We start from the raw sequence: 57,551 nt of genomic DNA, 5'->3' as shown, positions 1-57,551 counted from the left end.
GAAACGTGTCGGCGAGTGGGGCGGATGCCACCCCAGTCCAGTTGCGAATGACGCACCAGGACTCACTATAGGCAACAATCTGCGCCCTCTCGGAGGCTGTCAAGAGGTGCGTCGGGAAGAGTCGCCGGGTCGTTGCGGTGGGACGTCGGGCAGACCTGTCGGGCCGTTGCTGCTCCCCTGCGCCGGCAAGCTGGACTTGGGGCGCCCGTGACGGACCCGGGCGGGATGGTGCCGTCAAGCAGCTCCGGCCATCCCGCGTGCTCGGCGAGGCGACCGCGCACGGCGGACACCAGGTGCACCGGGCCCGGCCGGTGCCCAACGGCGCATAACTCGGGGACGGTCACGGCGCCGGTGGCACGGACGCGGCCCCGGTCGTCGCGGAGCAGGTCCACGATCATGACGTTCTCGGCGCGGTCCTACTCCAGGAGGTCGTCGACGGTGCGACCGGTGCACTTGACGGGTCCGGACTCCACGGTGCGACCGGAGCGGCGCAGGAAGAGTTCGGGCGAGGCCGTGGTGATCTCCACGCCCTGCGTGGGAAGCCGCACCGCGCCGGGGTACGGCGCGGGGTTGCCGGGTGCCGGCAGGGCGGTGAGTGCGTCCGCGTCCGCGCGCTGCGCGTCGGGCAGCGGTGCGGACAGCACCCGGCACTGGTTCGCCTGGTAGACCTCACCGGCCGCGATGTGCGCCCGGACACGGCGGACCCCGGCCGTGCAGGCGTCCCGGTCGAGTAAGAAGGTCCAGCCCTGCGGGGCGGGCCCGTGCCAGGCGCGCGACCGGACGGCGGGCACGGGCGCACGCCGTACATCCCTGAAGCGCGCGCGGACCGGGCGGCCCTCGACGCCGGCGACCACGGCCCGGAATCCGGCGGATTCCAGGGCCGCCCGATCGCCGGTCATGTCCCGGAGGCCGATGGCGACGAGACCGCCGAGGCGGGCCGGCGGGGCGAGACGTCGCTCTCCGCTCCTCGCCCCCATCGGGTCTCAGGTCCCCGAGTGCGCACCGGTGGAGACCTGCTCCAGGCGGACGACGATCGACTTCGACGTGGGGGTGTTGCTGATCGCCGCGGTCGAGTCCAGGGGGACCAGGACGTTGGTCTCGGGGAAGTAGGCGGCGCAGCAGTCACGGGGCGTCGGGTAGGGCACCACGCGGAAGGCGGGTGCTCTGCGTTCGACGCCGTCGTCGTACTCGCTGACGATGTCGACGAGGTCCCCGTCGGCCAGGCCCCGGTCGGCGAGGTCGTCCGGGTGCACGAAGAGGACCCGGCGGCCCTGGTGGATGCCGCGATAGCGGTCGTCCAGACCGTAGACGGTGGTGTTGTACTGGTCGTGGGAGCGGAGCGTCTGGAGCAGCAGCCGGCCCGGCGGTACGTGCGGCCTCTCCAGGGGGTTGGCGGTGAAGTGGGCCAGGCCCGTGGCAGTGGTGAACCGGCGTTCGTCGCGCGGCGGATGCGGCAGCGCGAAGCCGCCCGGCCGTCGTACCCGGCGGTTGAAGTCCTCGAAGCCGGGGATCACGCGGGCGATGCGGTCACGAATAGTGTCGTAGTCCCTCTCGAAGTCCTCCCAGGGCACGTGGGAGCCCGCTTCGCCGAGCGCGGCCCGGGCCATCCGGCAGATGATCGCCACCTCGCTCAGCAGTTGCCCGGAGGCGGGGGCGAGTCGCCCTCGGGAGAGATGCACCATGCCCATGGAGTCCTCGACCGTGACCAGTTGCGGTCCGGCGGGTCTCAGGTCGGCCTCGGTCCGGCCGAGGCACGGGAGGATGAGCGCCTGCTCACCGGCGATGACGTGCGAGCGGTTGAGCTTGGTGGAGATCTGCACGGTGAGGCGGCAGTTGCGCAGCGCCCGCTCGGTCAGGTCGGTGTCCGGGGCGGCGGCGACGAAGTTTCCGCCGAGTGCGACGAAGACGCGGACATCGCCGTCACGCATGGCGCGAATGCTCTCGACCGCGTCGTGGCCGTGGTGCCTCGGCGGGGTGAACGCGAACTCGGCACCGAGCGCGTCCAGGAACGCGCCGTCCGGTTTCTCGTAGATGCCCATGGTGCGGTCGCCCTGGACGTTGGAGTGGCCGCGCACCGGACAGAGGCCGGCGCCGGGACGGCCGATGTTGCCCCGCAGCAGGAGGAAGTTGACCACGTCCCGGATGGTGGGGACCGAGTGACGGTGCTGGGTGAGGCCCATCGCCCAGCAGACGACGATCTTCTCGGCGGCCAGCACCTCACGGAACGCGGCCCGGATCTCCTCCTCGGGCAGGCCGGTGGCCGCAAGGATCTCGTCCCACGACACCTTGCGGGCGTGCTCGGCGAACTCCCGGAAGCCGTGCGTGTACCGGTCGATGAAGGGCGTGTCCAGACAGGTGCCGGGTGCCTCGTCCTCCGCCTCCAGCAGCATGCGGTTGAAGGCCTGGAACAGCGCCTGGTCGCCGCCCAGTCTGATCTGCAGGAACCGGTCGGCCAGGCGGGTGCCGCCGCCGAGGACACCGGAGGGCCGCTGGGGGTTCTTGAACCGCAGCAGGCCGGCCTCGGGCAGCGGGTTGACCGCGATGACCCGGGCACCCCGGCGCTTCGCGTTCTCCAGCGAGGAGAGCATCCGGGGGTGGTTGGTGCCGGGGTTCTGGCCGACCACGAGGATGAGGTCGGCGCCGTGGAGGTCTTCCAGGGTGACGCTGCCCTTGCCGATGCCTATGGTCTCCGTCAGTGCCGAACCGCTGGACTCGTGGCACATGTTGGAACAGTCCGGCAGGTTGTTCGTGCCGAGCATCCGGACGAAGAGCTGGTAGAGGAACGCGGCCTCGTTGCTCGCGCGGCCGGAGGTGTAGAAGGCGGCCTGGTCCGGGTGGTCGAGCGCGGCGAGTTCCCGGGCGATCACGGCGAACGCGTCGTCCCAGGAGATGGGCCGGTACCGGTCGGCACCGGCCGGGCGGTACACGGGGTGGGTCAGACGGCCCTGCTGCCCGAGCCAGTAGTCGCCGGCGGGGAGCAGGTCCTCCAGGGTGTGCCGGGCGAAGAAGTCCGGGGTGACGCGGCGGACCGTGGCTTCCTCGGCCACGGCCTTGGCGCCGTTCTCGCAGAACTCGGCCCGGTGTCGGTGCTCCGGCTCGGGCCAGGCACACCCGGGGCAGTCGAAGCCATCCTTCTGGTTGACCCGCAGGAGGGTGAGCAGGGCCCGGCGGGCTCCCATCTGCTCGCCGGCGTGCCGGAGCGAGGAGGTGACGGCAGGGATGCCGGCGGCGTACGCCTTCGGGGGGCCGACCCGGAGTCGGGCGTCGCCGGGGTCCTCGACAGGTGCGTTGCGAGTCATCTGAAGCGCCGCTCCGGGTTGTAGGGGGGCAGAGGCGTCCCGTTGCCGGGCATTACGGCCCGTCGTGCGGGGCCGTCTACCGGGAAGCCGGGTGGTTGCACATCAAGCAACAGTGTCGCTATGCGCAACAAGAACAAGAAAGCGTGATCCGCGATCCCCTGTCAAGACCGCTGCGCCCTCCGATCGACCGGGGTGGCGCGATTCGGGGACATCGGGGGTCGAGCCGGGGCGACGGCGCCCCGGGCTCGGCTCGTGCGCCACTCGCCGCGGCTGTGTCCGCTCGGCCGCGGCCGGCTCGGCCGTCGCACCACGACGACGGAACGCACTGCGTCGACCCGGGCACACCCGGGATGTTGCGGAGCGGTGGAACAGGGGGGAACGGTGTGGTCGATGAGGCGTCAGTAGCGCCGACACGACGGGAACCGGCTCACCGACGGGCGTCTGCCGGTCGTGTCGACGACCGCCTCGCGGACGAGGCGAGGCGGTCGGCGACGACGGGCTTGCTCAGCCCGGATTCCGCGCGGCCCCCGAGGGCGCCACGCCCGACGGGGCCGGTCCGACCAGTTCGGACAGGACGTCCTCCATGGTCACGAAGCCGAGGACCGTGCCCGTCCCGCCGGTGACGGCGGCGAGGTGGCTGCCGTCCGCGCGCAGGGCGGTGAGGGTGTCGTCCAGCGGGGTGTCGATGCGGACGCGGGTGACCGGGTGGAGGGTGCCGGGCGGGAACGGCTGGTTCCGTTCGGCGAGGCCCAGGGTGTCCTTGATGTGCAGGTACCCCAGGAGACCGCCGTTCGGCCCCGTGACCGGGAAGCGGGAGTAGCCCGCGTCGGCGGCGGTGCGCTCCAGTTCGGCCGGGGTGACGGTGTGGTCGACGGTGCGCATCCGCTGGGCGGGGACGAGGATCTCGCCGACCGGGCGGGTGCCCAGTTCCAGGGCGTCGCGCAGCCGCTCGCCGTCGGCGGGTGAGAGGAGCCCGGCCTCACTGGAGTCGAGGACCATACGGGCGAGCTGGTCGTCGGTGAAGGCCGACTCCACCTCGTCCTTCGGCTCCACGCGCAGCACCTTCAGCAGGGCGTTGGCGAAGGCGTTGATCCCGAAGATCACGGGCCGGAGGGCCCGGGTGAGGGCGACCAGGGGCGGGCCGAGGAGCAGCGCGGTGGGGACCGGCGCGGCCAGGGCGATGTTCTTCGGGACCATCTCGCCGATCAGCATGTGCAGATAGGTGGCCAGGGTGAGCGCGACCACGAACGCGATGGGGTGCACCAGGCCGTGCGGAATGCGGGCTGCCTCGAACGCGGGTTCCATCAGGTGCGCGATGGCGGGTTCGGCGACCGCGCCCAGCGCCAGGGAGGACGCGGTGATGCCGAGCTGGGCCGTGGCCATCAGCGCGGAGATGTGCCGCAGCCCCCACAGGGTCATCCGGGCACGCCTGTCGCCCTGCTCGGCCCGCGGTTCGATCTGGCTGCGGCGCACCGAGATCAGCGCGAACTCGCCGCCGACGAAGAAGGCGTTGGTGAGCAGGGTCAGGGCCCCGATGGTGAGCTGCAGCGCGGTCATCGGGCGGCCTCCCGCCGTGCCTCGGCCGGCCGGTGTGCCGGTGCGGTGATGCGGACGCGGTCGGCGCGGTGGTGGTCGACGTCGAGGACATCGAGCCGCCAGCCGTCGTCCAGGTCCAGCGCGTCCCCCTTGGCGGGGATGCGGGCGAGTCGGGTGGCGACCAGACCGGCCACGGTCTCGTACGGACCCTCGGGCGCGGCCAGCCCTATCTCGCCCAGCTGGTCGACGCGGACCGAGCCGTCCGCCTCCCACACCGCGCGACCGTCCCGGGTCGCCCGGGCGGGGAGCAGATCGGGGACTTCGACGGGGTCGTGCTCGTCGCGGACCTCGCCGACGACCTCCTCGACGATGTCCTCGACCGTCGCGACCCCGGCCGTGCCGCCGTACTCGTCGATGACGACGGCCATGGTGCGGGTCTCGCGCAGCCGCACCAGCAGCCGTTCGGCGGTGAGACTGTCGGGCACGAGCAGGGGGTCCGTGGTCAGCTCGGTGACCGGTGTGACGGCGCGCCGGCCCGGTTCCAGGGCGAGCACGTCGCGGATGTGGACGGTGCCGATGACCTCGTCCAGGGTGTCGCGGTAAACGGGGAAGCGGGACAGGCCGGTGGCGTGGCAGAGGTTGGCGGCGTCGGCGGCGGTCGCGTGGGCCTCCAGCGCCTTGACGTCGACCCTCGGCGTCATCACGTTCTCCGCGGTCAGTTCGCCCAGGTGCAGGGTGCGGACGAACAGCTCGGCGGAGTCCGCCTCCAGGGCTCCCTCCGCGGCCGAGTGACGGGCGAGCGCGGCCAGTTCCTCGGAGGTCCGCGCGGAGGCCAGCTCCTCGGCCGGTTCCAGGCCGCAGCGGCGTACGAAGCGGTTCGCGGTGCCGTTCAGGTGGTGGATGAACGGGCCGAAGGCGGCGGTGAAGCCGCGCTGGGGGCCCGCGACGACCTTGGCCACGGCCAGCGGCCGGGAGATCGCCCAGTTCTTCGGCACCAGCTCGCCCACCACCATCAGCACGACGGTGGAGAGGGCCACGCCCAGCACGGTCGCCGCCGACGAGGCGGCGCCGCCCAGCCCGATGGCCCGCAGCGGGCCTTCGAGGAGCGCCGCGAGGGACGGCTCGGCAAGCATGCCGATCACCAGCGAGGTGACGGTGATGCCGAGTTGGGCGCCGGACAGCTGGAACGTCAGCCGGCGTACGGCCTTCAGGGCGCCCTCCGCGCCGCGCTCGCCCGCCTCGACGGCGCGTTCCAGCTCGGCGCGTTCGACGGTGGTCAGGGAGAACTCGGCCGCGACGAAGAGCGCGCAGGCCAGGGTGAGGAGGAGGGCCAGCAGGAGCAGCAGGATCTCGGTCACCGCGCCACCCCCGCTCCCTCGTGCGGGCGGGACGCGCTGCGGCCGGTACTGGGAGGCTCACCCATCGGGGGTCTTCGGCTCCTTCGTCGTTCGGTGGATCGGGAAGTCATGGGTCGGGAGGACTTCGGAAGCTTCGTTCCCATGGCAAAGGGACGGCAAAACACGCTGTTCATGTCGTCACGGTCACACCTACGGCTGTTTTCGGACTTTCCTGTTCCGGATGCCGCGGCGCGGCTTCCGCGGACCCTTCCGACCCTATGCTTCTACTCACTTGTAGAACAACCGGCGGTTCCCGGTTGCTTCGCACGCATGCCTTGAACGCACGAAAGAAGGATTGAACGCCGCGATGGTGTTCAAACGGCTGCTCGGCTCGCTCGGTCTGGGCGGGCCCACGGTGGACACGGTTCTCGACGCGGGCCCGGCTCGGCCGGGCGGCAGCCTGTCGGGACAGGTCCATCTCAAGGGCGGCGACGCCGACTTCGAGATCGAGCACATCACCCTTGAGCTGGTGGCTCGGGTCGAGGCCGAGCACGAGGGAGGCGAGAGTGAGGAGGCGGTCGTCTTCGACCGGTTCGTCGTCGGCGGCGGGTTCCGGCTCTCCGCGGGCGAGGAGCGCACCGTGCCGTTCAGCGCGACGCTGCCGTGGGAGACCCCGATCAGCGAGTTGTACGGCCAGCCGCTCGGCATCGTCCTCGGGGTGCGCACCGAACTCGGGGTGGCCGGCGCGAGGGACAAGGGCGACCTCGACCAGCTCACGGTGGCGCCCCTGCCCGTCCAGGAGGCGATCCTGGAGGCGCTCGGCCGGCTCGGCTTCGGCTTCAAGTCCGCCGATCTGGAGCACGGCCGCATCTCGGGCACGGGCCAGCAACTGCCCTTCTACCAGGAGATCGAGATCACCCCGGCGCCCGCTTACGCGTCGCGGGTCAACGAGATCGAGCTGACCTTCCTGGCGACGCCGGGCGGCATGGAGGTCGTCCTGGAGGCCGACAGGCGCGGCGGACTCCTCGCCGAGGGCCGCGACGCCCTCACCCGCTTCACCGTCGCCCACGACGGTGTCGACCACCAGGACTGGGCCGCTCTCGTCGACGGCTGGATCCGGCAGTTGCTGGAGAACGGGCCGGCGTACGGCTCGCCCGCCGGATACGCGCCCGAGGGTCACTTCGGCGACGACCAGCGCCACGACGAGGGTCACCGCTCGGGTCCCGGTGTGGGCACCGCCGCGGCCGCGGGCGCGGCAGGGCTGGCGGTGGGTGTCGTCGGCGGCATGGTCGCGGCCGAAGTGGTCGACGAGGTGGGGGACTTCTTCGAGGGCGACGAGGAGGACGAGGAGGGCTGACGGCGCCCGGGTACCGGACGGCGGCGCTCCCTCGGAGGCCGGTCAGGAGGCCGCCCGGTGCCCGCCCGGCTGCCGCGGGGGACTCACAGCGGGGTGGCGGCGTGGAGGATGAGGGCCATGGTCACCGCGGAGTTGGCGGACGAAAGGGCGGACACGGCTGTGCCTGCGGCCGCGCCCCATGCGGCCAGGCCCACACTCGTGAACACCGGCGGCCAGCTCCGCGGCACGGGCGCCGGCCCGAGCAGCGCCGCCACCCTGCGCGGCACCGGTCCCGGCGCGGCCAGGCCCGCGAGCGTCCCGGCCGGGGTGCCGCGCGAGACCAGAGCCGCCCTGCCGATGGCGCGGGCCACCGCCCGGCGACTGCCGACCGACCGCGCGGCCTCCTCGTCCGCCCACCGTTCCACCGTGTACGACACGGCCGTGCGCAGTGGCCGCAGGAACGGGTTGGCGCGCGCGGCCAGTTGCACGGCCAGCAGGAACCGGTGGTGCCGGGCGGCCAGATGGGCTCGCTCGTGAGCGAACAGCGCGCGCCGCTCGGCCGGTTCGAGACGGACCAGCATTCCGGTGGTCACCACCACCCGGTTCCGCCTCCCGGGAAGCGCGTACGCGTACGGCGCCTCGTCCGGCAGGACGGCGACCTCGGTTCCCGGCAGTCCGGCCAGGGCCCGGTGCGCGCCGCGGCGGGTCCGGCCGTGCCGCCATCCCGTCCGGGCACAGGCCAGCAGGACCGCGAGCAGCGCCGGGATGGCGAGTTTGCCGGCGACCTCGTCGTACGGGACGGCCTCGCGGACCTCCGGGTCCGACCAGCCGTCGGGCAGTGGGTTGCCCGGCAACTGGGCGGTGCCGACGACCATCACCAGCCCGAGCGACACGGTGCTGCACACCGCCATCACGGCGGCCACTGCGGTCAGCAGCCGGGTGGCGGCCCGCGGATGCAACCGCTGTTCGGCGAGGCGTGCGATCGGCCAGGCCGTGAACGGCAGGACGAGGGGAAGGAAGACGAACACCCCCATGAGGTCTCAGTCTTCCCCTTCGTCCTTCGCCTGCCCGAGGAGTTCTCTCAGCAGTCGCTCGTCGTCCGGCTCAAGGGAGGTGACGAAGCTGGCCAGGACGGCCTCACGATCGCTCTGTCCGTCGAGCACCTTGCGCATCTTGTGCGCGGCGAGGCCCGCCTGGTCAGAGGCCGGGGTCCACACGAAGGACCGGCCGGAGCGCTCCCGGGTCACCGCGCCCTTGGCCAGCAGGCGGGTGAGGATCGTGATCACCGTCGTATAGGCGAGGTCACCGCCCAGGCGCTCCTGGACCCACCCCGCGCTCGCCGGGCCCTCCGCCTCGCGCAGCGCCGACAGGACGAGCGCCTCCAGCTCCCCCTGGCCCCGCCGCGGGCCGCGCTGCCGCCGGTCCGTCACTTCTGGCCTCCTGTACGTCACCGCTGCGTTCACGAACGGTCCATCGTATAGACGCCCGGCTTCGCGCCGTCGGCCCAACCGCAGGAGGAACGCCCGCCCATGCCATCTGCATGGCTGGAACGATTCAATAGCGGTGCGGGGACGAGCCCACCCGGACGGCTGACTCGGCATGAGCCCCGGCCCCGCGTCCGGCCAGGCGTCCAGGAGGGCACAGCCGGGGCTCCTCGTGTCAGTCGACGCGTATCTCGGCGAGCTGCAGCCGGAAACTGCCGGCCTCGTCCGAGGCGGCCCTGCCGAGCCTGGTGACTCTCAGTCGCAGATGGCGGCCGTTGGCGGAGGTGAGGGTGTAGGTCTGGGCGGCTCCGTTCGGGTTGGGCTCGCCGGTGACGGTGCGGGCGGTGGTGTAGGTGGTGCCGCCGTCGGTGCGGGTCTGGAAGGTGAAGTCGACCGGGAATCCCGGTGTGCCCCCGCCCGAGGCGCCGGTGTCCGTGCGCGGGTGGAGGGTGACGGACCCGATCGCCCGGTCGGCGCCGAGGTCGACCTCGATCCACACCGGTGTGCCGCTCACATCGGCGGAGGGGAAGTCGATGCTGGTGAAGCCCTTGGCGCCGGACGCGCTGGTGAGCGTGCCGTCCAGCACACGCGTCTTGCCCCAGTCACCGTTCTCCAGGGTGCAGTTGCTCGTGACGGTGGTCGCGGCGGTGGGGACGGTGAGTTCGGCGAGCTGGAGGCGGTACTTGGTGGTCTCGTCGGAGGCGGGAGCGCCGAGCCTGGTGGCCTGGAGGCGGACGTAGCGGGCGGTGGTGGTCCTGAAGCCGTACGTCTGCACCCGCCCGCCGGGGTTCGCCTGCCCGGTGACGGTGCGGACGGTGGTGTAGGTGCTGGATCCGTCGAGCCGGGTCCGGATCGTGAAGTCGACGGGGAAGCCCGCCGTGCCCCCGCCCGCCGCCGCGGTGTCCGTGCGGGGAAAGAGGCGTACGGCGTCGAGGTCGGTGTCGGCCCCGAGGTCGACCTCCACCCACACCGGGTTGGCGCTCACGTCGGCGGAGGCGAAGTCGTTGCTGGTGTACCCCTTGGCCCCGTTCACGCTGGTGAGCGTGGAGTCGGTGAGCCGGCTACGGCCCCAGTTGCCGTTCTCCAGACTGTTGTTGCTGGTCACCGGCCTGCCCAGGGCGAGGTTGTCCAGGCGGCCCACACCGGTCGCCGTGAACGTCCAGGTGCCGGGCTGGACGACGAAGTACACATACGCGGAGTCCTTGCCGTCGTAGGCCAGTCCGCCGACGCTCCCGGTGGAGGAGCCACCGGTGAAGACGGTGGTGTCGTTCGCCTGGATGACCGGGGAGGAGCCTCCGTAGGTCGGGACGCCCACGCGTGCGGTCGTCCCGCCCGGGGAGGTGAGCGTCAGCGTCGCCTTCGTCCCGTCGCGGGTGATGCCGAAGCGGATGTCGCCCTCGACGGTGGATGTCACGGTGTTGATCCTGCTCAGGGTGCCGGTCTGCGGGATGACCTCGTACGTCACCCAGCCGGGCCCGGTGGGGCGGACACCGGCGGCGTAGGCGGACAGGGCGTACAGCGGGCCGCCGTTCCAGGCGTGGTTGTCGGTGCCTTCCGACTTGACCCACACCTCCCACAGCGTGTGGCAGGCCGGGTCGGCGACCTGTGCGGCGAAGCGGTTGCGCATCCGTTCCTCGGCGACCGTGGCCGCGCCCATCAGGTACAGCGCCTCCAGGACGTAGAACTCCATGTAGGGGCTGGCGTTGAGGTGGGTGCGCAGCACCTCGGTGATCGCCCGGTGCCGGGAGGCGGGGGCGAGGCCGGCGACGACGGCGAGACCGTTGGCGCGGTCGTCGGTGTCCCGGGTGTAGCCCGGCGAGCGGTACTCGCCCCGCGAGGAGTTCCACAGGACGCGGTCGAAGTTGGCCTTGATGCTGTCCCGCCTGGACTTCCACCCGGCCACGTCACCGGAGTTGCCGCTGAGTTCGGCGAGCTTGGCGGCGGTGTCCAGGGCCAGGTAGTACCAGCAGTTGTCCAGGACTCGGGCATCGATGTTCGAGCCCCAGTCCTCCCAGTCCCAGTCCCCCGCCCGGTGGTTGACCAGCCCGTCGCCGTCGAGGCTCCACAGGTCCAGGTACTTCTTGACGGCCGGGTAGGCGACGGTGACGGCGTCGGCGTTGCCGGTGTAGAGGTAGTAGGTCCAGAACGACCACACCGAGGCGAGCATCTGGGTGGGCAGTTCGGCGGTCCAGATGGTCGAGGGGACCGGCGAGTAGAGCGCGCCGCTTGGCTTCTGCCAGGCCGCGAGCTGGGCGATGGCCTTCTTGCCGAGCGCGTGGGACCTGGGGTCGAAGGTGTAGAAGCCCTCCTTGAGCTGGTTGACCACATCCCCCCACCACTGGGCCCGCTCACGGGTGGGGCAGTCCATGTAGTTGTCCCGCATGTTGACGTACATCGTGCGCGCCGCCTTGGTCCACAGGGTGTCCAGGAAGGCGTCGCTGCTGCTGAACGACCCCGCGAAATCCGTGTCGTAGCCGGACTCGCGGTACTTCAGCTCCAGGATCGTCACGCCCACCGGGATCGTGTACCGGACTGCGGTACCGCTCATCCACGCCAGCGGCTCGAACTCCTGGACACCGCCGGCGCAGACGTAGGTGGCGCGCATGTTGTACTGCGTCCCGGGCTCGATGCCCACCAGGCCCGCGCCGTCGTCGTAGTGGTCGGTCTGGATGCCGATCACCGCACCGGCGGGCGCGTCCACCTTCAGGAAGGGGGTCACCTGGAGGTTGGACGGCAGGGTGCCCCAGACGGCGGTGGAGCCCTGGCCGGTGCTCGGGAGGGACGCGGCGTTCGTGTACGACTTCAGACCGGAGTAGCGGAACTGCGGGATCGGCCGCTCGACGAGGGCGTTCCAGGGCACGGAGCCCGCGGCGCCGAAGTCGGTCGGCGCCGTCCAGGCGCTGTCGTCGAAACCGGGTGAGCGCCAGCCGGACATCACGGCGGCGGCGCGGGCGTCGTAGTACACGTTCGACTCGGGCAGCCGGAAGTTGACCTGGGTCCCACCGGTGTTGTTCGAGTAGCCCGGGTGGACGGTGTGCTTCCAGGCGGTGTCGCTGACCAGGCGGGTCGTGGTCGAGCCGACCTCGATGTCCGACTGGAAGAGCAGTCCGCCCCTGCCGCTGCTGTGGTGCGAGAAGCCCTGCTTGCCGAAGTACCACACCAGCAGCGCGACCGTGTTGGCGCCGCTCTTCAGGTACGGGGCCAGGTCGATCTCGTCGTAGTAGGTGTCCGTACGGTTCGGGCCGCGCTTGAGGCCGCCCTCGAACACCACCAGCGTGCCGTTGACCCACAGCCAGTACTTCGAGTCCGCCGCGATCTGCGTCACCGCCTTGGACGGCGCGGCGTTCAGCGTGAACGATCTGCGGAAGGCCACCCACTGGTTCACGGAACCGGAGGGTGCCCAGATCCACTTCGCGCTCCAGGAGACCGCGGCGGACGCCGTGGACGCGGGGCCGGGCATGATCACCGATCCGAGGGTGGGGGCGAGGGCCACGGCGATGGCCGAGCCCAGGAGCGAGCGGCGGGACAAGTGCTGCATCGAGGGAGCCTTTCCCAGGAGTGCTGGAAAGCGGAGGGACGGAGGCGGCCGGACGAGTGGAGCGAGGAGCGGGACCGGCCGCCCCTTGGCGGGACACCGGGCCCCTTCCGTTCGCCGGACCGAACGACCCGAACGTTTCTGAATCGTTTCAAGCAAGTGGGTGCAGGCGCGATCCTGGGGCCTCGGAAACACCGGTGTCAATGGTTCGGTCGCCAAGAGTTCCGGACGGCGTTCGCGGCCACGACCGCCAGTCCGGGCCCGTCGCCCGCCCCGAGAGTCGCGCTCCCGCCTCCGGGCTCTCTCCACCGGCAGACCTCGAGAGCATCCGGTCGTTCGGGCCCGCCCGGGGCCGGCAGATGCGGCCTATCGGACCGCCGCCGCCACCAGCCTGCGGATCTCCTGGTGCGACACGGTTCCGCCCCCCACCAGGCGGTCGAAAACCAATCCGTCCACACAGGTCAGCAGCATGACGGTACGGTCCTCGGCGTCTGCGACGCCTTGCGCGGCCAGGAAGGCCCGCGCGGCTTGCCGTGCTGCGTTCTGGCGCGGCACGAGGATCTCCCGCAGCTCGGGGTGGTGCACACTCTCGATGGCGCATGCGTAGCGCGCGAGCGAGCGTCGCCGTCCCTCCCCCGTGAGGCGTTGCTCGATGAAGTGGGCGATCCCGGCCACCATTTCCTCGGCAGTTTGCGGCACCGTCGCATGTTCCCCGATCGCCTGGAGTTCTGCCTGATCAAGGGCGATCAGGCGCCGAACCAGTGCGGTGAGCAGTGCCTGGCGGGTGCGGTAGTAGGCAGAGGTGGTGCCGGGTGGCAGGTCCGCCGCCCGGTCCACCGCACGGTGGGTCAGTCCCCGGATTCCGGCCTCGGCGAGTACGCCGATGGCCGCATCGGCAAGGACGGTACGTCGATCTGTGGGCACCCCTCTTTTCTACACCTGTAGATGAGCGAGGTACTCTCCTTCTACATCTGTAGAAGGATGCAGGGCGGACGAGGGAGGGCCGGTATGGGCGGCAGCGCCGTGGTGGTGGGCGGAGGCATCGGCGGGCTGGCCGCCGCGATCGGTCTGCGTCTGATCGGCTGGGAGGTGACGGTTGTCGAACGCGCCTCCGTCCTCGCTGACGGGGGTGCGGGCATCTCCCTGCACGCCAACGGCATCCGTGCCCTGGACGTCCTCGGCGTCGGCGGCGCGGTGCGCGCGGCTGCGCGGCCGCAGTACACCGGAGGCACCCGTGTCCCTGGTGGCGGATGGCTGGCACGGATGGACGGGACCGCTCTTGAGCGTGAGCTGGGCACACCGATCGTCGGTATTCCCCGGGCCGTGCTGCACCACCTGCTGCGCGCGGCGCTGTCGTCCGAGTGCCTGGTGGTCGGGGCCGAGGTGACGTCCGTCGCCTGCTCCGACCCCGACCGGGTCCTGCTATCGATCGGGGACGCCGCCCTCGAGGCGGATCTGGTCGTGGCCGCCGACGGGGTGGGCAGCCGGCTGCGCGCCCAGCTCTTCCCTCAGCACCCCGGCCCGGCCTACAGCGGGTCGACCGTGTTACGCGCCATCACCGAGCGCCCGGTCGAATTGGCCACCGACTTCGAGCTGACCTGGGGCAAGGGCGCCGAGTTCGGCCACATCGCGTTCACCGACGGCCGGGCCGAGTGGCACGCGGTGCTCAACTCGCCGCCCGGGGCGCGGCACACGGACGCCCTCGCCGCGATGCGCCGCCGCTTCAGCCACTGGCACGATCCGATCCCCGAGCTGCTGGACGCGACCCGGTCCGCCGCCGTCCTGCACCACGACATCCACGAGCTGGCGACCCCCTTGCCCTCTTTCACCGCAGGCCGGGTCGTGCTACTCGGTGACGCGGCCCACGCCATGACCCCGAACCTGGGCCAGGGCGCCTGCCAGGCACTGGAGGACGCGGTCGTGCTGGCCGCCGCACTCGCCACCGAGGCCACCGTCGAATCGGCGCTGGCACGTTATGACACCGAGCGCCGCCCGCGCAGCCAGTCCGTCGCACGCGCCGCCCGCCAGGCCGGCCGTATGGGCCAACAACTGACGCACCCCCTGGCCGTCGCCGTGCGCAACACCGCTCTCCGGCTGGCGCCCTCCCGCGCGACCGTCCACACCATCCTGCGGCATGCCGACTGGACACCGCCGGGCCTGGGCTGATGCCACCGGACCGCCCCACGGCCCCCGTCTGCCCCGCGACGACGCCATGCACGCTCCCCCGTTCTCGGCTCCGCTCGAACGGGGGGCCCCACCACCGCCCCGGGCGATGAGGGGCCACCTCTGGGCGGTCGTCCACCGGGGTCTCCTCGTCGGCGGGCAGGTCCAGGCCGACGGCGGCCTCGTGGTGGTCGGCTTCGGCGCCGGGCCGCAGGGGCGACGACGGTGGTGCGCAGGCCGGTCTCGCAGGTCGCACCGCAGTTCCTGCACCGCCTCGAAGTCCGACAGCCAATCGAGGGCCTGCCAGGTGACCGCGGCGGCCAAACCCTGCGGCGGCACGCTCGGCCGCTCGTTCGCCGACGGACACATGTCCGCGAACATCTCCGCCAGGAACGCAACCACACTGCCCGCCGGGTCAGTTCCGGCAGGTCTCCCACACATCCGGCCCGACAGCTCCCCGCCCCACTCACCCACCGCCACGCAACGAGTCTGGCCCTGCCGCTCACGCGGCAAGGTCAGAACCCAAGGTCTTCACGGGCGTTCTGGCGGAGGGTGCGCAGCGTTTCGATGACCTCGTCGGCACGGGTGTCCGGGTTCACGAAGGCCAGGCGCAGCACCGTCGAGCCGTTCCAGCGGGTCGGCACGCACAGCATGGCGCCCGATTCGGCGGTGCGGGCGGACCAGGACGCGTAGTCGTGCGGGCCCCAGCCGGGGCGTTCGAAGAGGAGCACCGACAGCTCGGGCTCGACGATCAGGCGGAGCCGGTCGTCGGCGCGGATGGCGTCGGCCACCAGCCGACTGGTGGTCAGGGTCTGTTCCACGGCTCGCGCGTACCGCTCGGTCCCGTGGACGGCCAGGCTGAACCAGAACGGCAGACCGCGGGCCCGGCGGCTGAGATGGAGGGCCAGATCCGCCGGATTGTGGACGTCGCGGTCGATGGCGTCGAGATAGCTCGCCGACTGGCTGTGCGCGGCGCGTGCCGGCGCGGGATCCCGGTAGAGCAGCGCGCAGCAGTCGTAGGGGGCGAAGAGCCACTTGTGCGGATCGACGATGAAGCTGTCGGCGCGCTCGATGCCGGAGTAGCGGTGCCGCACACTGGGCGCCGCCAGGCCCGCTCCGCCGTAGGCCCCGTCGACGTGCAGCCAGACCTGGTGGCGTGCGCACGCGTCGGCGATGTCGTCGAGGTCGTCGATCAGACCGGCGTTGGTGGTCCCGGCCGTCGCCACGACGGCGAACACGCCCGGCGTGGAGGTCAGCACCGCGTCCACGGCGTCCCCGGTGAGGTGTCCCCGCCGGTCTACGGGCGCGGTGACCACGGTGACGTCCATGGCCTGTGCCGCGGACCTGATCGAGGAGTGGGCGCTGTCGGCGCACACGACCTTCCAGCCGTCCGCGGGCCGGGGCCGGGAGGCGGCAGCGGCGGCGCGGGCCGTGATGAGCGCCGAGAGATTGCCCATGGTGCCGCCGCTGACGAAGCATCCCGCCGCGGTGCTCGGCCAGCCGAGCAACCCGACGAGCCAGGCCAGCGCCTCGTTCTCGGCGTGGATGGCGCCGGCTCCCGACTCCCAGGTGCCCGCGAAGATGTTCGCCGCGCCGGTCACGGCGTCGAAGGCGAGCGCGGCGCGGGTGGGGGCGGCGGGGATGTACGCGAGGTTCGTCGGCGCGTTCTGGGCGCGGGTGGCGGGCGCCAGGACCCGGTCGAACAGTTTGAGGGCCGCGGCGGCACCGATCCCCCACGGGGTGACGGCGGTACCGGCCGTGAGGGCCAGGTCGGCGGCGGGGCGGGGGCCCGACACCGGGTCCGGGGTCCCCGTGATGCGCCGCCGCGCGTAGTCGATGGCGGCATCCACGATCTCGTCCTCGTCGCCCCACACACGGTGGTCGGCACGGGACACCTTCTTCGCTGACATGCTGTCGCATTGCGCTTTTTGCATGGCGTGAACCTAGGAACGCCCATCGGAATGCGCAACATGCGGTGGAGAAGATGAGCAGAATGCTTAATCCACGCCGCCCGATCCCTGTCATACTGAGCACCATGCGAAACGTCGACGACATCGACGCCCGGATCCTCCTGGCGCTCGACGCGGATCCACGGGCCACGACGGTCGCCCTCGCGGACCGACTGGGGCTCGCCCGCAACACCGTGCAGGCGCGTCTGAAGCGGCTCGAGGAAAGCGGTCGTCTGAGGGAGCACAGCCGGCGCCTGGCACCGGAGGCTCTCGGATATCCGCTGCTGGCGCTCATCACGCTGTCGATCAGCCAGCGTGTGGGGCACCCCACCCAGGAGGCGATCCTGCGGATCCCCGAGGTGGTCGAGCTGCTCGTCACCACCGGCGACGGCGACCTGCTCGCCCGCGTCGTCGCCCGCGACACCACGGACCTCCACCGGATCACGAACCTGCTGCTGGAAGCACCCGGGGTGGTCCGCTCCAACACCACCATCGTCCTGCAGGAGGTGCAGCCGTTCAGTGTCCGGTCGCTGCTGGATCGGCACGCCGGCCACTGACGCGGCGCGGCAGCGACGACGCGGAGGGCAGCCTCCGCGCGAGGGTCTCGGTGTCGGGGACGACCGCGGCTGGTGGCGGCCGCGCCCCTGCCCGTCGCCGTCGACGTCGCCCAACGGGACCGTCTGCGGCGGTCGGCGGTGGGAGCGGTCTCCTGACCGCTCCCACCGGGTGTGTCCGTCAGCCGTCGAGCGGCTCGTAGTCGAACCAGTCGAAGTGCGCGGACTGCGCCGAGGCGAACATGCCGAGGACCCGGCCGGTGAAGCCGCCGGCGACCTCCGTGGACAGGTAACGGCCGTCCAGCGAGGCGAGTTCGGCGAAAGTGCCGTCGGGTTCCTCGAAACCGAGCGTGACGACGTCGGGGCCGAGGCGCGGATCGTGCAGGGCCCGCGCGGGCGCCGTCTCGGCGCGGAGGACGACGGGCCCCGCGGGCGCCGGGCGGGAGGCCACGACCGTGCTCAGCGGACCGATACGGGCCCGGACCCGCACCTGACCGGAGGAGACCTCGACGCTGTAGTGGTGCCGCTCGTCAAGGCGGACGGCGAGGCCGCCGTGTCCGTCCGCGGTGTCGATGGAGGTGCGCACCCGGCACGCCGCGTGCTGCTGCCGTCGTCCCACGAAGGTCACGTCGGGCTCGTCGAGTGATCCGCCGCGGGCCCGGAGGGTCAGCCATCCGGGGCGTTCCTTCGTGGTGCAGTCCTCGGCGGGGCGGTGCCGCAGGGAGATCCACTGCGGGGCGAGTTCGTTCGCGTCGAAGTCCTCCCGGATCTCGGGCACGGCGGCGGGAGGCCGAAGCGGCCAGGGCGGTGCGGACATGGTGAGGGAGATCTCGCCGACGACGGGCCAGTCGTCGACCCAGTCGACCGGCGCCAGATACGTCTCGCGGCCGAGGACGTGCCAGCCGGGGGTGCCGCCGCCGGGGCGTACACCGAGCAGGACCATCCACCAGGAACCGTCGGGGCCTTGGACGAGGTCGGCGTGACCGGTGTTCTGGACGGGGTGGTCGGTGCCCCGGTGGGTGAGGATCGGGTTGGCCGGGCACGGCTCGAACGGGCCGTCGGGTGTACGGCCGCGGGCGATGGAGACGCCGTGGCAGCGTTCGGTGCCGCCCTCGGCGATGAGCAGGTACCAGTGGTCGCCGATGCGGTAGAGGTGCGGCGCCTCAGGGGCCTTGGCCCCGGGAGTGCCGGACCACAGTGGGCGCGAGGGGCCGAAGGTCTCCCCGGTGCGAGGGTCGAGGCGGATCTGGCCGACGCCGGCGGTGGTGGTGCACCAGCAGGTACCGTCGTCGTCCCAGGCGAGGTCGGGGTCGATGCCGTGCACACCGGGCAGCCGGACGGGCTCGGACCAGGGGCCGGCCGGGTCGGTGGCCGTGAACAGCAGATTGCCGTCGCCGCTGACGTTCGTGACGATCAGCCAGAAACGGCCGTCGTGGTGCCGCAGGGTGGGTGCGTAGATCCCGCCCGAGGCGGGGGTCTCCTTGGGGAGGCGCAACTGGCTCGGCCGGTCGAGGGCGTTGCCGATCTGGGTCCAGTGCACCAGGTCCCGGCTGTGGAGGATGGGGACGCCCGGGAAGTACTCGAAGCTGGAGCAGGCGAGGTAGTAGTCGTCGCCCGCACGGCAGATGGACGGGTCGGGGAAGAAGCCGGGGATCACCGGGTTGCTGAAGGTGTTGCCGGTATCAGGCAGGTGGGACACCCTGGTCGAGGCTCCTTTCACCGACGGCCGGTGCCGCGCGCGTAACCGTACCCGGCGACGGCGTCGAAAGTTTTCGCTAACCCCTTTGGATACTTTCCAGAGGAGGCTAGCCAGGGGTACTCAGCGGGGTCAATGGCCCCCAAACTCCCGCACGGGGACAGGGGATCGGTCGCGCCAGGCCCTGAGGACGCCAGGGCCTGGGGGCGGCCATGCCCCTGGGGACCCAGGGGCCGCACGGGGACCCCGGCCCGCCGTATGCCCGTTCACTCCGGCATCTCTTCCTGTCACACCCGTGGCCCCACCCTCCTCTTCATGTCAGTTCTGCGCCGCTCATCGCGAAAGTTTCCCTGTCAAATCCGTTTCTGTGTCGGCCTCGGACCGGCTCCACCTGTCGCACGCCCCCACAACCGGAAGGTGCACGTGACCGTTCGTCGCGGACCCCGCGGACCCCGGTGACCAGGGCGCTCTTCCAGAAGGTCAAGTCACAGGATGACGGCGTCGTGGTCCGTGCCTGCAGTGGCGCGACACCGAGCTGTTCGGGCCGACTTCCAGGGCCTGCGGCACGGCTCCCGCAACCTCCTCAGGGGCAGGGGCAGGGACTACACCGTCTCCGGCGACCGGCTCACCCTGACGGCCACCGCCCTCACCGAGCTGGCCGGCAACCGGGAGTAGGGGGTCAACGCGACGCTGGAGGCGAGGTTCTCGCGTGGTGTGCCCTGGCGGATCGACGTGATCAGCTACGACAGGCCGGTGCTGTCGAGCGTCTCGGGGAGCGCCGGCGGCCTGGGCATCCCGACCCGGTTCCGCGGGGACATGCTGGCGACCGAGGCGCGGTACGAGGACGGCGGCAACGCGGGACCGGCCGACTGGACGTCGTACCAGCAGTGGGACACGGCCTTCTCGGCGTACACCGACGACTCCGTCGTACTGACCGCCGAGTTCTGCACCTCGCTGAAGGACAACTCGCGCGTCACGCTCACCTTCCACTTCTGGAGCGGCGCGAAGCTCACGTACCACGTCGCCAGGTCGGGCAGCACCGTGACCGGCTCACCCGCCTGACCTCGTGCGGTCGTGGCGCCGTGCGGCCCGGTCCCGGCCACGCGGCGCCACGGCGTCCCTCGCGTTCCGGCGCCTCCCGGGACCCGTGGTGACCGCGGTGCCGTACCGGCGGCTGGAGGGTGTCGTGCCTGGTCCGGAGCCCTCGATCACGCTCCGGTACGGGAGGCCGGGTGCCGGCGCGTGAGCAGCACGCCCAGGGCGATCATGCCGATGCCGAGGACGAAGTGCAGCCAGTCGTCGGCCGTGTTCAGCGGGACGAAGTTGGCGTCGCTGTGGTGGTCGACGATCAGGCCGTACACCCACAGCACCAGATAGACGGCGCCTCCGACGAGCAGGAAGCTACGGGCGCCGGCCGCCGTGCGGGCCAGCAGCAGGCCCGCGATTCCGAACGCCAGATGGACGAGGTTGTGCAGGACGGAGATCTGGAAGATCCCCAGCAGTTCGGCACCCGATTCGTGGGAGGCGAACTCCATGGTGTCGTAGTCGGTGGTGATGCCCGGGATGAACCCCAGGATCCCGACCAGCAGGAACACCGCTCCGACCAGCAGTGCCGCCTGCTGGACAGGGGTACGGGCGCGGTGCGTCGGACGTGTGTGCGTGGTCATGGCGGTGGCCTTCTCTCGGGGCGCGTCAGGGTGAGCGCCTGCGCGCCGGGTACCCCCGGGATTCAGGAATGACGCCGGACGAAACCGGATGTTCCGGTCGCGGCCCCTGATCGCCGACGGGCGCGGTCAGGGCGTGACGGGCACAGCGCCTCGGGTGGGCCGGGCAGGGATGCCGGCCGGGTTCGCGGTCGGCATCCCTCGCGGAGCTGCCCGAACGCCCGCACCGGGGTCCGCTCCGCCGCGGGGTGCCGAAGGGCTCCCGCCGCGTACCCGGGTGGTCCCGGTCATGGGGCCGGGTGACCCATGGTCCGGTGCGGGGTCCGGGACGACGCTTGAGGTGACAGGGTCCGTACGCCCGTTCCGGAGGTACGTCATGAACGCTCCCCCCACGCCCGGCATGCTGCGGGCGCTGCCCGCCGAGCACCGGCAGCGGCTGATGCGGTTCGCCCGGGAGGTGGCGTTCCCCCAGGGCGCCCGGATCTTCGAGGAGGGGGGCACCGCCGACCGGTTCTGGATCATCCGGACCGGCACGGTCGCCCTCGACATGCGTGTGCCCGGCCGCCGCCCGGCTGTCATCGAGACCCTGGGACACAACGAACTCATCGGCTGGTCCTGGCTGTTCACCCCGCACGTCTGGCATCTGGGAGCCGAGGCGACCAGCCCGGTGCGCGCCCACGAGTTCGACGCCACGGCGATCCGACTGATGTGCCAGGAGGACCCCGTGCTCGGCTACGCCGTCGCGCAGTGGGTCGGCGCCATCCTCGCCCACCGGCTGCACTCGGCCCGCACGCGCCTGCTGGACCTGTACGCCCCCTACGGCAGCGGCACCCTCCGGTGACCACCGACGACTGACATCCGACGGACCCGCCCCGCGACCTGACGACGAGGAGACATGATGCACGGCACCCCGCACATCGTGAGCGACGTGATGACCCACACCGTCGCCGCCATAGGCAGTGGCGCCGCTTTCAAGGAGATCGTGCGGATGATGCACGACTGGAGGGTCAGCGCCCTGCCCGTCGTGGCGGGTGAGGGGCGCGTCGTCGGCGTGGTGTCCGAGGCGGATCTGCTGCCCAAGGAGGAGTTCCGCGACAGCGACCCCGACCGGTACACCCAGCGGCGGCGGCTCGCCGACCTCGCCAAGGCGGGCGCGGTGACCGCCGAGGAGCTGATGACCTCTCCGGCCGTCACCGTCCGCGCCGACGCGACCCTCGCCGAGGCCGCGCGGGCCATGGCCCACGCGCGGGTCAAGCGGCTTCCGGTGGTCGACGAGCTGGGCATGCTGGAGGGGATCGTGAGCCGCGGCGACCTGCTGAAGGTGTTCCTGCGCGACGACGGCGACATCGCCGAGGAGGTGCGCCGGGAGGTGGTGGCGTATCTGTTCCCGGCCCCGGCCTCGGCCGTACGCCTCACCGTGCGGGACGGGGTCGTGCGGCTCGGCGGGCGCGTCCGGGACACCTCCCTCGTCCCCGTGGCCGCGCGGTTGATCCGGGCCGTCGAGGGCGTCGTCGACGTCGAGTTCGACCTCGCGGGGCGCTCCGCCGGCGGCCCGTCCGGGCACGAGGAGAGCGTCCCGTCGTCGTGATCCGCCACGGTCGCGGGCGGTGGGCACCGGCCGGGGGCTTCGCGGCCCGGCCGGTGCCCGCTCCTAGGTCGTCGAGGGGCTGACGAGGGTGTTCTCGCCGGTACGGCCGGCGAGGTAGTCCTCGACGTTGGCGACCGTCGTGGCCGCGATCTGCCCGACGGCCTCCCGGGTGAAGTACGCCTGGTGCGAGGTGACCAGGACGTTGTTGAAGGTCATCAGCCGGGCGAGGCGCTCGTCGGTCATCACCTCCAGGGACTTGTCGAGGAAGAACAGTCCGGCCTCCTCCTCGTACACGTCCAGGCCGACCCCCCTCAGCCGCCCCGCACGCAGGGTGTCCAGCAGGGCGTCGGTGTCGATCAGACCGCCGCGGCTGGAGTTGACCAGGAGCGCGTCGTCCTTCATCAGGGCGAGGGCGGCCGCGTCCACCAGGTGGTGGGTGCTCTCCAGGAGCGGCACGTGCAGGCTCACCAGGTCCGCCTCGGCGAACAGCTCCTCCCGGGAGGCGTACCGCATGCCGAGGGCCAGGCAGTCGGGGTTCTCGGCGGCGTCCCAGCCCAGCAGCCGCATGCCGAAGCCGTGCGCGATCCGGGCGAACGCGGTACCGATCTTGCCGGTGCCCACGACGCCCGCGGTCCTGCCGTGCAGATCGCGGCCCATCAGTCCGTCGAGCCGGAAGTCGAACTCCCGGGTGCGGTGAGCGGCCCGGACGATCCGGCGGTCGACGGCCAGGGCCAGCGCCCACGCGAACTCGGCCACCGCGTACGGGGAGTAGTACGAGACGCGCGCCACCGTCAGGCCCAGTTCCCCGGCCGCCGTCAGGTCGATGTTGTTGTACCCGGTGGCCCTCTGGGCGATCATCCGTGTCCCGCCCGCGGCCAGAGTGCGCAGCACTCCCGCGTCCAGGGTGTCGTTGACGCCGCAGAGGACGACCTCGCGGCCGTCGGCGGTCGGGGCGGTGTCCTCGTCCAGGAACAGCGACAGGCAGCGCAGCCGGTGCCGGTCGGCGAACGCCCGGTCGAAGGCCGTCCGCAGCAGGGGTTCCTCGTCCGACTGGACGCCGTACGCGACGATCTCCACGTGCTTTCCTCTCCTGAGGCGAGTGATCACTCCTCCCACCGTAGGCCGCCGTCGTCGTCGCGCGGGGCCCGGACCCTGCCGGGCGTCCGGCGCGGCCGCCGCCCTGTGCGCCGGTGAGGGCGGCGGCCGCGGCGCGAGTCCTCCCGTCTCCCCTGTCAGGAGGGCTCGCTCGGCATCCCCGGGGCTTGTGGGGCACCAGAGTGCGCACCCACCGGCGAAAGCCCGCGAGGAGTGGTTGAACGGCCCTCCGGCGCCCTGGGCGAGTGGGCGGAGGACCGGTACCGCCTCACGGGGCGGGGCGGCTCCCGCCCGGGGTGACACCCGTGAGTTCCGCCGCCACGCCGGAGGCCCACGCCCTGACGGCGGGGAAGTCACGGAAGTCCCCGCCCTTCCCGGACCGGAGGATCATCCCGGCGACCCATCCCTTCGCCCCCTCCTCCAGGCAGCCGCCGAAGGTGACGTGCCCCCTGGCGTCGAGCCGGACCATGGCCTTGCTCACACCGGGGACGGGCGGGATGTCCCGCTCCGAGGCGGACGGATCGAGGGGGCCGCTGCTGAACAGCCACAGGGGGCGTTCGGCCAGTGCGCGGCCGTGGCGGCGCAGGAAGCGCCGGGCGTCCTTCTGCCAGCGCCCCGCGTAGAGCCCGCCGCCGACGATCACGGCGTCGTACGGCGCCAGGCTCGTCACGGACTGCGCCGGGAGCGCCTCTGCGGTGAGTCCGGCGCCGTTCAGGGTCTCGGCGACGGTCTCGGCGATCCGCGCGGTCGATCCGTTGGTCGTTCCGTAAGCGACCAGCACGCTGGTGGCCATGTGGTCCGCCTCCTTTCGGAAGCCGTGGTGTGATGCCCGGTCTCAGGTCTCCGGCACCCGGTGCGGTACGACGGCGACCGGGCAGGCGGAGTGGTGCAGCGCGGTGTGGGCGACGCGGCCCAACTGGAGCCCGAAGCGGTGCTCCTTGTGGCGCCGGGCCCCGACGACCAGCAGGTCGGCGCCGGCCGAGGCGTCGAGCAGCACCTTGCGCGCGGGGCCCTCGGCGGTGCGCCGGTGCACCCGCACGGTGGGGTACTGGGCGGCCACGTCGTTGAGCGCGGCCTCCAGGTTCTCGGCGGCCTCCTCTTCGTGCAGTCGGGCGGGTTCGCCCGCGAGCAGGGGGTGGTCGGTGGTCTCGTGCGCGGGGCACCGCCAGGCCCGTACTGCCTCCAGTACGGCGCCCCGCCGCTCCGCCTCCTCGAAGGCGAAACGGACGGCCTCGGCGCCGTGGGCCTCCTCGCCGACGCCCAGCAGGATCCGCCCCTGCGCCACCGGCGGCGGCTGCCGGTCGTGGCCGCCGCGCAGCACGACGACCGGGCAGGTGGCGTACGCGGCCACGCCCAGGCTGACGGAACCGAGCAGGAACTCGGCGATGCCGCCGCGCCCCCGGGCTCCGAGAACCAGCGCCGTGGCCTCTCGTCCCTCCTTGACCAGCGCGTACTCCGGCTCCTCGGGAACGATCTCGGTGGACACCTTCACCTCCGGACGGCGCACTCGCGCCCGCCGGGCGGCGGCGTCGACGATGCCCTCCGCGAGCGTCTGCTCGGACGGTTTGCCGAGGTCCTCGGCGAGCGGGGCGCTCTCGTAGCGCTGCCACAGCGAGGCGTGCACCACTCGTAGCGGCACCCCGCGCAGGGCGGCCTCGTCCGCCGCCCAGTCGACGGCCCGCAGACTCGGCTCGGAGCCGTCGACGCCGACGACCAGGGGAAGTTCCATCGGTGGTCCTCCTCGGGATGAAGGGATCTCGGGTGCCCCGTCAGGGGTGGGCGATCACGGCCACGGGGGCGGTGGCGTGATGCAGGACGGCGTGGGTGACCGGGCCGATGTGCGCGCCGACGGGGCTGCGGCGGATCCGGCGGCCGACGACCACCAGCGAGGCCTCGCGGGAGGCGTCGGCGATGTGGTGGGCGGGGCTGCCCCAGCGGCACACCTCGGTGACGTCGACTCCGGGGAACTTCCGCTGCCAGGGCCTGAGCACCTCGGTCAGGGCGGTCACCTGGTTCTTCCGCAGCTCGGGACCGAGCTCCGGGTCGGCGGGGATGGCGTAGGCGTAGTACGGCGGCGGGTTCCAGCCGTTGACGACCCGCAGGGCGGTCCCCCGCCGGGCCGCCGCGTCGAAGGCGAACTCGATCACCGAGTCGTGCGGGTTCTCGGTGTCGAGGCCGAGGACGACGGGCCGGAACGGGGTGCCGGTCGACGGGACGCCGACCGGGTCGGCCTGGTGCTCGTCGGCGGCCTGTTCCCCGGCGCGGACGAGGACGACCGGCTGGTCGGCGTGCGCGACGACCATCTGGCCGACGGAGCCCACCAGGAAGCCGCCGAGGCCGCTCATCCCCCGGGAGCCGAGGACCAGCAGCGCGGCGTCCTTCGCGGCGCGTGTCAGGACCTCACCGGGCCGGCCGCTGATCTGTTCCACGGTGATGTCCACTCCGGGGTGCCGCAGCCGCAGCTCTTCGGCCGCCTCGCGGGGAATCCGCTCGCTCCAGTGCTGGAGCGTCTCGGCGGCGAGCAGCGGCGCCTGGGCGATGGGGTCGGGCACCGGTTCCCAGACGTGGACGAGCCTGAGCGGCAGACCGCGCAGCTTCGCCTCGCGGGCCGCCCACTCGGCGGCGGCCCGGCTCTCGGCCGAGCCGTCGAGCCCTGCGACAACGGTGTTCACCATGGTTCTGCCTCCTGAACGGGGGGTGTGCTTACAGCTTCGTACCGGCAGGGCCGTCGGACGCAGGGGCCGCAAGGCCCCGACAGGGGCCGAACGTCCCTGAAGCGGCCGGTTCAGGGGGAAGCCCGGCCGAGTGGCTCGCGCGGGCGTGTCCCGGCGGTGGATGCTGATCTCCACGCGGTGAAGGGGAGGCCCATGGTCCAGGGCTCGGACAGACAGCACGTTACGGGGTGGCGCCGTCTGACGCCCGGGCTCGGCACCCTCCTCGGCTACCGGCGCTCGTGGCTGAGGGGCGACGTCCTGGCCGGGCTGACGGTCGCCGCGTACCTCGTGCCCCAGGTGATGGCGTACGCGGGGGTGGCGGGGCTGCCGCCGGTCGCCGGGCTGTGGGCGATCCTGCCGGCCCTGGCCGCGTACGCCCTGTTCGGCTCGTCCCGGCTGCTGTCGGTGGGCCCGGAGTCGACGACCGCGCTGATGACGGCGACGGTGGTCGCTCCCCTCGCCGCCGGGGACCCCGACCGGTACGCGGCCCTGGCGGCGACGCTCGCGATCACGGTGGGTCTGCTGTGCGTGGCGGCCCGCGTGGCCCGGCTCGGTTTCGTGGCGGACCTGCTGTCCCGGCCGGTGCTGATCGGATATCTGGCGGGCGTGGCGCTGATCATGACGATGGACCAGCTGCCCAAGCTGACCGGGGCCGGCACCACGGGCTCCTCGTTCTTCTCGCAGCTGTGGTCCTTCCTCCGGAACCTGCCGGACGCGCACACGGCCACCGTCGTGTTCTCCGCCGTAGCGCTGGCCCTCCTCTTCACCGTCGCCCGGTACGTGCGGGCCGTTCCCGGTCCCCTGCTGGTGCTCGTCGCGGGCACGGCGGCCGTCGCCGCCCTCGGGCTGGACGACCGGTACGGCATCGAGGTGATCGGGGACGTGCCGATCGGCCTGCCCGGGTTCTCCACGCCGGACCTGACCGAGCTGCCCCGTCTGGTGCTGCCCGCGCTGGGGGTGCTGCTCGTCGGCTACACCGACTTCATCCTCACCGCACGGGCCTTCGCCGACCGGAGCGGGGAGGAGGCGCTCGACGCCGACCAGGAGTTCCTCGCCCTGGGTGCCGCCAACCTCGGGGCGGGCGCGCTGAGCGGGTTCCCGGTGAGCAGCAGCGCCAGCCGTACCGCGCTCGCGTCCTCGGCGGGCGCCCGCAGCCAGGCGTACTCGCTGGTGGCCGGGGCGGCCGTCCTGGCCGTGCTGCTCTTCCTCAGTCCGCTGCTGTCCCGCACCCCGAGGGCCGTCCTGGGTGTGCTCGTCGTCTACGCGGCCGTCCGCATGATCGACATGGCGGGTTTCCGCAGGCTCGCGGCGTTCCGGCGGCGGGAGCTGCTGCTGGCCCTCGGCTGCCTCGCCGGGGTCCTCGTCCTCGACATCCTGTACGGGGTGCTGGTCGCCGTCGGACTGTCGATCGCGGAGCTGCTGACCCGGGTGGCGCGCCCGCACGACGCCGTCCAGGGGCTGGTGCCCGGCGTGGCGGGCATGCACGACATCGACGACTACCCCGACGCCCGGACGATCCCCGGCCTGCTGGTCTACCGCTACGACTCCCCGCTGTTCTTCGCCAACGCGGAGGACTTCCGGCGCCGTGCCCTGGCCGCGGTGGACCAGCAGGAGGACCCGGTGCGCTGGTTCGTCCTCAACGCCGAGGCCAACGTCGAGGTCGACATCACCGCCCTGGACGCCGTGGACGAGCTCCGCCGCGAACTGACGCGGCGGGGCGTGGTCTTCGCGCTCGCCCGCGTCAAGCAGGACCTGATGAACGACCTCAGGGCCTACGGCCTCACGGAATCCGTCGGCGCCGAGCGGATCTTCCCGACGCTGCCGACGGCGGTGGCGGCGTACCGGACGTGGGGCCGGGGCCGGTAGCCGCGGAAGCCGCCCGCGACCGGGCGGGCGGGCAGGTCCGGGCGGCGCCCCGGTCACGGGGGCCGGTCGGGGAGAAGGAGGCGTCTGCTCTCCCCCGGCTGGAGACGCACCTCACGGCCGGGCAGCCTGACGTCGATCGGGGAACGGTCGGAGGACGGCACGGTGATCTCCAGCAGCCCCCGCTCCAGCCGCAGACGTACACCCCAGTGGCCCTGGTAGCGGAGGGCGAACCCGTACGACGACAGCTCCGGCAGCGGCACCGGGTCGAGCCACAGCGCGCCCTCGCGGGTCTCCAGGCCCGTCAGACCCCGCTGGACGAGGTCGAGGGTGCCGGCCATGGCGCCGAGGTGGATGCCCTCGCCGGTGGTGCCGCCCTGCAGATCGGCGATGTCACCGCGCAGGGCCTCCTGGCAGAACGTCCACGCCTCGGCCCGCCGCGCCCTGGCCAGTACCCAGCCGTGCACCAGGCCGCTGAGGGTGGAGCCGTGGCTGGTGCGGGCGAGGTAGTGGTCGACGGTGCGCCGCCACAGGTCGTCGTCCAGCCGGTGACCCAGCCGGGCGAACAGGCGGTGGAGCTCGGCGGGCGAGAACAGGTACCCGAGCATCAGCACATCGGCCTGCTTGGACGCCTGGTAGCGGTTGACGGTGTCGCCCTCCGCCTCCAGGATCCGGTCCAGGCGCCGGATGTCGCCGTAGCGTCGGCGATACCCCGGCCAGTCCAGTTCGGCGAGGTCCCCGTAGCCCTCGAACTGGCTGATCACACCGCTGTGGAAGGGCACGTGCAGGGTGCGTGACACGTCCTCCCAGCGTTCGAGTTCGCCGCCGTCCAGGCCGGTCCGCTCGGTCAGTTCGCGGCGGCGGGGCTCGGGGAGGGCGTTCAGCACGTCCAGCGTGCGGGTGAGGACCCACGCCGCGGTGACGTTGGTGTACGCGTTGTCGTCGAGGCCGGGCTCCCGGGCGCCGGGATATGCGTCGTGGTACTCGTCGGGGCCGACGACGCCGCGGATGCGGTGCCGTCCCAGGCTCTCGTCGTACGCGGCCGAGTCCGCCCAGAAACGGGCGATCTGCAGCAGCATCTCGGCGCCCTTGGTGTGCAGGAACTCGGCGTCGCCGCTCGCCTCGCAGTACTGCCAGACGTTGTACGCGATCGCCGACCCCACGTGGCGCTGGAGCCGGGAGTGGTCGGGCAGCCAGCGCCCGGAGCGCGGGTTGAGATGCAGCTCCTGTGTCTCCTCCCGGCCGTCGCTGCCGCTCTGCCACGGGTACAGGGCACCGCGCCGCCCGACGGCCCGTGCGGCGGCGCAGGCCTGGTCCAGGCGCCGGTGTCGGTAGCGGAGCAGCGCGCGGGACACCTCGGGGAAGTGCATGTTCAGGTACGGCAGGACGAACAGCTCGTCCCAGAAGACATGGCCCCGGTACGCCTCTCCGTGCAGTCCCCGGGCGGGTACGCCGACGTCGAGGTCGGCGGTGTGCGGGGACAGGGTCTGCAGCAGGTGGAAGAGGTGCAGCCGAAGGATGGGGCCCGCCTCACCGGGCACCTCCAGGCCCGCCCGGCGCCACAGCTGGGCCCAGGCGGTCGTGTGCGCCGAGAGCAGGCCGTCGAAACCCGGCGCCCGGCCGACCCGGTCGATCGCGGCGCGCAGCGGGTCGCTGATCGCCGGGTCGCGGGAGGTGTGCAGGGCCACGGTCTTGTCGACGGTACCGGTGGTGCCGGGAGCCAGGAGCAGGCGGACGCCCTGGACGGCGTACGGGGGTGTGTGCCGGTTCCGGACGGGGGACCCGGCGGTCAGGCGGGCGGCCATGCCGACGCGGATGTCGGAGGTGCGGGTGCGGCAGCGCAGCCACACCGTGTCCGTGCCGGTGGAGCCGGTGTGCACATGGGTGAGGTGGTGGCCGTCCAGGTCGCGGTAGCGGGGCACGCCGGCGTTGGTGACACCGCCGTCGAGCCGGGCCTCGACCTCGATCTCCGTCTCGCCCGGCACTCCCTGCACGGTGAACTCGGTGCGCAGCGCGCCGACATGGGGATCGGCCATGTGCACGAGGCGGCGCTGCCGTACGGCCAGGGTGCCTCGGGTGTCGAGCGCGTACGTGGTCCGGCGTTCCAGCGTGCCCGAGGCCAGGTGGAGGACCTGGCGGTGGTCGAGCACGGTGCCCGTGTCCGGCGTGAGCCACTGCTGCCCGGGAAGGCGGAAACGCAGCGGCAGCCAGTTCGGGAGGTTGACCATGTCCTCGTTCTCGACCCGGCGCCCCGCGATGTCGGAGGTGAGCCGGTTGTAGCAGCCGGCCGCGTAGGTGCCCGGGTAGTGCACGCCGTCGGCGGCGCATTCGGGCAGGACCCCACGGGTGGCGAAGTAGCCGTTGCCCAGGGTGCACAGCGACTCCCGCAGCCGCTCGTCCGCGGCCTCGTAGCCCTCGTACTCCCACGTCCAGCCGTTCACTCCGCCAGTATCGAAGACACCGGGGCCCGCGTCCCGTCGGGACGGGCGCGCGGGCGCGGGCCGCCGGGCCGCCGGGCCGCCGGGCCGCCGGGCCGCCGGGCCGCCGGGCCGCCGGGCCGCCGGGCCGGTCAGAGGATCAGTGCCTGCCAGTAGGTCCAGAACCGGGTCGCGATGAGCATCCCGATCAGGGCGTACCAGGTCACGGGCACCACCCAGTGGAACTCCCATGCCGCGGCGACCAGTTGGCGAGGTGCCCGGATGATGCCGTGGCGGAGGTTGTGCACGGTCGTGTACCAGAACATGGCGATGGTGGCGGCCCACACGAGCATGCACCACAGGCAGAGCGCACCGATGTCGTACAGCGCCTGGGTCATGAGCCACATGCTGAAGACCACGCCGCCGAGAGTGCCGAGGTTGAGGCCCAGCCAGTACCAGCGCCGGTAGCGGGCCCCCGCCAGCAGGCCGAACCCGATGCCGGTCACGGCCCCGAAGGCGATCAGGCCGATCACCGGGTTGGGGAAGCCGAACAGGGCCGCCTGCTCGCTGCGCATCACACTGGTGCAGGACACGACGGGGCTCAGACTGCACGGGGGCACATACGACGCGTTCTCCAGGAGCCGGAACTTGTCGATGGTGATGACGAAGGAGCCGAGGAGCCCGAGCGCCCCCGTGACCACGAGAAGCCAGGCGAAGGCGGGCCGTGCACCCGTGCGGGAGGCGTCGCCGTCTCGCCGGGCGCCCTGGCCGGGTGTGAGACTCGTCGTGCTCACCTCGCACCGCCCTTCACCGCGCAGGCACCCGGGCGGCGCGCTGCCGCCGTATGGGTGGCCGTTCCGTCCAGCGACGCGGTGCGGGCGCCGGCGCCTCTTGCCCGGCGAGCGGCGCCGGCCGGCCAGACGACCTCGACGGGGATGCCGCGGGACCGGGCGTACGCCACGAGATGGGCGGTGGCGTCCGTGCCGTCGGACGGTGAGCCGTCCCAGACCGCGTAGACCTTGCGGCAGGCCGCGACGAGGCGTTCGTCGGCGCTCACACAGGCGTCCCGGTCCGCGGGGTCGAAGCCCAGCAGCCGGACCTCCTCGGCGAGCGTCAGCAGTTCCGCGGCTCCCGACCGGTCGGGCTCGGGCAGCACGGCGGGCACCGCTCGCTGCGTCGGCAGCGTCACCACCAGCCTCCGTCCCGCCGCGCGGACCGCCCGCCCGAACACCACGGGCACTCCCGCACCGGCGCGCACCAGACCGGCGGCACCTTCGCCCAGCCGGTCCAGATGGTCCCGTAGTGCGGTCTGCACCAACTCCAGCGCGGGCGCGGTCAGGTCCGCGTGCCCCACCGCGACGATCACCGCTCGACCTCCCGAGCCGTCCTCTTGCCGGACATGTGCGTCCTTCCGCCTCAGCAACCGATGGGATGCAGTGAAGCCCGGGGCGGTCGTGCGGGGGTAGGGCCGAACGGACCCAGAGGCAGGGCGATTCCGCCCTGGTCAGGATGGATGCGGGGTCGGGGCGGGCCACACGGGGCGGTCTCGTCGGCCGGCGCACGGGGCGGTCTCGTCCGCCGGGCTGGTCCTGGGACGTTCGCGCGCGTCGGCGCCGGCCACCGCGTCGGGGCCGGCGCCGACGAGGACGCGTCTCAGGAAATGGATCCGGTCACTCTCCGGGCCTGATGCGGCCACGCCAGGCTCCGGACTCGCCGCCACGCTTCTCCATGTACTCCTTGAAACGCCGCATGTCGCCCTTCACGCGCCGGTCGATCATGCCCAGCATGTCGCCGGCCTTCTCGGCGGCACCGCTGGGCTCGATGTCCATGACGAGTTCCACCCGGGTGTGCGTGTCGTCCAGGCGCTCGAAGTGGACGGTGCCCCGCTGCCTGGTGTCACCCGAGACGGAGCGCCATGTGATCCGCTCGTCCGGGAGCTGGTCGACGATCTCGGTGTCGAACTCGCGCTTCATCCCGCCGATCTTGGTCGTCCAGTGGTTGTGGCGGTCGTCGAGCTGCCTGACCTCCTCGACCCCTTCCATGAACCGCGGGAACTCCTCGAACTGGGTCCACTGGTTGTAAGCGGTGTGTACGGGGACCTCGACTTCCACCGCTTCCTTGACCGTGCTCATCTGAGACCTCCCTCGATGCCGGATTCGCCACGGCCGGTCCTTCACGGCACCGCCGCGGCCTCTGCACGTGGGCCGGGTACCCAAGGATCACTCGCTTACGACCGCCGCGGTGCCGTTGGTGTCCATCCCGCCGTGGATCGCGAACCGGGACGCCGCGTCTGGCAGGCCGGCGAGGCATGGCGGCCGGCCAGGCGCGGCGGCGCGGACGTGGGCGTGGGCGTGGGTGATCGGCGAAAGGTCACGTCCGTGCGGTTGCGTGGGGCGCGTTTGGCGTGAAAATGGGGCCGCGCGGTTTGTCTGCTTCGCGACGGGTCGGGCCACCCCCGGTGGGAGAGCGCACTGGCTGGCAGGAATCCAGCGGGCACCGGGGAGCCGGCGGCGGTGGCCGCCGGAGGCGTGGCCGATCCGCTGGTCGCTTGCGCGGACGGGAAGGCGGCAGCCATGGACTGGTGGCGGGACGCGGCGTGCGCCCACGAGGACCCCGATCTCTTCTTCCCCGTCGCCGTCACCGGGGCCGCCTTGCGGGACCAGCAGGCGCGGGCGAAGGCGGTCTGCCGACGCTGCCCGGTGATCCGCCCGTGTCTGTCGTGGGCGCTTCAGGCGACCGGCGCGCAGGGAGTCTGGGGCGGTACGTGCGAGGAGGAACGGCGCGGCCTGCTGCGCGGCGCACGCACGGGGGAATCACCACTGGACGCCGCCCCCGGCCCGGCGTGAGGCCGCAGGCGCCCTGGACGCGCCGTGGCGGGGCACTGTCGTAGGCTGGCGGCAACAGCCGTTCGGGCTTCTCGTCTTCGTCAGCCGCCAGCGGTTTCCGGCCATCGCCCAACGAGGTCGACCGGCGGACCGAGCAGTCCCCCTCTCCGATGGGGCTTGGTGTGACGGTGGACGAAGATCCTGCCCGCATTCTGGTCACCCTGACCCGGGCCAGCCATCTGACGACGTTCGAGGAGATGCCCGCCCTGGTCGCCACGCACGCGGAGCGCGCGGGCCTGGGCCGGACCAGTATCTTCCTGGCCGATCTGCAGCAGGACGTGCTGCGCGAGGTGACCGGCCGGGGCGTCGACGCGGGAGAAGGCGGCGAAGAGCTCCGCGTCGACGCCACTCTGGCGGGCCGGGCCTTCCAGAAAGGTCTGGGCGGTGCGGTGACCGACGGCCGGGGACGGCACTGGATCCCGGTGGTGGACGGCACCGAACGCCTCGGGGTCCTGCGCGTCGACGTCACCACCGCCGACCCGGACCGGGAGGCGATGCAGGACCTCGCGTCCCTCCTGGGACTGATGCTGGTGTCCAAGCGCAGCTACAGCGACTCCTACGCCCGCCTCACCCGCACCCGGCGGATGAGCCCCTCCGCCGAGATGCAGTGGACGCTGATGCCGCCGCAGACGTTCTCCGACGGCAGGGTGACCATCGCGGCCGCGATGGAGCCGGCGTACGAGACGGCCGGCGACGCCTTCGACTACGCCCTGGCCGCGGACGTCGCCCATCTGGCCATCTTCGACGCCATGGGTCACGACACCGCCGCGGGGCTGACCGCGAACCTGGCCATCGCCACCTGCCGCAGCAACCGCCGCCGGGGTGCCGGACTCCCGGAGGCGGGCGCCTCCATCGAGGCGGCTCTGCTCGAGCAGTTCCATCACAGCCGCTACGCCACCGGCATCCTCGCCGACCTCGACCTGACGACCGGATACCTGAGCTGGGTCGACTACGGGCACCCGCTGCCCGTCCTGATCCGGGGCGGCCGCTGGGTCACCACCCTGGCCTGCTCCCCCACCCACCCTCTGGGGACCGACCTCGGCCTGGCCACCACCATCTGCCGGGAGCAGCTGGAACCGGGCGACCGGCTGCTGTTCCACACCGACGGCATCACCGAGACGCGGGACGCCACCGGGCAGGAGTTCGGCCGCAACCGCTTCGTCGACTTCGTCGTCCGCCACCACGCCGACGGGGTCCCGCTGCCCGAGACACTGCGCCGGCTGGTCCACGCGGTCCTCGACTACCACGACGGTGTCCTGGCCGACGACGCCACGGTCCTGTGCTGCGAATGGCACGGCAGCGCGTCGCCGTGAACGTGAAACCGTCCGTGTCTCCTCCCGGAGTCCCGCCACTCGCCGCTCCCTCCCCCGCGGCCCGTCGCCGCGCCCGGGGCGGCAGCGGGTGCCCGCGCAGCCGTCCGGCCGTTCGCGGCTCCCGGGGCCGGGGCGCGCCGCGTGCCGAGCCCGCGCCGCCGGCGGCGCGGGCTCGGCACCGCTCCCGCGCTCGTCAGGCGTTCAGGGCCGCGAGCACCACGGACCTGGCCTCCTCCTGGATCCGGCGCAGATGGTCCGGGCCGAGGAAGGACTCCGCGTAGATCTTGTAGACGTCCTCGGTGCCGGAAGGGCGGGCCGCGAACCAGGCGTTGGCGGTGGCGACCTTGATCCCGCCGAGGGCGGCGCCGTTGCCCGGGGCCTCGGTGAGCACCGTGGTGACCGGTTCGCCCGCGAGGGTGTCGGCGGTGACCTGGCGCGGCGACAGCTTGGCGAGCAGCGCCTTCTCCTCGCGGGAGGCCGGGGCGTCGACCCGCGCGTAGGCGGGTGCGCCGAAGCGCTCGGTGAGCCCGGCGTAGTGCTGCGACGGGGTCCTGCCCGTGACGGCCGTGATCTCGGAGGCGAGCAGGGCGAGGATGATGCCGTCCTTGTCGGTGGTCCACACCGAGCCGTCGCGGCGCAGGAAGGACGCGCCGGCCGACTCCTCGCCGCCGAAGCCGAGCGTGCCGTCGGACAGTCCGTCCACGAACCACTTGAAGCCGACCGGGACCTCGACCAGGTCCCGGCCGACGTCCGCCGCGACCCGGTCGATCATGCTGGACGACACGAGGGTCTTGCCGATCCCGGCCCCGGCGGGCCACTGCTGCCGGTGCGAGAAGAGGTACGAGATCGCCACGGCCAGATAGTGGTTGGGGTTCATCAGGCCCCCGTCCGGCGTGACGATGCCGTGCCGGTCGGCGTCGGCGTCGTTGCCGGTGGCGATGTCGAACCGGTCGCGCCGCTCGATGAGCGAGGCCATGGCGTGCGGCGAGGAGCAGTCCATACGGATCTTGCCGTCCCAGTCCAGCGTCATGAAGCGCCAGGTGGGGTCGGTGAGCGGGTTCACCACCGTCAGGTCGATCCCGTGCTGTTCGGCGATCCGGCCCCAGTAGGCGACGGAGGCGCCGCCGAGCGGGTCGGCGCCGATGCGTACGCCGGCGGAGCGGATCGCCTCCAGGTCCAGCACGTTCGGCAGGTCGGCCACATAGGTGCCGAGGAAGTCGTGGCGGCCGGTGCCGGGGGCGGCGAGGGCGCGCGTGTACGGGATGCGCCGTACGTCCTTCAGACCGCCGGTGATGATCTCGTTGGCGCGGTCCTGGATCCAGGAGGTCGCCTCCGAACCGGCCGGACCGCCGCTCGGCGGGTTGTACTTGAAGCCGCCGTCGGCGGGCGGGTTGTGCGAGGGGGTGACCACCACGCCGTCGGCGAGGGCCGAGGAGCGGCCGCGGTTGTGGGTGAGGATGGCGTGCGAGACGGCGGGGGTGGGCGTGTAGCCGTCGGCCTGGTCGATGAGGACGGTCACGTCGTTGGCGGCGAACACCTCCAAGGCCGTGATCCGCGCGGGCTCGGACAGGGCGTGGGTGTCGGCGCCGAGGAACAGGGGGCCGTCGGTTCCCTGGGCGGCGCGGTACTCGCAGATGGCCTGACTGGTGGCCGCGATGTGGTCCTCGTTGAACGCCGCCGCGAGGGACGAGCCACGGTGTCCCGAGGTGCCGAACGCCACCCGCTGCCCTGGCTCCGCCGGGTCGGGGTGCAGCGCGTAGTACGCCGTGACCAGGCGGGCCACATCGACGAGGTCCTCGGGTCCGGCGACCTGCCCCGCTCGCGCGTCCTGCATTTCCCGCTCCTCTGCAAGGGTCGTCCGTTGCATACGGCCCTCATTCTCCCCCGCCCGGCCCGCGGGGACGCGCACCGGGCGGCCGTTGTGGCACACGTCCCGTGGGGGCGACGACTCGGGTCGGCGAACGACGGGACACCGACGTGACGCAGGAGCACCACCGGCCGCCCGCCGCCGTGATGTCGGACGCCCTGGGCGCCGACTTCGCGCCGGGAGTCCCTCCTGCCTCATGCCGGTGTGGCGGGTTGGACGTCCGTCCGGGTCGGGGCGTCGTCGCGCGTTCGTGCTCCGTCCGCTGCGTCGGGGGCGATGTCAGTGGTGGCAGGCAGGATGACGGGCATGACAACACCAGCAGCTGTGATCATGGATGCCGCCGCTTACGCGCAGGCGGTCGAGGACGCGGTGAAGGCGTCGGCCGCCTACTACGGGGGTGGGACGTCGGCATTGGACGATGACGCCTACGACCGGCTGGTACGAGGCATTGCCGCGTGGGAGGCCGACCATCCTGATCAGGTGCTGCCCGACTCTCCGACGGGGAAGGTCGCCGGCGGCGCCGTGGAGGGCGACGTCCCGCACACGGTGGCGATGCTGAGCCTGGACAACGTGTTCTCGCCGGAGGAGTTCACCGCCTGGACCGCGTCCCTGGCCCGGCGCATCGGCCACGAGGTCGAGCGGTACAGCGTCGAGCCGAAGCTGGACGGGCTCGCGGTCGCCGCCCGTTACGCCGGCGGTCGCCTCAGACAGCTGATCACACGCGGGGACGGAACGGCCGGGGAGGACGTCTCGCACGCGATCGGCACCATAGAGGGCCTGCCGGACCGACTCGCCGAGCCGGTCACCGTGGAGGTCCGCGGCGAAGTCCTGATGACGACCGCTCAGTTCGAGCACGCCAACGAGGTGCGCACCGCGCACGGCGGGCAGCCGTTCGCCAATCCGCGCGGCGCCGCGGCGGGCACCCTGCGCGCCAAGGAGCGCTCCTACACGGTGCCGATGACGTTCTTCGGGTACGGCCTGCTGCCCCTGCCCGACACCGAGACGGCCCTCGCCGCGCGGCTGGGCGACGTCGCGCACAGCGACCTCATGGTTCAGGCCGCCGAGTACGGGATCAACACCACCGCCACCACCGCGGTACCCGGCATCACCGCCGACACCGTCGAGCGGGTGCTGGCTCGCGTACAGGAGATCGCCGCCCTGCGGGCCGAGCTACCGTTCGGGATCGACGGGATCGTCATCAAGGCCGACCTGGCCGCCGACCAGCAGACCGCAGGATCGGGTTCGCGGGCTCCGCGGTGGGCGATCGCCTACAAGCTGCCGGCCGTCGAGAAGATCACCCGGCTGCTGGAGGTGGAGTGGAACGTGGGCCGTACCGGCATCGTCGCCCCGCGTGCCGTCCTGGAACCGGTCGAGATCGACGGCGCCACCATCACGTACGCCACCCTCCACAACCCGGCCGACATCACCCGCCGTGACCTGCGTCTGGGCGACCACGTCATGGTGCATCGGGCCGGCGACGTCATCCCCCGCGTCGAAGCCCCCGTCGCCCACCTGCGCACCGGCGACGAACAGCCCATCCCCTTCCCCCAGGCGTGTCCGCGCTGTGGGGCGGGCATCGACACCAGCGAGCAGCGCTGGCGCTGTGAGAACGGTCGCAACTGCCACCTGGTGGCCGCGCTGTCCTACGCGGCCGGCCGCGACCAGCTCGACATCGAGGGCCTCGGCCACACCCGTGTCGTCCAGCTCGTCGACGCCGGCCTCGTCGCCGATCTCGCGGACCTGTTCACCCTGACCCGCGAGCAGCTGATGGGCCTGGAGCGCATGGGCGCGACCAGCACCGACAACCTCCTCGCCGCCATCGCCGCGGCAAAGGGCCAGCCCCTGTCGCGGGTACTGTGCGCGCTCGGCATCCGCGGCACCGGCCGCTCCATGTCCCGCCGTATCGCCCGGCACTTCGCCACCATGGACAACATCCGCGCGGCGGACGGCGAATCGATGCAGCAGGTCAAGGGCATCGGCACCGAGAAGGCCCCTTCGATCGTCGCCGAACTCGCCGAACTCGCCCCGCTCATCGACAAACTCGCCGCCGCCGGGGTCAACATGACGGAACCCGGCGCCACACCACCCGCCTCGTCCGACGGCAGCACCGGCGAACGCGACGAGAACGCCGAGCGTGCGGGCGGACCGCTGGCCGGGATGACCGTGGTCGTCACCGGCGCGATGACCGGCCCCCTGGAGAAGCTCAGCCGCAACCAGATGAACGAACTCATCGAACAAGCCGGCGGCCGCTCGTCCTCCGGCGTCTCCAAGAAGACCACCCTCGTCGTCGCCGGAGACGGCGCGGGGTCCAAGCGAGCCAAGGCCGAGGATCTCGGTATCCGCCTGGCCACCCCGGACGAATTCGCCGCCCTGGTCGCCGACTACCTCTCCTTCGACTAGTCCTTCAGAAGTGTTCGCCGGCTCACACCCGCCGCCCTGGACGAGGTTCAGCGGCGGCCGCCGAACTCCCAGTCGTGGACCTCGATGTCGGCGTACCGGTCCGCGGTCAGGACGGCGCGTGCGGCGTCCGGGTCCGGGGCCGTGAGCAGCACGGCCGTGCCCAGCCAGGTCGCGCCGTCGTCGGACAGCAGCGGACCGTATGCGATCAGCGCGTCGCGGTCGGGTGGCACGGTGAGGTCGGCGGGCCGGCCCGAGCCGAGGCCGAGCACCAGGTATCGGTTGCCGCCGGTCCGGCCGCCGGGGAAGTCCCACATGGTGCGCCCCAGCAGGTTGCGCCACCGGCGCAGCAGGACGTCCCGGTAGGCGCCCGCCTGGTAGTTGGGTTCCTCGAAGGCGAACGCGCGGGCGGCGGCCGGGTCCGGCAGGTCGACGATGTGGACGCTGCCGGTGGGCGTTTCGCCGTCCTCGGCGAAGGTCGGGCCGCGGGCGATCAGCTCCTCCGCGTACCGGTCCATGTAGGACCAGTGCGCCTCCACCAGTTCCTCGCGCAGGGGGAGGGAGCCGGGCCGGTCACGGTGGTAGCAGAGGAACTCCATGGGCACAGACCCTGCCCGACATCCGGCGCCGGCTCAACCGACTTTCCTCGCGGCCCGGTGCGTCGCGGGCCGGAGGTGTGTGGAGTACCCCTTCGGGTTCACGCCGGTCGGCACGGACTTGTGGCCGGAACCGGGCCGGGACAGCCCGCAGGGCCGGACCGCACGGTGGCCCCGCCCTTCAGAGCTCCGAACAGAAGTGGAGCCCGGCTCGCGACGCCTGGCAACGCACGCACGCCGCGTTGCCGAAAGCCCCTGGTAGCCCCGCTACAAGGAGCTTCCGGCGCCTTGCGATCGCACGCACCAGACGCCGCGAGCCGATCGGACTCCACTTTTGTTCGGAGCTCTCAGAACTGCCCGCCCGGGTTCCGCGGGGGCAGCCGGTCGGCGACGTACTCGGTGAGGTCGAGGAGGCGGTTGGTGTAGCCCCATTCGTTGTCGTACCAGCCGAAGACCTTGACCAGGTCGCCGTGCGCCTGCGTCAGCGGGGCGTCCAGGACGCACGAGGCCGGGTCGCCCACGATGTCACGGGACACGATCGGTGCCTCGGACAGCCGGAGAACGCCCTTCAGCGGGCCGTCGGCGGCCTCCCGGAAGGCGGCGTTGACCTCCTCCGCGGTCACCGGCCGGTCGAGGACCAGGCTCAGGTCGGTGAGGGAGCCGTCCTCGACGGGGACGCGTACGGCGATGCCGTCGAGGGTGCCGGCCAGCTCCGGCAGCACGAGGCCGACCGCGCGGGCCGCGCCGGTCGAGGTGGGGATGATGTTGACGGCGGCGCTGCGGCCACGGCGGAGGTCCTTGTGGGGGCCGTCGAGGACGACCTGGTCGTTGGTGTAGCCGTGGATGGTGGTCATCAGGCCCTTGACGATCCCGAAGTGCTCGTCGAGGACCTTCACCATGGGGGCGACGCAGTTGGTGGTGCAGGACGCGTTGGAGACCACGTCGTGCCGCTCGGGGTCGTAGGTCCCCTCGTTGACGCCCATGACCACGGTGGCGTCGACGTCCTTGCCCGGCACGGACAGCAGCACCTTGCGCGCCCCGGCCGCCAGATGCCGGCCGGCCTGCTCGCGGGTGCGGAAGCGGCCGGTCGACTCGATGACCACGTCCACTCCGAGGTCGCCCCAGCCCAGGGCCGCCGGGTCGCGCTCGGCGGTGACGGCGATGCGGTGCCCGTCCACGGTGATCGAGTCGTCGTCGTGCTCGACCGGCCGGCCGAGGCGGCCGTACGTCGAGTCGTACGCCAGCAGATGGGCCAGCGCGGCCGGCGAGGTGACGTCGTTGACGGCCACGACCTCGACCGGCGTGCCGGTGCCGTTCTCCGCGCGTTCCAGCACGCAGCGCAGGTAGTTGCGTCCGATGCGGCCGAAGCCGTTGATGCCGACGCGCACGCTCATGTCCGTCGTCCTCCCGATAGGTGCCTCATCTGTCAGCCGCCAGCCTGGCGGCCCGGCGCGCGACGGGGCTTGGGCCGGACGGGGGCGAGCCGGGGGACCTTCGGCCCGCGGCTCGCCCGGACGTCAGCCGTCCTGCTTGAGCCGGTCCTGGGCCTGGGTCGCGATGACGGCGGCCTGGACCCGCCGCTCCACACCGAGCTTCGCGAGCAGCCGGGAGATGTGGTTCTTGACCGTCTTCTCGGCGAGGTAGAGCCGCTGACCGATCTGGCGGTTGGTCAGCCCCTCACCGATCAGGGCCAGGATCTCCCGCTCCCGTTCGGTCAGGCCCGGCAGGGCGTCGGGCTCGGGCTCCGGCTCCTGTCCCTGCCGCACCCGCGCCATCAGCCGGGCGGTGGCGCTGGGGTCGAGCAGGGACTGGCCGGCGGCCACCGTGCGCACGGCGGACACCAGGTCGGAGCCCTGGATCTGCTTCAGGACATACCCGGACGCGCCCGCCATGATCGAGTCCAGCAGGGCTTCCTCGTCGTCGAACGAGGTCAGCATCAGACAGGCCAGTTCCGGCATGTTCGAGCGCAGTTCGCGGCAGACGGTCACTCCGTCCCCGTCCGGCAGACGCACGTCCAGCACCGCCACCTGGGGGCGCAGGGCGGGCACCCGGATCAGGGCCTGCTCGGCGCTGGCGGCCTCACCGACCACGGTGATGTCCGGTTCGTCGTTCAGCAGGTCGTGCACTCCGCGCCGTACCACCTCGTGGTCGTCCAGCAGGAAGACCCGGATCGGGTTGTCGGGTCCGGGCCGCTCGCCGTCCGCCATCAAATGCTCCTCGTTGCTCTGCGTCGATTCCACGCCGGACTCCCCTCATGGGTCGACCGGCCACTGTCTACCGCAGATCCTCCGTGATCTCGGGCCGAAGGGCCAGGGTCTGTGGACCCTACCCCGTCCGCCGGGGCCGGTCGGCCCCACTCACAAGGACGTCCAGCACCTGCCGCCGTGTTCCGGCCTGGCCGACCATGGAACGGCAAAGCGTCGACAGAGCTCAGGAGCATTCCATGAAGGCAGCAGTGGTCAAGACGTTCGGCCGGCCCCTGGTGATCGAGGAGCGGCCCGACCCGGAGCCCGGCCCCGGCCAGGTCCGTATCCGTGTCGAGGCGTCCGGTCTGTGCCACACCGACATCCACGCCGCGCACGGCGACTGGCCGGTCAAGCCGACCCTTCCGTTCGTACCCGGCCACGAGGGCGTCGGGATCGTCGAGGCGCTCGGCGACGGGGTGACCCACCTGGAGGTCGGGCAGCGGGTGGCCGTGCCCTGGCTGGGCTGGGCCTGCGGGCGGTGCGAGCACTGCCTGTCCGGCTGGGAGACGCTGTGCGAGCAGCAGCGGAACACCGGCTACGGCGTGGACGGCGGCTACGCGGAGAAGATGCTCGCCTCGGCGGACTTCGCCGCGCCCGTGCCCGAAGGCATCGATCCGCGTGACGCGGCGCCGCTGACCTGCGCCGGTGTCACCACGTACAAGGCGCTCAAGGTCGCCGACGTACGTCCCACCCAGCTGGTGGCGGTCTCCGGGATCGGCGGTCTCGGTCACCTCGCCGTGCAGTACGCGAAGATCGCCGGAGCGACCGTCGCCGCGATCGACGTCACCGACGACAAGCTCGACCTCGCCCGTGAGCTGGGGGCCGACATCGTGATCGACGCCCGCAAGGAGGACCCGGCCGAGGTGCTCAAGGAGCACGGGGGCGCCCACGCGGCGATCGCGCTGGCCGTCAACGAGGAGGCCTTCGCCTCGGTGTACGGCGGTCTGCGGCGCGGCGGCAAGCTCGTCATGGTCGCCCTGCCCGCCGGCGGCACCATCCGGGTGCCGATCTTCGACACCGTCCTCAACGGCACGTCCGTGATCGGTTCGATCGTGGGTACCCGCCAGGACCTGGACGAGGTGTTCCGGCTCCACGCCGCCGGACGCACGAAGGTGATCTACGAGACCCGTTCGCTGGAGACGGTCAACGACTCGATCGCCGAGGTACTCGACGGTCGGGTCAAGGCGCGCATCGTCTTCGAGATGTGACCCCGCCGCATCGATGCACACCCTCACCGGAAGCCGGACAAAGGAGCACCGCACCATGGTCCGTTACGTGTACGAGTTCGCCGAGGGCGGCCGGGACATGGCCGGCCTCCTCGGCGGCAAGGGCGCCAACCTGGCCGAGATGACCCGGATGGGCCTGCCCGTGCCGCCCGGCTTCACCGTCACCACCGAGGCCTGCCGGGCCTTCCTGGCCACCGGCTCCGAGCCGGACGGTCTGGCCCGCGAGATCTCCGAGCACCTGACCGCCCTGGAACGGGCGGCGGGGCGCCGGCTGGGCGAGCCCGCCGACCCCCTGCTGCTGTCCGTCCGCTCCGGGGCCCGTTTCTCCATGCCCGGCATGATGGAGACGATCCTCGACGTCGGTCTGAACGACGAGTCCGTGCTGGGCCTGGCCAAGGTGTCGGGGAACGAGCGTTTCGCCTGGGACTCCTACCGCCGCCTCGTACAGATGTTCGGAAGCACGGTCATGGGCGTCGACGGGGCACTGTTCGAGGAGCTCATGACCCGGCTCAAGGAGAGCCGCGGCGTCGCCGACGATCTGGGGCTGGACGCCGCCGACCTGGCCGAGCTGGTCGAGGCGTACAAGGAGCTGATCCGCGAGCGGACCGGGGAGTACTTCCCGCAGTCGCCCGCCGAGCAGCTGCGCCGGGCGGTCCTCGCGGTCTTCGAGTCCTGGAACGGCGAGCGCGCCCGGATCTACCGCCGCCGCGAGCACATCCCCGACGACCTGGGCACGGCCGTCAACGTGCAGACCATGGTCTTCGGCAACCTCGGGGCCGATTCCGGCAGCGGTGTCGCCTTCACCCGTGACCCGGCCACCGGCCGGCCCGGCCTGTACGGCGACTACCTGCCCAACGCGCAGGGCGAGGACGTCGTCGCCGGCATCCGCAACACCGTCCCGCTCGACGAGCTGGGCCGCATCGACCCCGAGGCGTTCGCCCGGCTGACCGATCTCATGCGCACCCTGGAGACCCACTACCGGGACCTGTGCGACATCGAGTTCACCATCGAGCGCGGCAGGCTGTGGATGCTCCAGACCCGGGTCGGCAAGCGGACCGCGGAGGCGGCCTTCGCCATCGCGGGTCAGCTGGTCGAGGAGGGTCTGATCAGCGAGGACGAGGCACTGGCGCGGGTCAGCGGGGAGGGCCTGGCACGGCTGATGTTCCCCCGCTTCGACACCTCGGCCGTCGGCGAGGCTCTCGCCCACGGCATCCCGGCCTCGCCGGGCGCCGCCGTGGGCGCGGCCGTCTTCGACTCCGCCGAGGCGGTGCGGCGCGCCGCCGCCGGGGAGAAGGTCGTCCTCGTACGGCAGGAGACGACCCCCGACGACCTGCCCGGCATGGTCGCCGCCCAGGCCGTGCTGACCAGCCGCGGCGGCAAGACCAGCCACGCGGCCGTGGTCGCGCGCGGCATGGGCAAGGTCTGTGTCTGCGGCGCCGAGGAGATCACGGTGGACCCGCGGGAGCGCCGCTTCACCGTGGGCGGCACCACCGTCGAGGAGGGCACCGTCATCTCCGTCGACGGCACCGTGGGCGCCGTGTACCCGGGAGCGGCTCCGCTGGTCGACTCCGCGGTGATGCGGTACTTCGAGAGCGACGGGCGGGACGGGGAGGCCACGGGGCTGGTGGCCGCCGTGGCCCGGGCCATGCAACAGGCCGACGGCGTACGGCGGCTGGGGGTGCGGGCGAACGCCGACACACCCGAGGACGCCGCTCGGGCCCGCCGGTTCGGTGCCGAGGGCATCGGGCTGTGCCGTACGGAGCACATGTTCCTCGGCGACCGCAGGCAACTGGTCGAGGCGATGATCCTCGCCGCCACGGACTCCGAACGCGAACGGGCACTGGACGCGCTGCTGCCGCTGCAACGGGAGGACTTCGTCGGCATCCTGGAGGCGATGGACGGGCTGCCCGTGACCATCCGGCTCCTCGACCCTCCGCTCCACGAGTTCCTGCCCGACCGCACGGAACTCGCCGTCCGTCTGGCGGCCGCCGAGGCGACGGGCACCCCGCCCAGCGCGCACGACGCGGAGCTGCTGGACGCGGTGAACCGCATGCACGAGGAGAACCCGATGCTCGGCCTGCGCGGCGTACGCCTGGGCCTGGTGGCGCCGGGGCTGGTCGCGATGCAGGTGCGGGCGATCGCCGAGGCGGTGGTGGAACGCAAGCGGGCGGGCGGCGACCCACGGGCGGAGATCATGGTGCCGCTCGTCGACACCGTCGAGGAACTGCGGATCGTGCGCGAGGAGGTCGAGCAGGTCCTGGCGGAGGTCGCCGAGCGGTCGGGCGTCCCCGTGTCCTGCCCGGTCGGCACGATGATCGAGCTGCCGAGGGCCGCGCTCACCGCGGGCAGGATCGCCGAGGAGGCGCGGTTCTTCTCCTTCGGCACCAACGACCTGACCCAGACCACCTGGGGCTTCTCCCGGGACGACGTCGAGGCGGCGTTCTTCTCCGCCTACCTCGACAAGGGCATCTTCAAGGTGTCCCCGTTCGAGACGATCGACCGCGAGGGCGTGGGCCGGCTGGTCGAGATCGCCGTGGCGGAGGGCCGCGCGGTGCGCCCCGACCTGAAGATCGGCGTCTGCGGCGAGCACGGCGGCGACCCGGAGTCCGTGCACTACTTCCACGCCGCCGGCCTCGACTACGTCTCCTGCTCCCCCTTCCGCGTCCCGATCGCCCGCCTCGAGGCCGGGCGGGCCGCGCTGTCGGGGACGGACAGCGGCGACACCCGGTGAGAAAGGAGTTGGCGTCATGACGCGCATCGTCGGTGAGGTGATGACCCGCGAGGTCGTCGAAGCGCGCCGGGACACCTCGTTCAAGGAGGTGGCCCGGCTGCTGGACCGGTACCGCATCAGTGGTCTGCCCGTGGTGGACAACGACGACAAGGTCGTGGGAGTGATCTCCCAGACCGATCTGATCCGCCGGCAGGCCGCGGGGGCCGCTCATGACGCCCGGCGGCTCCGCGGGCCCGCGCCGCGGCGGTCCGCCCCGCAGGCGGTCACGGCCGAGGCCGTGACCGCCGGGGAACTGATGACGTCGCCCGCCGTCACGGTGCACCCCGAACAGCGCGTCGCGGACGCCGCGCGCGTCATGGAACGGCACCGCGTCGACCGGCTCCCCGTGGTCGACGAGGAGGACCGGCTGATCGGCATCGCCACCCGGCGGGACCTGCTGCGGGTCTTCCTGCGCACCGACGAGGAGATCCGCCGGGACGTGACCGACGAGGTCCTGACCCGTGCCCTGTGCCTGCCGCCCGGGACCGTCACCGCATCGGTGCGGGAGGGCATGGTCAGGCTGGAGGGCAGGGTGGAACGCCGCAGTGACATCCCCGTCGCCGTCCGGCTGACATGGCGGGTGGACGGGGTGGTCGGGGTCGTGAGCGAGCTGACGTTCCGGGTCGACGACACCGGTCCCCTCGAACCGCGCCCCGTGGCCGCCCGCCGGGCCCGGTGATCCTCGCCGGGACACACGACGAGCGCGCCGGCCGAGTTCCCACTCGGCCGGCGCGCTCGTCATGGTCACAGGGCCCGCAGGCCGTGCTCCCGGAACTGTTCGCGAACCCGCTCCGTCAGTTCCGCGTCCGGGGTGGGTGTGTCGCGCAGGGGGAAGGGGATGCCGAGCGCCTCGTACTTGTGGGCGCCGAGCTTGTGGAAGGGCAGGACGTCCACCCGGTCGACGTTGCCCAGCCCGGCCAGGAACGCGCCCAGCCCGTCGACGGCCACCGGGTCGTCGGTCCAGCCGGGCACGAGGACGTAGCGGATCCACACGGGGACACCGAGCCGGTCGAGGCGGGTGGCGAAGTTCAGGGTCGGGGAGAGCTCCCCGCCCGTCAGCGTCCGGTAGGCGCGGACGTCGAAGGACTTGATGTCCAGCAGGACGAGGTCGGTGTCGGCGAGCAGGTCGTCGGTGGCCCGGGCGCCGAGGAAGCCGGAGGTGTCGAGTGCGGTGTGCAGGCCGAGTTCCTTGCAGCGGCGGAAGACGCCGGCCGTGAACGCGGGCTGCAGCAGGGCCTCTCCGCCGGTGAGTGTCACTCCCCCGCCCGCGGTGGTGATGAAGGGCCGGTACTTCTCGATCTCGGCCATCACCTCGTCGACGGTGGCCGGCCTGCCGTCGCGCATGTGCCAGGTGTCCGGGTTGGCGCAGTAGAGGCAGCGCAGCGGGCAGCCGCTGAGAAACAGGACGAACCGGGTCCCGGGCCCGTCCACTCCCGTGGAAAGGTCCCAGGAGTGGACGCGGCCCGTCACCGGCCGGGCGGTGGTGCTCACAGCGATCCGTGGAAGGTGCGGCTGATCACGTCGAGCTGCTGCTCGCGGGTCAGGCGGACGAAGTTGACGGCGTATCCGGAGACCCGGACGGTCAGCTCCGGGTACTTCTCCGGGTGCTCCATGGCGTCCTCCAGCGTCGCCCGGTCCAGCACGTTGACGTTCATGTGGAAGCCGCCGGAGGCCGTGTAGGCGTCGAGGATGCCGACCAGGTGGCCCGGACGCTCGGCCGGGTCGTGGCCGAGTCCCTCGGGCGTGATCGTCGTCGTCAGCGAGATGCCGTCCCGGGCCTGTTCGTACGGGAGCTTGGCCACGGAGAGGGCCGAGGCGGCCACCCCGTGCAGGTCCCGTCCGTTCATCGGGTTGGCACCCGGCGCGAAGGGGGCTCCGGCCCGGCGGCCGTCGGGGGTGTTGCCGGTGTGCTTGCCGTACACCACGTTCGAGGTGATGGTCAGCACCGACTGGGTGTGCTCGGCGTCCCGGTAGGTGGGGTGGCGCCGCACCTTCGCCATGAACGACTCCACCAGCTCGACGGCGATGCGGTCGGCACGGTCGTCGTTGTTGCCGTACGCGGGGAACTCACCCTCGGTGCGGAAGTCGACGGCAAGGCCCGTCGCGTCCCGGAAGACCTTCACCCGGGCGTGCTTGACGGCCGACAGACTGTCCACGGCGACGGACAGGCCCGCGATGCCGCACGCCATGAACCGGTGCACCGGGTGGTCGTGCAGGGCCATCTCGATGCGCTCGTAGGCGTACTTGTCGTGCATGTAGTGGATGACGTTGAGCGCGTTGACGTAGGTGGCCGCCAGCCAGTCCAGCATGCGGTCGTACGCCGCCGACAGTTCCTCGTAGTCCAGGTACTCGCCGGTCAGGGCGGGCATCGCGGGTGCGATCTGGTCGCCGGTCATCTCGTCCCGGCCGCCGTTGACCGCGTACAGCAGCGCCTTGGCCAGGTTGACCCGCGCCCCGAAGAACTGCATCTGCCGGCCCACCGCCATCGCGGAGACGCAGCAGGCGATCGCCGTGTCGTCACCGGTGCGCGGGCGCAGCAGGTCGTCGGACTCGTACTGGATGGCGCTGGTGTCGATGGAGACCTGCGCGCAGAACCGCTTGAACCCCTCGGGCAGCCGCGGCGACCACAGGACGGTCAGGTTGGGCTCGGGGGCCGGGCCGAGGTTGTACAGGGTCTGCAGGAAGCGGAACGACGTGCGGGTGACCAGCGGGCGCCCGTCGGCACCGATGCCGCCGATGGATTCCGTCACCCAGGTCGGGTCGCCGGAGAACAGGGCGTCGTACTCGGGGGTGCGCAGGAACCGTACGATCCGCAGCTTGATCACGAAGTCGTCGATCAGCTCCTGGGCGCGGGTCTCGTCGATCGTGCCCGCCTCCAGGTCCCGCTGGAGGTAGACGTCGAGGAAGGTGGAGGTGCGGCCCAGCGACATCGCGGCGCCGTTCTGCTCCTTCACCGCGGCCAGGAAGCCGAGGTACAGCCACTGGACCGCCTCGTGCGCGGTGGCGGCGGGACGGGTGACGTCGCAGCCGTAGGAGGCGGCCATCTGCGCGAGCTCACCCAGCGCCCGCACCTGCTCGGCCAGTTCCTCGCGGTCGCGGATGACGTCCGGGGTGGACGGCCGCGCGTCCAGCAGGGCCCGCTCGGCGCGCTTGGCCTCGATCAGCCGGTCGGTGCCGTACAGCGCGACGCGCCGGTAGTCGCCGATGATCCGGCCGCGGCCGTAGGCGTCGGGCAGGCCGGTGATGATGCCCGCCTTGCGGGCGGCGCGCATCTCGGGGGTGTAGGCGTCGAAGACTCCGTCGTTGTGGGTCTTGCGGTACGTCCCGAAGACACGCTTCACGAAGGGGTCGGCCTGGTAGCCGTACGCCTTGAGGCCGCTCTCGACCATCCGCAGGCCGCCGTTGGGCATGATGGCCCGACGCAGCGGGGCGTCGGTCTGGAGGCCGACGATCAGCTCCCGGTCCCGGTCGATGAAGCCCGGCCGGTGCGAGGTGATGGTGGAGGGAAGGCCCGGGTCGACGTCGAGGATGCCGAGGCGCCGTTCCTCGGGGAACAGCCGTGCGACCTTGTTCCACACGGCGAGCGTGCGCTCGGTCGGTCCGGTGAGGAACGCCGCGTCGCCCTCGTAGGGCGTGTAGTTGGCCTGGATGAAGTCACGTACGTCGACCTGGTCGCGCCAGTGGGTGCCGGCGAAGCCGCGCCATGCCTCGGTCGTCGCACCGGGTCCAGCTGTCACCGTTGCCGTCATCGCCGGTCTCTCCCTCGCTCCGTGCGCAGAATCTCTGCACTTCGATGCTCGTCGCCCGCGACGCCCGGGGGGAGGGTCTGTCGGCGTAACCGGGCCTCGCCATCGGTCCCTCCCTGGTGGGGGCCGATGGGCCCTGTCGCCGTGCGGGTGGGCCGCACCCCACCCGGTGGGGGGTGAGACGAACGACCGGGGGCGCCCCCGCAACTCGGCGGAGGCGCCCCCGGTCTGACGATCGCTCAGCCCTCACTCACCGGCCTCAGAGGAGCCAGCGGCGGCGGCTGACGAAGGGCAGCCGGGCCCATGCCCTGCCGAGGCCCCAGGTGGCGCCGGCTCCGGCGGCCGCCAGGGCGACGAGGACGACGGCGTAGACGAGGTGGTAGTCGGCGAAGGGGTTGGTCGACATGCTCGCCGACCCGTCGGACAGGTGCTTCGCCGGTGGCCATTCCGCGACCCACATCAGGGCCATCATCAGGGTGCCGGCGACCGCGGCGAGCCGCAGTCCGATGCCCGCGACCAGGGCGAGCCCGATGCCGAGCAGGCCCAGCATGAACAGCCAGTCCGCCCAGGCGGCTCCGGCCCAGTCGTGGAAGGTGGACTCCATGGGCCCGACGGCGACGTGGCTGAGGAATCCCTTGGTGGGTGAGCCGCCGTCGATCCAGCCGGCGCCGGACGGGGTCGCGTAGCCGAAGCCGAACGTCTTGTCGAGGAACGCCCACAGGAAGACGAACCCCGTCAGGATGCGGAGCCCGGCGAACACCCGCGCGCGGGTCGTCTCGGCCGCGGCGGTCGTCTCGGCGACGGACGCGGGGGCCGTCCCGGTGCGGCGCAGGGACGGGAAGCGGAACGCCGTGTGACGGTGGGGGTGGTTGTGCACTGCCATGATGCTCATCCCTTTCGAGGGGTATGACGCGCGGTTGGTGTGGACGTCTCTCGTTGCGTCTTCAATGTCCCGCGTCGTCGGCGCCCCGCCGGAGAGGCTGCAAGGACCTGGACCGCGGGCCGAACGTCCCTGCTTCCAGGCCCTGTTGGAGGTCGGACGTCCCGGGCGGCGGCCCGGGGGCCGGGACCGCGGCGGGCACACGGGCCCGGCGGGCTTCGATGGCTCAGCCGACGGTCAGGTCAGGGCGCACGAGCGTCCCCGACCTGCCGTGGACGATCTCGTACGCCGCGTCGAGGGCGCCGATGGCGGCCAGCCCCCCGGTGCGTTCGACGAACCTCGCGGCGGCCTCCGCCTTCGGCCCCATGGAGCCGGCGGAGAAGCCACCGCGACGCAGTTCCCCGGGGGTGGCGTCGAGCAGGGGACGCGGGTCGCGGGTGCCATAGCCGGTGAAGACACAGGGGACGTCGGTGAGGATGAGCAGGAAGTCGGCTCGGAGGTCCTCGGCGAGCCGGGCTGCCGTCAGGTCCTTGTCGACGATGGCGTCGACACCGGTCAGCGCGCCGGTGTCCTTGTCGGCGGTGACGGGGACTCCGCCGCCGCCGGCGCAGACGACCAGCGCTCCGCCGCTGAGGAGTTCGTGGAGGGTGTCGGCCTCCACGATGCGCTCCGGCGACGGCGACGGGACCACACGGCGCCAGCCCCGGCCGTCGTCGGCGAAGTGCCAGCCGTGCTCGCGGGCCAGGAACCCGGCGGTGGCACGGGAGTACGGCCGTCCCACGAACTTGGTGGGACGGCCGAAGGCGGGGTCGTCGGCGCGTACGAGGGTGTGCGTGACCAGCGTGGCGATCCGGTGTCCCGGCAGTGCGTCGTGCAGTGCGCGAAACAGCAGCGAGCCGATCATCCCCTGGGTCTGGGCGCCGAGCAGGTCCAGCGGATAGGGGGCGCTCAGCGCGGGGTCGGCGGTGCTCTCCTCGGTGAGCAGTCCGATCTGCGGCCCGTTGCCGTGGGTGACGACGATCTCGTGTTCCAGGGCGAGCCCGGCGACAGCGGTGGCCACCCGGTCGATGTTCGTCGTCTGGACGTCCGCGTCGGGGAGTTCGCCCCGGTGCAGAGTCGCGTTGCCGCCGAGTGCGATGACGATGCGCATGTCTGTGGATCCTCCGCCCGGCCTGGGTTCGTTCAGTCGTGCGCGACGACGGCGACGGGCGCGGCGGCGTGATGCAGCACCGCGTGCGTGACGGGGCCGATGTGCGCGCCGATCGGGCTGCGGCGCTTGCGGCGGCCGACGACGACCAGCGATGCCTCGCGGGAGGCGTCGATGACGTGGCCGGCCGGGCTGCCCGGTCGGGACACCTCGACGACGTCGACGTCGGGGTGCTTGTGCCGCCAGGGGCGGAGCACCTCGGAGAGCGCCGCGGCCTCCTGCCGGCCCAGTTCGGCGTTGAGTTCGAGATCGACGGGGAGTCCGTAGGCGAAGTAAGGGGGCAGGCTCCAGCCGTGCACGACGTTCAGCGCGGTGCGGCGGCGGGCGGCTTCCTCGAAGGCGAACCCGACCACCGCCTCGTCGGGGCGCGTGATGTCGAGACCGAGCACCACGGGCCGGTAGGCGGTGGCTGCGGAGGGGATGCCCACCGGGTCGGGCTCGTGCTCGTCGGCTGCCTGCTCTCCGGCCCGTACCAGCACCACCGGGGTGTCGGTGTGCGCGATCACGGCCATGCCGACGGAGCCGACGAGGAATCCCCCGATGCCGCTCAGCCCGCGGGACCCGAGAACCAGCAGCTCGGCGTCCTCGGCGACGCGCGGCAGGACGTCCATCGGCCGGCCGGGGATCTGCTCCCTGTCCACGCGCACGCCAGGGTGACGCAGGCGGAGTCCCTCCGCCGTCTCGCGCGGAATGCGTTCGCTCCAGTGCTGCTGCGTTTCGGCGCCGAGCAGCGGGGCCTGCGCCATGGGCTCGGGGACGGGCTCCCAGACGTGCACCAGCCGCAGCGGCAGTTCGCGCAGCTTCGCCTCCCGGGCCGCCCACTCTGCGGCCGCACGGCTCTCGGGCGAGCCGTCGAGGCCCACGGTGACGTTGCGGGACATGCTGTCCACCTCCTGTGTCGGATTCCGGTTCCAGGGTGGTGGCCGGGGCGGGGCCCGGTGCAGAGACCGCTGGTCCCCCGGTCCTGGGCCGATGGTCCTGCGCGCCGTCAGGCCGTCGAACGAGTGACCAACGGCCCCATGACGGCGTCGTCGGCGCCGGGGAAGCTGGGGGTGCTCCGTTCCCGACGGGCGGGCGAGCACGAGGAGTTGTGTGATGGCGAAGGCATATCTGGTGGGCAGCGGGATCGCGGCGCTCGCCGCTGCGGCGTTCCTGATCCGCGACGGCGGTTTCGACGGATCGGACATCCACCTGTTCGAGGAGCAGCGGCGGATCGGCGGCGGTCTGGACGCGGACGGCTCGGCGGACACCGGCTACTCCCTGCGCGGGGGGCTGATGTTCGAAGCCGAGTACCGGTGCACCTACGACCTGCTCTCCGGCATCCCCTCGCTCGACGACCCCGCGGTGTCGGTGACGCAGGAGATCCTCACCGAGCACGAGCGGTCCGCCTGGGACGATCTCGCACGGCTCGTCGACGCGGACGGCGGGATCGTCGACACCCGCTCGACGGGCTTCTCCGAGCGCGACCGCCTCGACCTGGCCCGCTGCCTCGCGACCCCCGAGACGCACCTGGACGGCAAGCGGATCAGCGACTGCTTCGGTGAGCACTTCTTCACCACGAACTTCTGGTTCCTGTGGTGCACCACGTTCGCCCTGCAGCCCTGGCACAGCGCCATCGAGTTCCGCCGCCACCTCAAGCGCTTCGTCCACCTGCTCCCGGAGTTCTCGACCCTGTCGGGCGCCCACCGCACCCGCTACAACCAGTACGACTCCGTCGTACGGCCCCTGACGGCCTGGCTGCTCGAACACGGGGTGACCGTCCACACCGGGTGCCGGGTGGTCGATCTCGCGTTCGCGCCGGGGCACCGGGACATCACGGTCGCGGCCATCTCCCTCTCCCGGCACGGACGGGACGAGAAGATCGCCGTGGCCCCCGACGACCTGGTCCTCGTGACCAACGGCTCCATGGCCGACTCCTTCAGCGTCGGCTCGCACACCGCCCCGCCGCCCCCGCCGCACCCCCGCTCGGACGCCTGGCTGCTCTGGCACCGGCTGGCCCGGGGGCGTGACGACTTCGGCAACCCGGACGCGTTCGACAAGCGCGTCAAGGAGTCCCGTGTGGAGTCGTTCACCGTCACCACCGAGGACCCCGGGGTCTTCCTGGACGCGCTGGAGAAGGTCGGCGGCCACGGGACCGGCCACGGCGGGCCTATGACGTTCACCGGCTCCGACTGGCTGCTCACGCTCGTCGCGGACCGCCGGCCGGTCCACCCCGACCAGCCCGAGGGCGTCGGCGTGTGGTGGGGTTACGCCCTGCACCCCGGCCGGGCCGGCAACCGGACGCCGAAGCCGATGACGATGTGCTCCGGCCGGGAGATCCTCGAAGAGGTGCTGCACCACCTGCGCCTCGACGAGGCCGTGGCGGACCGCGTCCTGGCGACCTCGACGGTCGTGCCCTGTCTGATGCCGTACGCCACCAGCCAGTTCCTGGCCCGCCGGCGCGACGACCGGCCGGAGGTGGTGCCCAAGGGGTCGGTCAACCTCGCGTTCATCGGGCAGTTCGCCGAGGTGCCGGCCGACGCGACCTTCACCGTCGAGTACTCCGTACGCACCGCGTGGACCGCCGTGGCGCGGCTCCTCGACCTCGACAGGCAGCCGCCCGCCGTCTACAAGGGCCACCACGACCCGCATGTACTGGTCGCCGCGCTGGAGACCATGCACCGGCGGTGACCCGGAGCGCCGTCACCGCCCCGGACGGCTCCCCGCGGACCGGCGGGCCGCGCGGGCCCGGCCGATCGCCGCGGCGAGGAACAGCGCCGTCAGCAGGACGGGCACGGCGACGGCCGCTCCCTCCCCGGGGTGTCCGGGGCGGGCGGCCGCCAGCAGGACAGCGGAGGCCGCCGCCGTGCCCAGGCCGAGCCCGAGGACGGTGGCGAAACGGTTCCGGGCGCGGTACATCCGCACCCGGTGCGTCGGGCCGGGGCGCGAGCCGGCCCAGTCGAAGGCGGTCTGCGTGACCTCGTGCCGGCGCCGTAGGGCCGCGCGGATCCGGAGGGCGGCGGTGAGGGCGGCGCCCGCAGCCGCCAGGGCAGCGGGCGGCCACCACGGGTCGGCCACGAGGAGCAGGACGGCGACACCCGCCGCCGTCGTCCAGCCGCTCAGACAGGCCGCCGCCGCACCGCGTACGGAGTCCGGCCGGTCGGCCCCCGCGCGCACCGTCGCGAGGGCCGGCAGGTACCAGACGCAGCCGGAGGCGGTCACCAGAGCCGCGCCCAGGGCCAGGACGGGGTGCGCCACGGTTCAGGCCGCCCTGTCGATCGCGGCGATCTCCGGGTGGTGCAGGTCGAACGCCGGGGACTCGGAGCGGATCCGCGGCAGCGAGGTGAAGTTGTGGCGCGGCGGCGGGCAGGAGGTCGCCCACTCCAGGGAGCGGCCGTAGCCCCAGGGGTCGTCGACGTCGACCTTCCTGCCGTACTTGGCGGTCTTCCAGACGTTGTAGAAGAACGGCAGGATCGACAGGCCCAGCAGGAACGAGCCGATCGTGGACAGGGAGTTGAGGGCGGTGAAGCCGTCCGCGGCGAGGTAGTCGGCGTAGCGGCGGGGCATGCCCTCGGCGCCCAGCCAGTGCTGGACGAGGAAGGTCAGGTGGAAGCCGAGGGTGAGCGTCCAGAACGTGATCTTGCCGAGGCGTTCGTCGAGCATCCTGCCGGTGAACTTGGGCCACCAGAAGTGGAATCCGGCGAACATCGCGTACACGACCGTGCCGAAGACGGTGTAGTGGAAGTGGGCCACCACGAAGTACGAGTCGGACAGGTGGAAGTCCATCGGCGGTGACGCGAGGATCACGCCGGTCAGGCCGCCGAAGACGAAGGTGATGAGGAAGCCGGTGGTCCACAGCATCGGCGTCTCGAAGGAGAGGCTGCCCTTCCACATCGTGCCGATCCAGTTGAAGAACTTGACCCCGGTCGGCACGGCGATCAGGAACGTCATGAAGGAGAAGAAGGGCAGCAGCACTCCGCCCGTCACGTACATGTGGTGCGCCCAGACGGTGACGCTCAGGCCGGCGATGGCGATGGTGGCGCCGATCAGCCCCATGTAGCCGAACATCGGTTTGCGGGAGAAGACCGGGATGACCTCGGAGACGATGCCGAAGAACGGCAGCGCGAGGATGTACACCTCCGGGTGGCCGAAGAACCAGAACAGGTGCTGCCAGAGCAGCGCGCCGCCGTTGGCCGCGTCGAAGACGTGGCTGCCGAACTTGCGGTCGCACTCCAGCGCGAACAGCGCCGCCGCCAGCACCGGGAACACCAGCAGGATCAGCAGCGCGGTCAGCAGCACGTTCCAGGTGAAGATCGGCATGCGGAACATGGTCATGCCCGGTGCGCGCATACAGATGATCGTGGTGATGAAGTTGACCGCACCGAGGATGGAGCCGAAACCGGAGAGCGCCACGCCCATGATCCACATGTCGGCGCCGAGTCCCGGTGAGTGGACGGCGTCGGACAGCGGGGCGTAGAGGAACCAGCCGAAGTCGGCGGCGCCGCCCGGCGTCAGGAAGCCGAACGCGGCGATCGACGAGCCGAACAGGAACAGCCAGTAGGCGAGCATGTTCAGCCGGGGGAAGGCGACGTCCGGCGCGCCTATCTGCAACGGCATGATCCAGTTCGCGAAGCCGGTGAACAGCGGCATGGCGAACATCAGCAGCATGATCGAGCCGTGCATGGTGAACGCCTGGTTGAACTGCTCACTCGACATGATCTGCAGACCGGGGCGGGCGAGTTCGGCCCGCATCATCAGCGCCATCACACCGCCGACGACGAAGAACGCGAACGCGGTGACCAGGTACATCGTCCCGATCTTCTTGTGATCCGTGGTCGTCAGACAGTCGACCCACGTCGACCGGCCTGCCGCCGGGACGACCACCGCCCCGGCCTCCTCACGGACCGCGGGGCGCGATCGCGCCCCTGCCGCGTGCTTGTCCTGGTCCAGCTGCGCCTCGTCCATCGGACGGCGTCCTCCCCATCTGCTCATGTGCTCAAGGGCCGGGAAGCGCGGCGCGTGCGGTGGGCGGCGCGGCGCTTCCCGGCGCCGCCACATGATCGTCGGACCGGCCCCGGGGCCCGATAGGGTCGAACGGTCCCCACGTCGTCCCGCGTATGGGCCGAACGGTCCCTTTCGGCCGTCGTCCGGCCCGAGGCCCGTGTGGCGCGGGCGTGTGGCGCGCAGCGCCGGTCGGACCCGCGAGATGGGCCGTTCGGCCTTTTGCGGGCGGGCCCGTACCGGCGCAGGGTGAGCGGTATGAGGACGCCTGCGCGGATCGCCGTCATCGGGGTCGGGAACGAGTTCCGGCACGACGACGGCGTGGGCTGGGCGCTGGTCGCCCGGCTGCGGGAGCATGCCGAGCAGCGGCCGTTGCCGCCCGGCACCGTACTCGCCACCTGTGACGGCGACCCGGCGCGGCTGATGGGTCTGTGGGAGGGCGCGGCACTCGCGGTGGTCGTCGACGCGGCCCATGCGCACCCGGCGCGCCCAGGGCGGGTGCACCGTCTGGAACTCGGCGCCGGGCTCGGCTCGCGGCCGACGGCCACCAGCTCGCACGGGCTGGGACTCGGCGAGGCCGTGGAACTCGCGCGCACCCTCGACCGGCTGCCCGGGCGTCTCGTCGTCTACGCGGTGGAGGGCGTCGACGGCTCTCTCGGCACCGGCCTGTCCCCCGCCGTCGAGGCCGCCGTGGCACCCCTCACCGAGTCGGTCCGGGACGAGATCGCGCGGTTCGGCGCGACGACGACCGGGCGGCGGCCATGACCGTGCGCCGCTTCCAGGTGGACGGGACCGTCCAAGGGGTCGGGTTCCGGCCCTTCGTGTACCGCACCGCGACCGCGCTCGGTCTGGGTGGCTGGGTGGCCAATGTGAACGGGCACGTGGAGGGCGAGGTCGCGGGTGAACCGGCCCTCATCGAGGAGTTCGCCGCCCGGTTGCGGACCGAGGCGCCGGTGCTCGCCCGGGTGCGCCGCGTCCGGCTGACGCGCGGCACCCGGGAGTCCGTCCTCGCGGACGGCTTCCATGTGTGGCACAGCGCGCCCGCGGGCGCCGTCCGGACACCCCGCGAGATCCCGCCCGACGCGGCGGTCTGCGACGCCTGTCTGCGCGAGCTGCGCGATCCCCGCGACCGGCGCCACCGTTACCCGTTCATCAACTGCACCGACTGCGGGCCGCGCGCCACCATCATCGAGGACCTGCCGTACGAC

At 72.2% G+C, this 57,551-nt stretch carries 46 protein-coding genes and 1 pseudogene (1 of these 47 cut by a window edge); 17 read left to right on the top strand and 30 right to left on the bottom strand.

Annotation, left to right across the window (positions count from 1 at the left end):
• Positions 1-179: 179 nt before the first annotated feature.
• From AC067N_RS32780 to AC067N_RS32765, 4 genes and pseudogenes are all read right to left on the bottom strand, one after another.
• A pseudogene (locus AC067N_RS32780) lies at positions 180-977 on the bottom strand (chorismate-binding protein); the annotation flags it as partial.
• A gap of 6 nt (positions 978-983) precedes the next feature.
• Positions 984-3,299, bottom strand: a complete 2,316-nt coding sequence (locus AC067N_RS32775; RefSeq protein WP_478682548.1) for an FdhF/YdeP family oxidoreductase — start codon at positions 3,297-3,299, stop codon at positions 984-986.
• A 504-nt stretch (positions 3,300-3,803) separates the two neighbouring features.
• Entirely contained in the window at positions 3,804-4,856 is a 1,053-nt protein-coding gene (locus AC067N_RS32770; RefSeq protein ID WP_478682547.1) for a hemolysin family protein, read from the bottom strand.
• Positions 4,853-6,193: a hemolysin family protein gene (locus AC067N_RS32765; protein ID WP_478682546.1), complete on the bottom strand. Its 1,341-nt coding sequence runs from the start codon at positions 6,191-6,193 to the stop codon at positions 4,853-4,855. Before AC067N_RS32765 ends, AC067N_RS32770 begins: the two co-directional genes overlap by 4 nt.
• 346 nt (positions 6,194-6,539) lie before the next feature.
• Between AC067N_RS32765 and AC067N_RS32760 the strand changes: the two genes are divergently transcribed.
• A complete protein-coding gene (locus AC067N_RS32760; protein WP_478682545.1) occupies positions 6,540-7,529 on the top strand; it encodes a sporulation protein in 990 nt (329 codons plus the stop codon).
• Positions 7,530-7,612: 83 nt separating this feature from the next.
• On the opposite strand, the gene AC067N_RS32755 is transcribed toward AC067N_RS32760, so the two are convergent.
• The 4 genes from AC067N_RS32755 to AC067N_RS32740 form a co-directional block, all read right to left on the bottom strand.
• Entirely contained in the window at positions 7,613-8,542 is a 930-nt protein-coding gene (locus tag AC067N_RS32755) for a M56 family metallopeptidase (RefSeq protein WP_478682544.1), read from the bottom strand.
• A 6-nt stretch (positions 8,543-8,548) separates the two neighbouring features.
• Positions 8,549-8,938 (bottom strand): BlaI/MecI/CopY family transcriptional regulator, encoded by a 390-nt coding sequence (locus tag AC067N_RS32750; protein WP_478682543.1) that lies wholly within the window; start codon positions 8,936-8,938, stop codon positions 8,549-8,551.
• 229 nt (positions 8,939-9,167) lie between these two features.
• Positions 9,168-12,530 carry an alpha-L-rhamnosidase-related protein gene (locus AC067N_RS32745; RefSeq protein WP_478682542.1) on the bottom strand — a complete coding sequence of 1,121 codons (3,363 nt, stop codon included), beginning with the start codon at positions 12,528-12,530 and terminating at the stop codon, positions 9,168-9,170.
• A gap of 363 nt (positions 12,531-12,893) precedes the next feature.
• On the bottom strand, positions 12,894-13,451 hold the full coding sequence (locus tag AC067N_RS32740; RefSeq protein ID WP_478682541.1) for a TetR/AcrR family transcriptional regulator: 558 nt from the start codon (positions 13,449-13,451) through the stop codon (positions 12,894-12,896).
• An 84-nt stretch (positions 13,452-13,535) separates the two neighbouring features.
• On the opposite strand from AC067N_RS32740, the gene AC067N_RS32735 reads away from it, so the two are divergent.
• Positions 13,536-14,693 carry an FAD-dependent monooxygenase gene (locus AC067N_RS32735; protein ID WP_478682540.1) on the top strand — a complete coding sequence of 386 codons (1,158 nt, stop codon included), beginning with the start codon at positions 13,536-13,538 and terminating at the stop codon, positions 14,691-14,693.
• A 512-nt stretch (positions 14,694-15,205) separates the two neighbouring features.
• Here AC067N_RS32735 and AC067N_RS32730 read toward each other — a convergent pair.
• Positions 15,206-16,600, bottom strand: a complete 1,395-nt coding sequence (locus AC067N_RS32730) for a pyridoxal phosphate-dependent decarboxylase family protein (protein ID WP_478682539.1) — start codon at positions 16,598-16,600, stop codon at positions 15,206-15,208.
• A 125-nt stretch (positions 16,601-16,725) separates the two neighbouring features.
• Here AC067N_RS32730 and AC067N_RS32725 point away from each other — a divergent pair, with 125 nt between their 5' ends.
• Positions 16,726-17,196: an Lrp/AsnC family transcriptional regulator gene (locus AC067N_RS32725; RefSeq protein ID WP_478682538.1), complete on the top strand. Its 471-nt coding sequence runs from the start codon at positions 16,726-16,728 to the stop codon at positions 17,194-17,196.
• 178 nt (positions 17,197-17,374) lie between these two features.
• On the opposite strand, the gene AC067N_RS32720 is transcribed toward AC067N_RS32725, so the two are convergent.
• Positions 17,375-18,892 carry a glycoside hydrolase family 43 protein gene (locus tag AC067N_RS32720; protein WP_478682537.1) on the bottom strand — a complete coding sequence of 506 codons (1,518 nt, stop codon included), beginning with the start codon at positions 18,890-18,892 and terminating at the stop codon, positions 17,375-17,377.
• 516 nt (positions 18,893-19,408) lie between these two features.
• Between AC067N_RS32720 and AC067N_RS32715 the strand changes: the two genes are divergently transcribed.
• Together AC067N_RS32715 and AC067N_RS32710 are read left to right on the top strand one after the other, a co-directional pair.
• Positions 19,409-19,564, top strand: coding sequence for a hypothetical protein (locus tag AC067N_RS32715; RefSeq protein ID WP_478682536.1), 156 nt, complete (start codon positions 19,409-19,411; stop codon positions 19,562-19,564).
• A 39-nt stretch (positions 19,565-19,603) separates the two neighbouring features.
• Positions 19,604-19,951, top strand: a complete 348-nt coding sequence (locus AC067N_RS32710) for a hypothetical protein (RefSeq protein ID WP_478682535.1) — start codon at positions 19,604-19,606, stop codon at positions 19,949-19,951.
• Positions 19,952-20,097: 146 nt separating this feature from the next.
• Here the strand turns inward: AC067N_RS32710 and AC067N_RS32705 are convergent, their stop codons facing one another.
• Positions 20,098-20,556: a DUF4383 domain-containing protein gene (locus AC067N_RS32705; protein ID WP_478682534.1), complete on the bottom strand. Its 459-nt coding sequence runs from the start codon at positions 20,554-20,556 to the stop codon at positions 20,098-20,100.
• A gap of 373 nt (positions 20,557-20,929) precedes the next feature.
• Between AC067N_RS32705 and AC067N_RS32700 the strand changes: the two genes are divergently transcribed.
• Positions 20,930-21,394, top strand: a complete 465-nt coding sequence (locus AC067N_RS32700) for a cyclic nucleotide-binding domain-containing protein (protein ID WP_478682533.1) — start codon at positions 20,930-20,932, stop codon at positions 21,392-21,394.
• A 57-nt stretch (positions 21,395-21,451) separates the two neighbouring features.
• Positions 21,452-22,141 carry a CBS domain-containing protein gene (locus AC067N_RS32695; RefSeq protein WP_478682555.1) on the top strand — a complete coding sequence of 230 codons (690 nt, stop codon included), beginning with the start codon at positions 21,452-21,454 and terminating at the stop codon, positions 22,139-22,141.
• A 63-nt stretch (positions 22,142-22,204) separates the two neighbouring features.
• Here AC067N_RS32695 and AC067N_RS32690 read toward each other — a convergent pair whose 3' ends face one another.
• The 4 genes from AC067N_RS32690 to AC067N_RS32675 all read right to left on the bottom strand — a co-directional run bounded on the left by AC067N_RS32690 (position 22,205) and on the right by AC067N_RS32675 (position 25,911).
• A complete protein-coding gene (locus AC067N_RS32690) occupies positions 22,205-23,218 on the bottom strand; it encodes a 2-hydroxyacid dehydrogenase (protein WP_478682532.1) in 1,014 nt (337 codons plus the stop codon).
• A gap of 286 nt (positions 23,219-23,504) precedes the next feature.
• Positions 23,505-24,029, bottom strand: coding sequence for a flavodoxin domain-containing protein (locus AC067N_RS32685; RefSeq protein WP_478682531.1), 525 nt, complete (start codon positions 24,027-24,029; stop codon positions 23,505-23,507).
• Positions 24,030-24,071: 42 nt separating this feature from the next.
• Positions 24,072-24,965, bottom strand: a complete 894-nt coding sequence (locus tag AC067N_RS32680) for a universal stress protein (protein ID WP_478682530.1) — start codon at positions 24,963-24,965, stop codon at positions 24,072-24,074.
• 40 nt (positions 24,966-25,005) lie between these two features.
• The gene (locus AC067N_RS32675; RefSeq protein ID WP_478682529.1) at positions 25,006-25,911 is read right to left on the bottom strand and encodes a universal stress protein; all 906 of its coding nucleotides are present in this window, start codon (positions 25,909-25,911) and stop codon (positions 25,006-25,008) included.
• 192 nt (positions 25,912-26,103) lie between these two features.
• On the opposite strand from AC067N_RS32675, the gene AC067N_RS32670 reads away from it, so the two are divergent.
• Complete coding sequence (locus AC067N_RS32670) at positions 26,104-27,816, top strand: SulP family inorganic anion transporter (protein ID WP_478682528.1); 1,713 nt, start codon at positions 26,104-26,106, stop codon at positions 27,814-27,816.
• Between the two features lie 53 nt (positions 27,817-27,869).
• Here the strand turns inward: AC067N_RS32670 and AC067N_RS32665 are convergent, their stop codons facing one another.
• The 4 genes from AC067N_RS32665 to AC067N_RS32650 form a co-directional block, all read right to left on the bottom strand.
• The gene (locus AC067N_RS32665) at positions 27,870-30,254 is read right to left on the bottom strand and encodes a glycoside hydrolase family 65 protein (RefSeq protein ID WP_478682527.1); all 2,385 of its coding nucleotides are present in this window, start codon (positions 30,252-30,254) and stop codon (positions 27,870-27,872) included.
• Positions 30,255-30,382: 128 nt separating this feature from the next.
• Positions 30,383-31,024 carry a vitamin K epoxide reductase family protein gene (locus AC067N_RS32660; protein WP_478682526.1) on the bottom strand — a complete coding sequence of 214 codons (642 nt, stop codon included), beginning with the start codon at positions 31,022-31,024 and terminating at the stop codon, positions 30,383-30,385.
• Positions 31,021-31,596 carry a hypothetical protein gene (locus AC067N_RS32655; RefSeq protein ID WP_478682525.1) on the bottom strand — a complete coding sequence of 192 codons (576 nt, stop codon included), beginning with the start codon at positions 31,594-31,596 and terminating at the stop codon, positions 31,021-31,023. Before AC067N_RS32655 ends, AC067N_RS32660 begins: the two co-directional genes overlap by 4 nt.
• Before the next feature lie 304 nt (positions 31,597-31,900).
• Positions 31,901-32,362, bottom strand: a complete 462-nt coding sequence (locus AC067N_RS32650; protein WP_478682524.1) for an SRPBCC family protein — start codon at positions 32,360-32,362, stop codon at positions 31,901-31,903.
• Positions 32,363-32,743: 381 nt separating this feature from the next.
• Here AC067N_RS32650 and AC067N_RS32645 point away from each other — a divergent pair, with 381 nt between their 5' ends.
• Both AC067N_RS32645 and AC067N_RS32640 read left to right on the top strand, forming a co-directional pair.
• Complete coding sequence (locus AC067N_RS32645) at positions 32,744-33,076, top strand: WhiB family transcriptional regulator (protein ID WP_478682523.1); 333 nt, start codon at positions 32,744-32,746, stop codon at positions 33,074-33,076.
• Between the two features lie 149 nt (positions 33,077-33,225).
• Positions 33,226-34,428 carry a PP2C family protein-serine/threonine phosphatase gene (locus tag AC067N_RS32640; protein WP_478682522.1) on the top strand — a complete coding sequence of 401 codons (1,203 nt, stop codon included), beginning with the start codon at positions 33,226-33,228 and terminating at the stop codon, positions 34,426-34,428.
• 193 nt (positions 34,429-34,621) lie between these two features.
• Here AC067N_RS32640 and pgm read toward each other — a convergent pair whose 3' ends face one another.
• The gene (gene pgm, locus AC067N_RS32635; RefSeq protein ID WP_478682521.1) at positions 34,622-36,262 is read right to left on the bottom strand and encodes a phosphoglucomutase (alpha-D-glucose-1,6-bisphosphate-dependent); all 1,641 of its coding nucleotides are present in this window, start codon (positions 36,260-36,262) and stop codon (positions 34,622-34,624) included.
• A 339-nt stretch (positions 36,263-36,601) separates the two neighbouring features.
• Between pgm and ligA the strand changes: the two genes are divergently transcribed.
• The gene (ligA, locus tag AC067N_RS32630; protein WP_478682520.1) at positions 36,602-38,695 is read left to right on the top strand and encodes an NAD-dependent DNA ligase LigA; all 2,094 of its coding nucleotides are present in this window, start codon (positions 36,602-36,604) and stop codon (positions 38,693-38,695) included.
• 47 nt (positions 38,696-38,742) lie between these two features.
• Here ligA and AC067N_RS32625 read toward each other — a convergent pair whose 3' ends face one another.
• From AC067N_RS32625 to AC067N_RS32615, 3 genes are all read right to left on the bottom strand, one after another.
• A complete protein-coding gene (locus AC067N_RS32625; protein ID WP_478682519.1) occupies positions 38,743-39,291 on the bottom strand; it encodes a YciI family protein in 549 nt (182 codons plus the stop codon).
• 344 nt (positions 39,292-39,635) lie between these two features.
• Positions 39,636-40,682, bottom strand: coding sequence for a type I glyceraldehyde-3-phosphate dehydrogenase (gap, locus tag AC067N_RS32620; protein ID WP_478682518.1), 1,047 nt, complete (start codon positions 40,680-40,682; stop codon positions 39,636-39,638).
• A 123-nt stretch (positions 40,683-40,805) separates the two neighbouring features.
• Positions 40,806-41,495, bottom strand: a complete 690-nt coding sequence (locus tag AC067N_RS32615) for a response regulator (protein ID WP_478682554.1) — start codon at positions 41,493-41,495, stop codon at positions 40,806-40,808.
• Positions 41,496-41,731: 236 nt separating this feature from the next.
• On the opposite strand from AC067N_RS32615, the gene adhP reads away from it, so the two are divergent.
• From adhP to AC067N_RS32600, 3 genes are read left to right on the top strand one after another with little or no spacing between them, the layout of a single operon-like run.
• On the top strand, positions 41,732-42,742 hold the full coding sequence (gene adhP / locus AC067N_RS32610; RefSeq protein WP_478682517.1) for an alcohol dehydrogenase AdhP: 1,011 nt from the start codon (positions 41,732-41,734) through the stop codon (positions 42,740-42,742).
• Between the two features lie 55 nt (positions 42,743-42,797).
• Complete coding sequence (ppdK, locus tag AC067N_RS32605) at positions 42,798-45,491, top strand: pyruvate, phosphate dikinase (RefSeq protein ID WP_478682516.1); 2,694 nt, start codon at positions 42,798-42,800, stop codon at positions 45,489-45,491.
• A 16-nt stretch (positions 45,492-45,507) separates the two neighbouring features.
• Positions 45,508-46,209 (top strand): CBS domain-containing protein, encoded by a 702-nt coding sequence (locus tag AC067N_RS32600; RefSeq protein ID WP_478682515.1) that lies wholly within the window; start codon positions 45,508-45,510, stop codon positions 46,207-46,209.
• Positions 46,210-46,274: 65 nt separating this feature from the next.
• On the opposite strand, the gene pflA is transcribed toward AC067N_RS32600, so the two are convergent.
• The 5 genes from pflA to AC067N_RS32575 all read right to left on the bottom strand — a co-directional run bounded on the left by pflA (position 46,275) and on the right by AC067N_RS32575 (position 52,244).
• Positions 46,275-47,021: a pyruvate formate-lyase-activating protein gene (pflA, locus tag AC067N_RS32595; RefSeq protein ID WP_478682514.1), complete on the bottom strand. Its 747-nt coding sequence runs from the start codon at positions 47,019-47,021 to the stop codon at positions 46,275-46,277.
• A complete protein-coding gene (gene pflB / locus AC067N_RS32590; protein WP_478682513.1) occupies positions 47,018-49,279 on the bottom strand; it encodes a formate C-acetyltransferase in 2,262 nt (753 codons plus the stop codon). Before pflB ends, pflA begins: the two co-directional genes overlap by 4 nt.
• A gap of 256 nt (positions 49,280-49,535) precedes the next feature.
• Positions 49,536-50,159 carry a hypothetical protein gene (locus tag AC067N_RS32585; protein WP_478682512.1) on the bottom strand — a complete coding sequence of 208 codons (624 nt, stop codon included), beginning with the start codon at positions 50,157-50,159 and terminating at the stop codon, positions 49,536-49,538.
• Positions 50,160-50,382: 223 nt separating this feature from the next.
• Positions 50,383-51,306 (bottom strand): carbamate kinase, encoded by a 924-nt coding sequence (locus AC067N_RS32580; RefSeq protein WP_478682511.1) that lies wholly within the window; start codon positions 51,304-51,306, stop codon positions 50,383-50,385.
• A gap of 32 nt (positions 51,307-51,338) precedes the next feature.
• Positions 51,339-52,244, bottom strand: coding sequence for a universal stress protein (locus AC067N_RS32575; protein WP_478682510.1), 906 nt, complete (start codon positions 52,242-52,244; stop codon positions 51,339-51,341).
• A gap of 214 nt (positions 52,245-52,458) precedes the next feature.
• Here AC067N_RS32575 and AC067N_RS32570 point away from each other — a divergent pair, with 214 nt between their 5' ends.
• Positions 52,459-54,033 (top strand): oleate hydratase, encoded by a 1,575-nt coding sequence (locus tag AC067N_RS32570; protein ID WP_478682509.1) that lies wholly within the window; start codon positions 52,459-52,461, stop codon positions 54,031-54,033.
• 12 nt (positions 54,034-54,045) lie between these two features.
• On the opposite strand, the gene AC067N_RS32565 is transcribed toward AC067N_RS32570, so the two are convergent.
• Both AC067N_RS32565 and ctaD read right to left on the bottom strand, forming a co-directional pair.
• The gene (locus AC067N_RS32565; protein ID WP_478682508.1) at positions 54,046-54,600 is read right to left on the bottom strand and encodes a hypothetical protein; all 555 of its coding nucleotides are present in this window, start codon (positions 54,598-54,600) and stop codon (positions 54,046-54,048) included.
• Positions 54,601-54,603: 3 nt separating this feature from the next.
• Positions 54,604-56,307 (bottom strand): aa3-type cytochrome oxidase subunit I, encoded by a 1,704-nt coding sequence (ctaD, locus tag AC067N_RS32560; RefSeq protein ID WP_478682507.1) that lies wholly within the window; start codon positions 56,305-56,307, stop codon positions 54,604-54,606.
• Positions 56,308-56,601: 294 nt separating this feature from the next.
• On the opposite strand from ctaD, the gene AC067N_RS32555 reads away from it, so the two are divergent.
• Complete coding sequence (locus AC067N_RS32555; protein WP_478682506.1) at positions 56,602-57,108, top strand: hydrogenase maturation protease; 507 nt, start codon at positions 56,602-56,604, stop codon at positions 57,106-57,108.
• Positions 57,105-57,551, top strand: partial view of a carbamoyltransferase HypF gene (gene hypF / locus AC067N_RS32550; protein WP_478682505.1) — the beginning only. Its footprint extends 1,842 nt past the window's final position; only the first 447 of its 2,289 coding nucleotides appear in the window; it begins with the start codon at positions 57,105-57,107; its stop codon lies beyond the right edge, outside the window. Before AC067N_RS32555 ends, hypF begins: the two co-directional genes overlap by 4 nt.

The organism is Streptomyces sp. NPDC042364 (assembly GCF_056437585.1).
The sequence above is the reverse complement of the archived record's forward strand: the minus strand, read 5'-3'. Positions and strand labels throughout refer to the sequence as shown.

Excerpts from the sequence above, each read along its gene's own strand:
- AC067N_RS32760 (WP_478682545.1), top strand. The coding sequence starts at position 6,540 with ATGGTGTTCAAACGGCTGCTCGGCTCGCTCGGTCTGGGCGGGCCCACG.
- AC067N_RS32670 (WP_478682528.1), top strand. The coding sequence starts at position 26,104 with ATGGTCCAGGGCTCGGACAGACAGCACGTTACGGGGTGGCGCCGTCTG.
- AC067N_RS32575 (WP_478682510.1), bottom strand. The coding sequence starts at position 52,244 with ATGTCCCGCAACGTCACCGTGGGCCTCGACGGCTCGCCCGAGAGCCGT.
- AC067N_RS32615 (WP_478682554.1), bottom strand. The coding sequence starts at position 41,495 with ATGGCGGACGGCGAGCGGCCCGGACCCGACAACCCGATCCGGGTCTTC.
- AC067N_RS32730 (WP_478682539.1), bottom strand. The coding sequence starts at position 16,600 with ATGTCAGCGAAGAAGGTGTCCCGTGCCGACCACCGTGTGTGGGGCGAC.
- gap (WP_478682518.1), bottom strand. The coding sequence starts at position 40,682 with ATGAGCGTGCGCGTCGGCATCAACGGCTTCGGCCGCATCGGACGCAAC.
- AC067N_RS32680 (WP_478682530.1), bottom strand. The coding sequence starts at position 24,965 with ATGGAACTTCCCCTGGTCGTCGGCGTCGACGGCTCCGAGCCGAGTCTG.
- AC067N_RS32675 (WP_478682529.1), bottom strand. The coding sequence starts at position 25,911 with ATGGTGAACACCGTTGTCGCAGGGCTCGACGGCTCGGCCGAGAGCCGG.
- AC067N_RS32700 (WP_478682533.1), top strand. The coding sequence starts at position 20,930 with ATGAACGCTCCCCCCACGCCCGGCATGCTGCGGGCGCTGCCCGCCGAG.
- adhP (WP_478682517.1), top strand. The coding sequence starts at position 41,732 with ATGAAGGCAGCAGTGGTCAAGACGTTCGGCCGGCCCCTGGTGATCGAG.
- AC067N_RS32650 (WP_478682524.1), bottom strand. The coding sequence starts at position 32,362 with ATGAGCACGGTCAAGGAAGCGGTGGAAGTCGAGGTCCCCGTACACACC.
- ctaD (WP_478682507.1), bottom strand. The coding sequence starts at position 56,307 with ATGGACGAGGCGCAGCTGGACCAGGACAAGCACGCGGCAGGGGCGCGA.
- AC067N_RS32585 (WP_478682512.1), bottom strand. The coding sequence starts at position 50,159 with ATGGCAGTGCACAACCACCCCCACCGTCACACGGCGTTCCGCTTCCCG.
- AC067N_RS32735 (WP_478682540.1), top strand. The coding sequence starts at position 13,536 with ATGGGCGGCAGCGCCGTGGTGGTGGGCGGAGGCATCGGCGGGCTGGCC.
- AC067N_RS32775 (WP_478682548.1), bottom strand. The coding sequence starts at position 3,299 with ATGACTCGCAACGCACCTGTCGAGGACCCCGGCGACGCCCGACTCCGG.
- AC067N_RS32705 (WP_478682534.1), bottom strand. The coding sequence starts at position 20,556 with ATGACCACGCACACACGTCCGACGCACCGCGCCCGTACCCCTGTCCAG.
- pflB (WP_478682513.1), bottom strand. The coding sequence starts at position 49,279 with ATGACGGCAACGGTGACAGCTGGACCCGGTGCGACGACCGAGGCATGG.
- ppdK (WP_478682516.1), top strand. The coding sequence starts at position 42,798 with ATGGTCCGTTACGTGTACGAGTTCGCCGAGGGCGGCCGGGACATGGCC.
- AC067N_RS32580 (WP_478682511.1), bottom strand. The coding sequence starts at position 51,306 with ATGCGCATCGTCATCGCACTCGGCGGCAACGCGACTCTGCACCGGGGC.
- AC067N_RS32770 (WP_478682547.1), bottom strand. The coding sequence starts at position 4,856 with ATGACCGCGCTGCAGCTCACCATCGGGGCCCTGACCCTGCTCACCAAC.
- AC067N_RS32695 (WP_478682555.1), top strand. The coding sequence starts at position 21,452 with ATGCACGGCACCCCGCACATCGTGAGCGACGTGATGACCCACACCGTC.
- AC067N_RS32755 (WP_478682544.1), bottom strand. The coding sequence starts at position 8,542 with ATGGGGGTGTTCGTCTTCCTTCCCCTCGTCCTGCCGTTCACGGCCTGG.
- ligA (WP_478682520.1), top strand. The coding sequence starts at position 36,602 with ATGACAACACCAGCAGCTGTGATCATGGATGCCGCCGCTTACGCGCAG.
- AC067N_RS32570 (WP_478682509.1), top strand. The coding sequence starts at position 52,459 with ATGGCGAAGGCATATCTGGTGGGCAGCGGGATCGCGGCGCTCGCCGCT.
- AC067N_RS32725 (WP_478682538.1), top strand. The coding sequence starts at position 16,726 with ATGCGAAACGTCGACGACATCGACGCCCGGATCCTCCTGGCGCTCGAC.
- AC067N_RS32685 (WP_478682531.1), bottom strand. The coding sequence starts at position 24,029 with ATGGCCACCAGCGTGCTGGTCGCTTACGGAACGACCAACGGATCGACC.
- AC067N_RS32625 (WP_478682519.1), bottom strand. The coding sequence starts at position 39,291 with ATGGAGTTCCTCTGCTACCACCGTGACCGGCCCGGCTCCCTCCCCCTG.
- AC067N_RS32555 (WP_478682506.1), top strand. The coding sequence starts at position 56,602 with ATGAGGACGCCTGCGCGGATCGCCGTCATCGGGGTCGGGAACGAGTTC.
- AC067N_RS32745 (WP_478682542.1), bottom strand. The coding sequence starts at position 12,530 with ATGCAGCACTTGTCCCGCCGCTCGCTCCTGGGCTCGGCCATCGCCGTG.
- AC067N_RS32600 (WP_478682515.1), top strand. The coding sequence starts at position 45,508 with ATGACGCGCATCGTCGGTGAGGTGATGACCCGCGAGGTCGTCGAAGCG.
- AC067N_RS32640 (WP_478682522.1), top strand. The coding sequence starts at position 33,226 with ATGGGGCTTGGTGTGACGGTGGACGAAGATCCTGCCCGCATTCTGGTC.
- pgm (WP_478682521.1), bottom strand. The coding sequence starts at position 36,262 with ATGCAGGACGCGCGAGCGGGGCAGGTCGCCGGACCCGAGGACCTCGTC.